We start from the raw sequence: 57,376 nt of genomic DNA on the forward strand, positions 1-57,376 counted from the left end.
TGGTTTTGATCAATGAATGGGGTGGTCAGGTTTACAGTATCATGATTTTCATCAACTTCGGCTCGCGTTAATACCATAAAGTTAGTTGGTGATCCCTCCACATATAAAGGATCGTCGGGCTGCAACGGAATGAAGACAATGCCGTTCCCTCCTTTTGGTATTAAGTCCAGACCATGGTCAAAAAACTGCCCAAAAAAAGTCATCCAGCCATTAAAAGCGGGGGAGAGGCCAATGTCGGGAGACAGGTTAGGGATAGATAAACTGCCATTTCCCGTAGTCGTCCCGCCACCTGGGGCGTCTTTTAATTCGTTGAATGCTTCGAGTGCCGCCGGGTTAGACGCCGTTTGATCTGAGATTAAATTACTGATAATTCTGGGGTCTGCATCAATAACCGTGCCACCAATTTGCGTGTAGCTGGTCATCGCATCCGCATCCTGCCAGTTCAATGCCGTTAGCCTCGGCATTGTCTGGTCAGCAGAACCATATAATTCCTGACCCGGCAGGAGATTATTCCATGATCCGTCAACAGTGCGGAGTCCGTAGGGTAACAGCGGGCTGGATACTAAATCACGAAGCGCATCGCCATTGACGGTGCCATCCGGGTTAGTCGCTGCTTCAGATATTTTGATCTGCTTGAGAATAAAAGCGAGATCGTGCAGTGTGACAGTAAAGTCATATTGTGAGGCCATAATAATTACCCCTATCTTTGCCTTAAATTAGCTATCACCACTCGGTTCTTCTGTTTGCAACATACACATGAGAATGAGTCGTATTTAATTACTAATTGTTAGTGCATTGCAAAAGTCCATTTATTGAAATACTTAAAATATTAACTACGTAATTAGAGTTATTCTCCTGAAGTTATTGCTTAACGTAATAATCTCCACTTTACTTGTGGATTCAGCGTCAAAGAATGACAGACAGCCTTTTGCCCCATTGAATTTGTAGACATATTCAGGGTGCATAGCGTTAGAAGACGATGGTTTCGTTATGTTTAAACGGGTCGGGGTTTAATCTCACATTACATTTTTGTGATGATCATAACTATGGATTTTCCTGGTGCGACTTCACTCATACTTTTTGATGAGTAAGCGTGAATTTTCATTTCTTTACATTTCAATAGATGTCAATTTATTTTTACGCTGAAAAAACTGCGCCGGCGAGCAGGGTGGTTCTCAGAATATTACCACCTTATTACCACTCACTTATGCGGTACGCCAGAACAGATCATAAATAACCATGTTTATTATTTTTCTTACTAGTGAACATATCAACAACACCTTCTGTAAAAATTCATGCCGCGAACTCGTACCTACCCTGGCCTTTACGTACCGCAACGGTTTCTGTTGGTCACTAACACAATTAATCTGCGACAATCCTGAGTTTTATCTGCTTCCCATTAACTTAAGAAAAATTTTCCTTAAACGCATGTTACTTCCATTAAACCAATAAAAACATATAGTTAAACGCATGCAGAAGCGTTTATTTCTTATTTAAGATCGCTATTTATATCATTTGAGAAAACAAAGGTTTTAATCTCTGAGATTATTCTTAAACTAGTAATCATCGTAGGGTTATTCCTATGGTGCTATAAGACCTTGCTACCATATTGACTCCACCGCAAATAAATAGCGGAGGGAGACTATTGCGTAACATAGTCAGGATGCCTGTGCGTTTTTTATTAAGGATAGACAATATGAAAATCAAGATTCCACATGCCAGCTATATATTTGTTGCTGGTAGTCTGGCGCTGTTATTCGCTCAGATCGCTCATGCCGACTCAGCGAATACCATCACCTTTAAAGGCGAAGTGACCGAGCAAACTTGCGAAGTTACCGTTAACGGCGTAAATGCGCGGCCGGTAGTATTATTACCGTCTGTCGCTAAAAGCGAACTCGCGACTGCAGCCTCCTCAACAGGCCTGACAACATTTACCCTCGGTGTGACCGGTTGCACTATCGATACCGATGCTTTGGATATCAAGACGATATTTATCGCCAATAATATGACCGAACGCGGTAATTTGGCCAACACCGGTACGGCGCAAAACGTCGAGCTGCAGTTGATGACGAACAGCACCGGTACCACGCCTGTTGATCTGCGTAATGCAGCACCGGTTGCTGGCATCACTGTAGCGGCAGGCAGTACTTCCGGAGAACACGATTTCGCTGTGCAGTATTTCAGCCCGAGCGGCGGCGCGACCGCTGGTACGGTTGTCGGTACCGTGCAATACGCCGTTTCCTACCTGTAAGCGAGTTCGGTGTGATGAAAGGATTAGCGATAGTTTTGGCCGGAATGCTGATGTGCGCGAGCACGCAGGCAAGCATTGTCATGACAGGTAGCCGCATTATCTATCCTGCTGATAGCCGGGAAGCCAGCGTTCAATTGACTAACCGCGATGATTTCCCCAGCGTGGTTCAGGTCTGGCTGGATGATGGTAATGCGCAATCTGTACCGCAAACCGCGAACGCTCCTTTTGTCACCACGCCGCCAGTCTTCCGGCTGGCGGCACGAGCGGGGCAAACCGTGCGCTTGCGTTATGTGGGCAAACCGGTTGCGCAGGACAGGGAGTCGCTGTGGTGGTTTAATTTTATTCAGATCCCGCCGACAGACAAAGGCGCACTAGCAGACAATCAACTGTTAGTGCTGGTGCGCAGCCGCGTAAAAGTGCTGCTCAGACCAAAAGGGCTGGTGGGTTCACCGCTGGAGATGGCAAGTACCAGTCAGGTCTGGCTCCAGGAAGGTAAGCTGTTTTTGCGCAATAACAGTGGCTATTACCTCGCGCTTTCCGCGCTTGAGGTCAGCGGTGCAGGTAAAAAGCAGCGTATTCAGGGCGAGACTATCGCGCCGTGGACGACAGTATCATGGCCGACAACGATCTCGCTGCTGGGCAAAGCGCAGATGCGCTGGATTAATGACCAGGGTGCGACCTTAACCGGACGCGTGACGGTAGAGAATCCGGGCAATGTCCATCATTAGTCCGCGCTGGTGGTGGCTACTTCTGTCCGGCGCTGCCCCCGTTTTTGCAAGCGAATACACCTTCGATGAGGCCTTATTGCTCGGCAGTGGCTACGAAAAAGGGTTGGCGCAATTCAACGATCAAGGGAGTGTGGCCGCCGGACGTTACAGTGTCGATATCTGGCTGAACGGGCAGTACGTTGGCCGGGATGATGTACTGTTTCGCCAGAATTCGGATGGGCGCATTGCCCCCTGTCTTCCGAGCAAATTTTGGGATGAGCAGGGCGTTATAGCGACGCAAGGATTATCTGAGGCGTGCATTGAGCCTGCAGTGCGCGTCAGCGGTGGGCAGTGGGATTTCGATCAGGGTGTGCTGCGCCTGAATCTGAGCGTGCCGCAGGCTGCGCTTAAACGAACACCGATGGATTATGTGCCACCTTCACAGTGGCAGAGCGGTGAGAGTGTACTGTTTAGCAACTACAACCTGCACGTTTATCACAACAAAAATAACGGACTGCAAAGTGATTACGGCTGGCTGGGACTTAACAGCGGCTTCAACATTGGCAGCTGGCAGTTTCGCCAGCAGTCCTCCGCTAACTGGCGGCGTGACGACTACCGTGAAACCCAACGCTGGGACGCGCTGCAAACCTGGCTCCAGCATCCGATAGCTAAACTGGAAAGCCTACTGACCGTAGGCGAAAGCTACACGCCGGGCAACCTGCTTGGCAGCATGGCGTTTACGGGTATCAAACTGGAAACCGATCAGCGGATGTGGCCACAGTCACGACGCGGCTATGCGCCCGAAATTCGCGGTACGGCGTCTACGCCCTCGCGCGTGGTGGTCAAACAAAATGGTCGCACACTATACGAAACCAGTGTGCCGCAGGGACCCTTTGTACTTGATGATTTACCGAATACGGCCTGGGATGGGGATTTACAGGTTGAAATAACCGGCGCAGACGGTAAACAAAGTGGCTACACCGTGCCTTATGCCAGCGTACCTTTATCGCTGCGCCCTGGCGTCTGGCGCTACGGTCTGGTTGCGGGAAAAACCCGTGATTACAGCGCAGCCGACAGCCTGTTTACCGATTTCACTCTGGAGCGTGGGGTCACCAATTTGCTGACTGCAAACGGTGCCTTGCGGATCGGTGACGATTATCAGGCGCTGCTGATGGGCGGTGTTCTGGCAACCACGTTCGGCGCTTTTGGCGTAGATCTTACCGGTTCGCGGGCGCGGGTCGCCTCTCAGTCGCTGAGCGGTTGGCGTTTGCAAACTAACTGGAGCAAAACGTTCGGCCCGACGGGAACGCACGTCGCGCTGGCGGGTTATCGCTATTCCACGCAGGGCTACCGTGATTACGGTGATGTGCTGGGCGAGCGAAAGGTAAACGAAGGCGATGCGCAGTGGCGTTCGGACACGCTGCGCCAGAAAAATCAGTTTACCGCTACTGTTAACCAGACGCTGGGCGGCTACGGAAACCTGTGGTTATCAGGCTCGATGATGGATTACTACGGCGGCCGTGGAAACAGCTCTCAGTTACAAGCCGGGTACAACACCACCCTCGGTCGTATGACGCTTGGCGTGTCCTTTAGCCGACAGGACACCTGGTTACGTAGCGGAAACAACGCGCAGGGACAAAAAGAGAATATGGCGACGCTGACGCTCTCGATACCCCTCAGTTTTGGTGAACGTGAGCATACCCTGGCTCTCTCCGTCAGTCAGGCACAGCAGGCCGGACGCAACGCGCAGGTCGCCTTGTCCGGTGCAATTGACAGTAAAGAAACGCTCAATTACGCGCTGTCTGCGGGTTGGCAGCAAGGACAGAGTGACTCCAACAGTGTAAGCGACTGGAGCGGGTCGCTACAAAAAAATACCGCCTTCGGTACGCTAAACGGCAGCGTTTCACAGTCGCAAAACTATCAGCAGTGGTCTGCCGGTGTACGCGGCGCGGTGGTCGTACATCGTCATGGCGTGGTCGCCGGGCCGTGGGTAGGCGACACCTTTGCATTAATAGAAGCGCCGGGCGCAATGGGGGCCCGGGTTGGCGGTGGGCAAGGGGCAACGGTGAACAGTGGCGGTTATGCGCTGGTACCGTCGCTAACGCCTTATCGCTATAACAATGTGACCCTCGATGGAAGCGAAATGAACACGAATGCAGAGCTACAAGAGAACCAGCGTCGGATTGCACCGATGGCGGGCGCCGCAGTAAAACTGCGCTTTGCGACGATTTCTGGCTACCCGCTGCTCATTACTGTGGATAGCGAAGCGGCACTGCCGGTGGGGGCATCCGTGACCGATGAGCGGGGACGTATCGTAGGTATGGTAGCTCAGGGGAATCAGGTTTATGCCCGTGTCGAGGGTGAGCAGGGACAACTGACGTTTGAAGGCAGTGACTGCTCCCTACCATGGACACTTAACGAACAACAGCGCACAGAGCCGCTCATTGCATTAACGGTGGCCTGCGTGGTGAAAGGATGATCATGACGCGATTTCTTCTGCTGCTGGCTCTGCTTTCCTCCGGGGCGCAGGCCGCGTGCGAATACATTATTTATCCGTACAAATCGGGAAGCAGCGGCGCGCAGGGAACGCACCGACTCAGTGCAAGTACGGATGGCATCGCCAATGACTGGCGATCCGGTGGCGGAAATGACGCCTGGAATGGTCTGTTACCGGGCCTGAGTAAATCGGTGGATGTGACCAGCAATAGCAGCTTCCAACCGGCGGGGACAATCCTGACATCCAGCGGTGGTATTCCGTTCACCACCTATGCGCACAAAGGCGGTGGATACGATCCAGAGCAGGTCTTTTTTCGCTGTACGCCGGATACCGTCGGACAGCTTTATGAAGCCTGGTCAACCAATGGAGATGACGCCTACGCGGGTTGGTATGAAGCAACGGATGTGCCGGGGGCGCGTTTAACCGTCATGAAGAATGTGGCGCTGCGTTTGACCCATGACGCGACGGGCAGCGTCTTTACCGACAGTTGGCAACAGCGTCCACTGGAAAATCTGGATCTCGATACCAATGGTAACTTCCTGATTAAGGCCAAAAATTTCTCGACAATAAGTGCGGAGCTTATCAAAACGCTGGATACGCGCTATTACGTCAATCAGGCGCAGTCCGCGACCTATAACAGTTACGTGAATCCTAATGCCTACGTGGTGTTTCGCGGGCCGGGAACCACGTCCTGGGGGATAAAAGTAGGGCAGCCGCATCGGGGTGGAAACTGGGCGGGTTGGGCCAATGACTGGCCATCGGTGATAAGTCTGTACAATAACGGCATTTCTGTTAAACGGGCGGCCATGTGTCAGGTGACGGACTTTACGCCGGTAGTGCATCTGCCTCCGATTTCCGTCGCCCAACTCAGACGTGGGGAATATTCATCTGTGCCATTCCAGATAGGATTCGCCTGCGAATCAACGGTCGTATCTGGTGTGGCGACAGGGAAGAATAATGTGGCGATGGGGCTACTTGCGCCGGAAAGCAGCGTCAATAGCGCCTGGGGTTTTAATTTGATCACCGGTAAAACGGTGACCTGGCTGCTGGATACGCAATATGGTGCTGCCGGACATGCCCGTGGTGTAGGCGTTCAGGTTTACCGGGCAGGTAATCCAGTAAATTTTATGGCGATATCGACTACGGGCAGTGGAACAGAAGGCGGCTGGATGCCGGTTATTAGCAACAATACGCAGCACAATGGCAGCCAGGATGGCGTGAATTACTACAACGAAACCTTCGAAGCCCGTCTTGCGAGCTTTGGGGCAGATACGTTAACGGCGGGGAGTTACCAGTCACATGTCCAAGTTTTACTGCGTATTCAGTAGTATCTGGATGTTAGCGCTCAGCGTACAGGCCGCGGTCAATATCAACACAACCCGCGTAATTTTCAATCACGGTGAAACGCAGCGGTCAGTGATGCTGGTAAACGACGGTGATTATCCGGTAGTCGTGCAAAGCTGGGTTGATGACGGTTCACCTGAGAAGGGACCATCGCAAGCAAGTGCGCCTTTTGTCGTACTGCCGCCAGTGCTAAAAATTCGACCCGGCGAACAGCGAGAACTGCGAATCATGACTACCGGTAAGGGGCTGGACGACGATCGTGAATCGTTATTCTGGCTTAACGTTTATCAAATTCCCCCAGAAATGAAAACCACTCAGGCAGGTGAAAAAGTACGTTTAGCGCTAAGAAATCAGCTAAAAGTCCTATGGAGACCGAAAAACACAGGGGTGTTAACTGAAAAAACCATCAATCTTCTAAGTTTTCGCCATGAAGGCGGGGTAATTTACGCAGTAAATGACAGTTCATGGAACATAACCCTGGCTAATGTGATTTTTGGAGACTATTCCATCACTGGAATAGTGGTTTCACCGCATTCTCGGCGAGTAATTTTTAAGATGACCGCTCCTGAAATGAGGAATAATAAGATAAACTTTACAGTGGTTAACGATGAAGGAAATCGTTGGGGATTTTCAACTGTTGTAAATTAATGCAGGATGAACTCATTTCGGCTAAATTGACAAACACCCACATTCAGGGATCATGATGGCAAAAATATTTTTGCTCAACGGCACTGTTGTATTCTGGCCAGAGCGAAACGTATTGTACGCGAAATCAGATGAGACAAAACGTCAAACGTTAAGTAATCCGGCAACCCGTTGTTTACTATTATTAATTCAGCAACAGGGCCAGGTTATTGAACGCGATTATTTCTTTGAGCATGTCTGGTTTATTAACGGTGCTCAAGTCACCAATAATACCTTCTACCAGAACATTTCATTGCTGCGCCGCGCATTTAAAGAGCTGGGGCTGAATGAAGAGCTGATCGTTACCGTGCCGAAAGTAGGGATCCGTCTTGAACCACAGCTAGAAGTACTGGAGCAGGAGGCAGAAGAGCCTTCTGGCGATCAACCAATAGATTCATCATATTCGTTGGGAAGAGCGTCGCCAAAAGCACCGCGTAATCCTGCATTCTGGTGGGTATTGGCGGGAGTTGTCAGTTGCATTTTAGCCTCAGTCGTGACCTGGCAGACGCAATTTGATGCCAGACTCAGCCATTATGTGCCACTGAGTGTAGGGGAGGGATGTCACTGGTACGCTAATCAGGATGTGCTGAAATTTGATAAGCATCAGCAATTTATACGGACCAGTACGCTGGATTGTCAAAGTTACCCCTGGATTTACCTAACGCTGTATCCGAATTTTCCACGGATTTCTGCATTAACCTGTCGGCAGCAATATAGCCGCTGGCGGGATAATGACTGCGTTACACACTATTATTTCAAGGAGTCCAGAAATGTGGGTGCGTAATTTAAAATGGGGCCTTTGCCTCATCGTTGCGGTGGCGATAACGGTCACGGCTACGTTAATGCTACAGAGCTGGCAGCATTCACATTTCGATTGTTCTGGTGAGTTATTGATGGAGTATCCAGATATTCGTGGCGATATTTCCGTCAGATATGTTTTTAATGGCGCTAGCGGAGTTGCTATTTTACGCGGGCAAATTATCGATAATAACGGCGAGACGCTGGCGGTGAATCAGAATGTCTGGTTTTCCTTCACCCGCAAAGATGATGATTATTTCCTGCTATCAGAAAATGTTGCATCCAGTTCAGGAGGACTGAAGGTTCACCCGTTACTGGCCAGAACGCTGCCAGATTTTTATCTCAAGGCTAAAGAGCCTTTCTATTTCAGCGTAGTACGGCTCAACAACAGTACCCGACAGTTCTATACCAGTCGCTCACCATCAGTGTTTTGCCGCAACTAGCGGCAATGGTAGGGGCATTTTTTTCCCTTAATTCTCTGAATTATCTACCCGTTCACGCAAGCAGCGCGCCAACTGGTCTACCGTTTTCCCATGATCACATGCACGGTCAGCAGACTTTCCACCGGAATTGATTCTGCATTTAGCCCGCATTTCGCAAGGAGCAACGATGCAAACAAAGAACTGGAACCTGGGACTGTCGTTAATGGCAAAACATTTGAAGCGAAGCTGACTGTGTGGACAGTGATCGGTGAGCCAGATGGTCGAGGGGATACAGCAATGGCAGACAGCTTTCCATGTCCATCAGGATCCATTGCCGTTTGCAACCCGAGATAACCAACTGATTTAGTGAATACACAAAATTGACCTCATGATTAGCATGGATATGAAGAGAATGTACTCTGTACCTAACGAAAGAAATGAGAGGGAAGTCAGAAATCACAACCTATTGATTTATCTATGTGCGGATGTGAACAGTGAAGTAAAGGACCTTTGTAATCAATTTAACATAATATACATTATGCGCACTAATGTTGTAGTAGAAAAGTTGTAATGTCCGATAATGGCTAAGTTAAGATGTCCGGCGTGTATAATCAAGTAAGGATTACCATGACGGCTCTCGCAGCGGAGTTTTTCACATTGGATGAAGTTAACCGACTCAAAATCATTCAGGATGTCATCGACCGGCGTCTGACAACACAAATGGCAGCTCAGCGGCTTGGTATCTCCGACCGTCAGTGCCGTCGTCTGCTTGCGCGTTATCGTGAAGATGGTCCGATTGGCATGACCAGCCGCCGTCGTGGTAAATCCAGTAACAACCAGTTGCCTCAGGGACTGGCCGCATACGCGCTGAACATTATTCGCGAACGCTATAACGATTTCGGTCCGACGCTGGCCTGTGAAAAACTGTCTGAGGTGCACGGTGTTCATCTTTCCAAAGAAACCGTCCGTAAGCTGATGACTCAGGCCAGTCTGTGGGTCCCACGTAAGCAACGTGCGCCAAAAATTCAGCAACCTCGTTACCGCCGTGCCTGTGCCGGTGAACTCATACAAATCGACGGCTGCGACCACCACTGGTTTGAAAATCGGGGACCTAAGTGTACGGCACTGGTTTACGTTGATGACGCAACCAGTCGTTTAATGCAGCTTCTTTTCGTGAAATCTGAGTCTACTTTCACCTATTTTGAAGCGACCCGGGGCTATATTGAAAAACATGGCAAACCGCTTGCGCTGTACAGCGACAAAGCCAGCGTATTCAGGATCAACAATAAAAATGCAACCGGCGGCGACGGCGATACCCAGTTTGGCCGTGCGATGCATGAACTGAACATTCAGACCATTTGTGCAGAAACCAGTGCTGCCAAAGGCCGCGTTGAACGGGCGCACCTGACGCTTCAGGACCGACTGGTCAAGGAGCTCAGGCTCCAGGGCATCAGTTCCATGGAAGCTGCGAACGCATTTGCCGAAGAGTTCATGAACGATTACAACCGTCGTTTCGCAAAAGCGCCTCGCCAGGAGTTTGATGTTCATCGGGAACTGGATGTCGATGACGATCTTGATATGGTATTTAACTGGCGTGAAGCTCGTAAAGTGTCGAAATCACTCACAGTGCAATACGACAAAGTCCTTTATCTGATTGAAGACAGCGAATTCAGTCGTCGGGCGATTGGTAAATACATCGATGTCTGGCATTACCCGGATGGACATAAAGAGCTCCGGCTTAATGGCGTATCACTTCCCTACTCCACCTATGACAAGCTTTCTGAAATCGATCAGGGGGCCATTGTGGATAACAAACGTCTGGGGCGGGCCCTGGAAATGGCGCAGCTGGTCCAGGCCGAGCGGGATAATAACCGGTCGCAATCCGTACCATCCGGAGACGGCCCTTCTCGCAGGCGTAAAGCTCCCACGACGAAGAAATCCCAGCGTTCCCTGGATCAGGACGATATGTTCAATGCCCTGGTGAAACTTCAGTCACGCTCTGAAGAGATATTTGGGAAGAAACCGATTTAAAGCCCGGTAATCCATCCGGGCATGCCTGGCTGTCAGATTTTGGCCTGATTGACCCGTGCCGCGAGCTCCTGATGACTCTCTTTCCTTTCGCTGTAGCGGTCGGACAGGTAGGCTGTGTGCCCTTTCAGGAGTAACGTCATTTTGAACAACTCTTCGGTAACGTCGACAATCCTGTCATACCAGGGTGAGGGTTTCATGCGCCCTTCATCATCAAATTCCTGCCATGCCTTTGGCACTGACGACTGATTGGGGATGGTGAACATCCGCATCCAGCGGCCAAGTATCCGCATCTGATTGACCGTGTTAAACGACTGTGAACCACCACAAACCTGCATGACGGCCAGCGTTTTACCCTGGGAAGGACGAACAGCACCTTCACTCAGGGGTATCCAGTCAATCTGGGCCTTCATCACCGAGCTCATGGCGCCATGTCTTTCCGGAGAACTCCAGACCATTCCGTCACACCACCTGACCAGCTCGCGGAGTTCAAGCACTTTGGGGTGACTTTCGGGCGCATCATCGGGTAACGGCAGACCGGATGGGTTAAATATTTTCACCTCAGCCCCCATCTTTGCCAGCAACCGCCCGGCCTCTTCCGCTGCAAAACGACTGTAGGACCGCTCTCGTACTGAACCGTACAGGATGAGAATTCGCGGCATGGTTTCGTTGTTGCCCGTAAGTTTGCTGGCAAGCGCATCATCAAAATAAGCCGGTTCGATTGCTGGTAAGTCGGTCATAAAAAATCTCCATTTCATAAGCTATGCTTTAAAAGTTATCACATATGAAATACCATATGTATTGTTATTTTTTTACGAGGTTAAGCATGCTACAGCCTGTTCAGCTTTTTAAACTGCTCGCCGACGAGACCCGTTCAACTATCGTGATGCTTCTCAGGGAGTCCGGTGAAATGTGCGTCTGTGACATCTGTGCGGCAACCGCAGAGTCTCAGCCAAAAATTTCTCGCCATATGGCCCTTTTACGTGAAGCCGAGCTGGTCATCGACCGTCGCGAAGGAAAATGGGTGCATTACCGACTGTCGCCACACATGCCAGCATGGGCTGCGGGTATTATTGATACAGCCTGGAACTGTGAACGAGAAAACATACGCAACAAGCTCAGTAGCGTGGCATCTGTCTCCTGCTGATGGCGATATATATATCCGAATAAACAAATGTGAATGGAGTTTCTGATGTTACTGGCTGGTGCTATCTTTTTATTCACGCTCGTCCTGGTTATCTGGCAACCCAGAGGGCTGGGGATTGGCTGGAGTGCCTCACTGGGCGCAATTCTGGCATTGCTGACTGGCGTCGTTCATCTGGGGGATATTCCGGTGGTCTGGCAGATAGTGTGGAATGCGACCGCCACCTTTATCGCCGTGATCATCATCAGTCTTCTGCTCGACGAATCCGGCTTCTTTGAATGGGCCGCGCTGCACGTTGCCCGTTGGGGGAATGGCCGGGGGCGGCTGCTCTTCACCTGGATCGTCCTGCTTGGTGCGATGGTTGCGGCACTGTTTGCCAACGACGGTGCGGCACTGATCCTGACACCTATCGTTATCGCGATGCTGCTGGCGCTGGGATTCAGCCGGGGGGCAACCTTAGCGTTTATCATGGCCGCAGGGTTTATCGCTGACACGGCAAGCCTGCCACTGATTGTCTCAAACCTGGTGAATATCGTCTCGGCGGATTTCTTTAAGCTTGGTTTCTCAGAATATGCCGCCGTGATGGTCCCGGTTAACCTGGCCGCGATTGCGGCTACGCTGGTGATGCTGCATCTGTTTTTCCGTAAGGACATTCCCGCCGTTTACGACGTTTCTCTGTTGAAAGAACCGAAAGACGCTATACGTGATGTGAATACCTTTAAAACCGGCTGGCTGGTTCTGGTGTTGCTTCTGGTGGGATTCTTCGGACTGGAGCCGCTGGGCGTACCGGTCAGTTTGGTCGCAGCCGCTGGTGCATTGCTTCTGTTTGCTGTTGCGAAAAAAGGGCATGCCATTAACACCGGTAAGGTGCTGCGTGGTGCGCCCTGGCAAATCGTTATCTTCTCGCTGGGGATGTACCTGGTGGTCTACGGCTTACGAAATGCCGGTCTGACCCACTATCTCTCTTCCTTGCTGAATCAGCTGGCAGAGCAGGGATTGTGGGCGGCAACGCTGGGTACGGGCTTCCTGACGGCCTTCCTGTCATCAGTGATGAACAATATGCCGACCGTGCTGGTCGGGGCGCTGTCGATTGATGGCAGCACTGCGACCGGTGTTATCAAAGAAGCGATGATTTACGCCAACGTCATCGGCAGCGACCTGGGGCCAAAAATTACCCCTATCGGCAGTCTGGCAACGTTACTGTGGCTGCACGTTCTGTCGCAGAAAAATATCAAAATTACCTGGGGATATTACTTCCGGGTGGGCATTGTCATGACAATCCCCGTGCTGTTTGTCACGCTTGCAGCACTGGCGCTTCGTCTGTCTTTCACTTTGTAATGAGATACTGATATGAGCAACATTACCATTTATCACAACCCGGCCTGCGGCACGTCACGCAATACCCTTGAAATGATCCGCAACAGCGGTACAGAGCCGACCGTTATTCATTATCTTGAAACCCCACCATCACGAGCTGAGCTGGTAAAACTCATTGCGGATATGGGGATCACGGTACGAGCGCTGCTGCGTAAGAATGTCGAACCTTTTGAAGCGTTAGGGCTGGCGGAAGACCGCTTTACTGACGAGCAGTTAATCGATTTTATGTTGCAGCACCCTGTTCTGATCAATCGCCCTATCGTGGTAACGCCGCTGGGTACCCGGCTATGCCGCCCTTCTGAAGTCGTGCTGGATATTCTTCCCGATGCGCAGAAAAGCGCGTTCACGAAAGAGGACGGTGAGAAGGTAGTTGATGAAAAAGGTAACCGGCTGAACTAAACGTGTTCTTGTGACGAAGGGCGAGAGAACTCGCCCTTTTTTATTTAAGATAATCAGTGCTAACGGAGGATAAGAAGCGGTTGTTGCGTCTTTTGCAGCATTTCGGAGGTATGACTACCGATAAAGAACTGCCGCAACCTGGAATGACCGTAGGCCCCCATCACTATCAGATCGACAGCATTTTCCTCGGCGTAACGAATAAGCGCGTCCCCGACTGATTGCCCGGTAAGATGTGTTGTGCTGTTTTCTATATCCGCGTCACGTAAAATTTGCTGTGCGGTCAGCAGCTCTTCCTTCTTACCGTTTACCATGACAAGGTGGCACTCCAGCCCCCTGAGTAAGGGACTCATCGTCAGACGTTCCAGGTTACTCCTGCTTTCTTCACTGCCATCATAAGCCAGCATGACTCTGGAAGGCACTGAGTAGTTCTCCGGAACAACCAGTAGGGGTTTCTTTTGCAGACGAATAACGCTTTCCAGATGAGAGCCTACCGGATGCTGGCTACCCCGACGCCCCAGCACCATGAGACGAAGGTCGCTCAGCTCTGCCAGAACTTCATCCGGTGTACCGTGTTTTTGCATCAAAAGCACATCCGGGCTTCCCTGTTTTTGAAGCAGTTCAGCACAACTTTCCAGTATTGCTTTCCCCTGGGCCATCAGCAGGCGATTACGTTGCCCTTCAATTTCTACCAGCTCATCGGTCAGCAATTGCTGACTGTCTATGCCGAGAGTGCCGGTCAGGTCTGACACTACCGGGGTGCTGTCTTTTTCGATAACGTGCAACAGTGCTAGCTGTGATTGCAAAGTGCGGGCTGCCCACGCCGCATATTCACACACTGACCGCGTTGAAAGTGAACCGTCCACACAGGCTGTAACAGTATTATTCATAGTTTTCCCTCCAGTCTGTTAATGACCGCCCATCAGTTTTTCGACTTCTTCAGGTTTATCGTGAACACCAAACCGGTCAACGATGGTGCGGGTGGCTTCATTCATCCCACGTATTTCAACCCCGGCGCCCTCTCTGCGGAACTTAATGACCACCTTATCCAGGGCGCTGACGGACGTGATGTCCCAGAAATGGGCATGTGAAACGTCTATCACCACATTCTCAATCGCTTCACGGAAATCAAAGTGGCTCGTAAAGCGGTCTGCTGATGCAAAGAATACCTGGCCGGTGACGGTATACGTCCGGCTCGTCCCCTCCAGAACTGAGGTTACACGCATGAACCGGGATACTTTAGTGGCAAAATTGAGCGAAGCAATCAGTACACCGGTCAGCACACCGAAGGCCAGATTATGTGTTGCCACCACAACCGCGACGGTGGCAAGCATGACCACGCTGGTTGAAAGGGGGTGTGTCCGCAGGTTGGCAATGGAGCGCCAGGAGAATGTCCCGATGGAAACCATAATCATCACCGCGACCAGCGCTGCCATCGGAATTTGGGAGACCCAGTTGCGCAGGAACACAATCAGGCAAAGCAGCACCACGCCCGCCGTGAGGGTTGAAAGTCGTCCGCGTCCACCGGATTTTACGTTGATAACAGATTGCCCAATCATCGCGCAGCCTGCCATTCCTCCGATAAAGGATGTGCAGATGTTCGCGATGCCCTGAGCTTTGCACTCCCTGTTTTTGTCGCTTGGCGTGTCGGTCATGTCATCCACGATAGTGGCGGTCATCATCGACTCAAGCAGGCCAACCACCGCAAGCCCCGCAGAATATGGCAGGATGATGAGCAGCGTCTGAAGATTTAAAGGCACGTCCGGGAGCAGGAAGACCGGCAGACTGTCGGGAAGTTTCCCCATATCCCCGACGGTTCGCACATCCAGATGCAGCCACATGGCAATCCCAGTCAGCACCACGATGCACACAAGCGGTGAAGGAATGGTTTTGTTGATATAAGGGAAGAGATAGATGATCCCCAGCCCTGCCGCAGTCATGGCATAAACATGCCATGTCACATTGGTCAGCTCAGGCAACTGGGCCATAAAAATCAGTATTGCCAGTGCATTAACAAACCCCGTGACCACTGAGCGTGAAACAAAACGCATCAGCCCGCCAAGCTTCAGATATCCGGCTATCAGCTGGAATACCCCGGTCAGTATGGAGGCAGCCAGTAAATACTGTAAGCCATGATCTTTCACCAGCGTCACCATCAGGAGAGCCATTGCACCGGTGGAGGACGAAATCATCGCCGGACGTCCGCCAAAGAAGGCCATAACGAGAGGAATACAGAACGCCGAGTAGAGGCCCACCTGGGGATCAACACCGGCGATAATGGAAAAGGCGATCGCTTCTGGAATGAGTGCGAGCGCGACAACAATACCGGCCAGAACGTCACCACGGACGTTACCCAGCCAGTCCTTACGCGTCGAGGACAGCAACATAGTAATTTCTCAGTTTTTAGATACAGTCAGCCCTGGAGGGCTACATTTTTACGTACGGTAAAGCACATCCGCAGACGGGATGTTATTGAGTGCGTGCTGAGGCTTGCTCAGTACGACAGAGGAAGGAAAAACTCAGGGTGGCGTAATACGCATAGCGGTTGTCAGATTCTCCATAGCGGATGTGTATATATTGTCGGCTCTGTTGTCAGGAAGAACTTACAGAACACGTCGCGTTTGAACATGAAACACTTCAAAGCAGCCCAATACTACAAATAAAGCGAATACGGGGTCAACCCAACAAGGTACTCAAACGAAGAGGTTAAGATGCGATTTTTATCCAGGAATTCAATATTATCAAAGGACATTTGAACTTTGCCCCACCCCGGACATCTCTACTTAGCTTTGACAAATGTGAGATTAGGAAAAATGAGACATCTTATGGTTATCCTTGTTCTGGTCACCAATGGTCTCTGAAAGCGTTTTCTCTGGCGACGATTCCCGTACACGATTCATCTTGCCATCAAATGTACTCAATTCTTTTCTTGATGGCTCCCCAGGTTTCTCTTCACGATGGCTGAATTCGATACAAAACGTGCCGGGAAAGCCGATGGTTTGTTGGCAGCGCAGGATGTGGAAACTCTTCCACCTTTTGCATACCGAGCCGCTGCATTAGACGCTCAGACGGCGTGTTTAATACTGATGTAAACGATACGACTTCCTTTAACGCCAGCACCGCAAAAGCATATTCCAGACAGGCTTCAGCAGCCTCCAGTGCTAACCCTTGATGCCAGTACGACTTTGCGAGACGCCAGCCAATTTCAGTACAGGGTGAAAATGGAAATTTATCAGGCTGCGGGTGCAAACCGACGCAACCGACAAACTCATGCGTTTCTTTCGACTCTACGGCCCAAAATCCCCAGCCGCGTTGTTCAATCCCTTCCCTGAATCTCTCTGCCAGGTTGTCGCTCTCCGACCTGGAAAGCGGAGCCGGAAAAAAGCACATCACATCTGGGTCCGCATTCAGATCGGCAAATGGCGCCCTATCTTTCACATCCCACTGCCTTAAAATGAGCCTTGATGTTTCAAGCATATTTTCATTCCTTATCATCATGTTATGGCTAACAGCATGCACTATGTTTGCACTCCCCATGCAAATATCTCAGGAATAAACAAAATCAGCCCATAATGTCGTAATCTTAACGTGAAGACTCAATGCGATCCCATCTTTTACTGGAGACACTTACATGGCCGACTGGAATCCCGCACTTTATCTGCAATTTGGCAGCGAACGCTCAAGGCCCGCAGTAGAATTATTGGGTAGAGTGGCATTGGAAAATGTCCGTTCAGTCGCCGATCTGGGTTGCGGTCCGGGAAACAGCACGGCATTGCTACATCAACGCTGGCCTACGGCCAAAATCACTGGCGTGGACTCATCACCCAACATGCTCAACGAAGCGCGTGTAGCATTGCCAGACTGCCATTTTGTTGAAGCAGATATCAGCACATTCCAGATGGAGCAACCTCTGGATCTGCTTTATGCGAATGCTTCATTGCAGTGGGTACCAGACCACTATGAATTGTTCCCGCATCTTGTCTCACTGTTAAACCGTAACGGCGTGCTTGCGGTGCAAATGCCGGATAACTGGCTGGAGCCGACACATGTTTTGATGCGTGAAGTCGCCTATGAACAGGGTTATCCCGATCGTGGCCGCGCGTCACTTCCCGGTGTGCATGCCTATTATGACATTTTGACTGAAGCTGGCTGTGACGTTGATATCTGGCGCACGACCTATTATCACATTATGGATTCGCATCAATCGATCATCGACTGGGTCAGTGCGACGGGCTTACGTCCCTGGTTGCAGGATCTGAGTGAAAGTGAACAGCGTAAGTATCTGGCTCGCTACCATGAACTTCTGCAGGAGCAATATCCACTTCAGGAAAACGGTAAAATCCTGCTGGCGTTCCCACGCTTGTTTATTGTTGCCAGACGTGATTATTAAGCGCATTTAATTTAACATCTATGCGCGCCCTCGCCTTTTTTTGATGAGAATCTAGTGGTAAAACGGGCCATCTGCTAGTGTCTGAAAACGTTTCATTGACGAGAGTAGTCATGTCCCAAATCTATTCTGGCGGTTGCTTGTGTGGTTCAATTCGTTTTACCGCGACGAATCCCAACAATTCACATACCTGTTCCTGTGATATTTGCCGCAAGCACACCGGCGCACCCACCGTGGTATGGATTGAGTTTAATGCCGAGAACGTGGCCTGGACTGGCACGTCGGGTCAGCCTGCAACCTGGCGCTCCTCAGAAACCTCCAGCAGAGCCTTTTGCCCGCAGTGCGGAAGTTCTGTGGGCGCCATCGATGACGCCCCTGTCATTGCACTTTTAGTCGGGGGATTTGACAATCCGGATGATGAAAACCTGGCACCAGAATTTCACTCTTTTACAGATATGAAACCGACATGGTGGAACAAAGCACATCCCGAAGACTAACACTTTTATGTCAGTTGATAATGCTTATCGGGCATGTGTTTGGCGGGAACACCCGTTTCATCATTCATTTGCAGTAAATCAATTTCGATCGCATTACAAATCGCATCCAGCGGTAAGTCGTTATTTTCTGTGCCGAACGGATCTTCAAGCTCTTCTGCCAACGTGTCGAGAGAAATAAACGTATATGAAATCAGCACTGAGATAAACGGTGTCATATAGTGCAGATCTACCACCAGGGCGAATGGCAGCATAATGCAAAACAGATAGACCGTGCGATGCAGTATCAACGTGTAGGCAAATGGCACCGGCGTATTGGCGATGCGCTCGCAGCCCGCCAGAACCGCAGACATATCATTTAACCTGTTGTTTAAACTATGAAATAATATATCAGATAGCTGACCATTACGCCTGCGCACAGCTAACCATTCGCCCATCAGCAGCAAGATACGGTTGGCCGGTGATTGGCTCGCAAAGACGATTTGCAGGTCTGACGCGCTGAGATACTTCGCCAACGGTTCGGCCTGCGGATGACGACGCAAGGTCATACGTAAACAATGAGCAAAGGCAATTTGCAGGCGTACGAACTGCCCCAGTTCGCCATCGTCCGGCAACGTGGTTTTGACCTCTCGCAGTAGCGAACGGGAGGCAATCATCAATTGTCCCCACAGGTGTCGAGCCTCAACGTAGCGCGAATAACAGGCGTTGTTGCGAAAGCCTAAAAAGATAGCAATCGCGACGCCCAGAATGCTGAATGGTGCCAGGGTAAATTTAATACCCAGCATCGTATACCATGGCAGCATAATAATGACGGCGATGGAAAGCAGGAAATTCAGCAGCAGGCGTGAAAAAATCTTGGATAGAACTGAACCATGCCAGACGAATATCAGACGCAGCCAGTGTTGTTGAGGTCGAACGATCATGGTTATCTTCGAAAAATGTGAAAGCCGCGCCATTAAACGTGATCGCGATCAATGTTGCAAGCACCTCACGGCACTAAATCCCCTTTTGTTTCTGCCTGAAAAAAAGAGGCTCTGTTGTGACAGGTTGACTCCTTAGAATAAAAAATAATGTATGTTGTAACTAATTTGATGATGTAAGAAACCCGGCCTGAACCGGGTTTGGGTATTAACACAGCGGCTTAACGGCTTCGCGCATGCCTTTAGTCAGAATCATGTCCAGATCGGCAGAAACCTGTTCTACCAACCCAGAAACCTGGGTTAGGTCCTGCTCCCAATGCTCTTTCACCGCCAGTACCGAACGCACCAACGCCTCGGTGCTTATCTGGCGATCGCGGTGCTGGCTCCACAATTGCTGGAAGCGCTCAATCCAGTGAGCATCATCCTGAACCGGGTAAGACTCACCGTTACGCTCGCCGCGGTAGAAAGCAATCAGCGCCGCCAGCGCAAATGTCAGACGCGCTGGTAATTGACCGCTGGCCTGCTGGCCCGCCAGTAATTGCGGCAAAATGCGCGTGCGGAATTTGGTCATTCCATTCAGCGCAATCGACAACAGCTGATGCTTGATGTACGGGTTACAGAATCGACCGGTCACCGCGCTGGCAAAAGACGCCAGCTCATCGCGCGGTAAATCCAGCACCGGAATGATCTCTTCATAAATGGCTTTTTCAACAAAGGCACAAATCTCTGCATCATTCATCGCCTCACCCACCGTATCCAGCCCTGCCTGCCAGGCAACCGGCACCAGCGCGGTGTGTGCGCCGTTGAGGATGGCAACTTTACGCTCTTTGTACGGTTTAATGTCATCAACAATCAGCACGTTGAGCGGATATTTATCCAAACGCAGCTCTGTCGCTAATGACTTCGGCCCCTGAATCACAAACAGGTAGAAGTGCTCCGCGGTATCGAGGAAGGCATCGTGATAACCCAGTTCAGCTTCAATCGTGGCCACTTCGTCTCGTGGGTAACCAGTCACGATACGGTCCACCAGCGTGGAGCAAAATGCGTTCGCCTTATCCAGCCATTGTACAAACGCATCCGGCAGCGCCCACTCCTGCGCGTAGCGCAGAACCAGTTCACGCAGCGCATCGCCGTTGTAATCAATCAGTTCGCAAGGAATGATTATCCAGCCTTTATCCAGGGCACCGTCAAAATGACTGTAACGCTCAAACAACAGGCGGGTCAGCTTAGCCGGATAGCTCACCGCGGGCGCATCGTCGAACTTGTCACCCGCGTGATAGCTAATTCCTGCTTCCGTCGTATTGGAGAAAACAAAACGCATATCAGGGTTGTGTGCCAGCTTCAGGAACGCATCGTATTCGCTATAGACGCTGATTTCACGGTTAACCGAGCGAATTAAACGCGCATCGCTAACGGCCTCGCCCTTTTCATTCAAACCGCGAATGATGGTGGTGTAGAGACCATCCTGCGTGCTCAGAGATGGCGGAAATGTACTTTCGATAGGACGAACAATGACCACGCCAGAATTCAAGTCGGTATGTTCATTTAGCAGATCAACTTGCCAGTCAACAAAGGCGCGCAGGAAATTTCCTTCACCAAACTGAATAATACGTTCAGGATAGTGAGCACCGGGGAAATCGCGACGATTTAGTGTTTGCACAATGGGTTCCCTTTTTGATTAGTCATACAACCTGATTGAATTGGTCCGATAGGTTAGCAAACTTTAATACCTTGAAACCCTGTTTTGATCAATCCCTGGTAACAAATTACAGCGATTTGTAGAAAAGTGTGGTGCCCGTCAGCGTTCCGTCCGGCATCAGAGCATAGTCGGGGATCACGCCTGCCTTTTGCCATCCGCAATTGTGGTAGAACAACTCCGCTCCGCTACCGGTGGCCGTATCAAGTACCAGCAGAGTTTTACGCTGCTCACGCGCAAACGTTTCCAGCGCGTCCATCAATTCCCTTGCGATTCCCGAGCGTCGCACAGACGGATGCACCAGTAATTTAGCAACGTCAGCACGATGCGGCTGGTTTTCAGGTTGATCGACAATAAGCTGAACGGTTCCCACAATCGTACCCTGCGCATTCTCAGCTGCCAGCACGATCTTTTCGCCACGGGCAGCGCTTTGCACAACGCCCATCCAGAACGGCAGCGACTTATCACGAGTGAAGGGATGAATAAAACTCACGGATGCGCCGTCATTCACGCACTGTTCAAGCACGTCGCAAAGTTCGTCGATTCTTGACAGAATCTGTTCCGCACTCAGCACTACGCAGGGTTTACCGGTCGCCATGTTTTTCTCCTTAGATTGACCCCTTGATAGTGCGTTTACCCTTCGCACAACACAAGGCGTCTTATCATAGGATTATGTTATCTATGGCTGGTTCATCTGGATCACTAACCAGTGATAAATTACCGTGACAACGTAACGTTGCTGTTCTTCGCTTAGCGGTTGCCCCTGGGGAATATCATGCCATTTTGCCAGACAGCCTCGACAGCAGGTCGCCGTGGCGTGCTGGGCGATAAATACCGGATGGCCGCGCATCGGCGTCTGCTTACCATCATGGGCCGGAAACGCCGGGGCCAGACGTTTCGCAATAAAATCCGCGGCATGTTGTTCAATAACCGGCGCGCCTTTATCCATGCAATACTGTCTTTCTTTGTCACCAAGGCGAAACCGCGAACGAAAGGTCGATTTAGCCAGTCGGGAAAAAAGAGGATCGAGCGAGTTCATTAGTAGACCGAGCGCCCCAGTTGTTGGGTTAACTGTTCCAGCACCGCAATTCCCGCCAGTGAATTCCCTGCCGGATCCAGTTCTGGGCTCCAGACCGCAATCGCCATCTCATGCGGCACGATCGCCACAATACCGCCACCGACCCCAGATTTCGCTGGTAACCCTACTCGCCACGCAAATTCACCGGCATTCTGATACATACCGCTGGTCGCCATTAGCGCATTAATTTGCCGGGCTTGCATAGGTGTGACCACCGGCTCATTAAGATGAAAGGCATGCCCCTGATTCGCCAGAAAGACAAAGGTACGCGCCAGTTCCACACAGCTCATCTTCAGCGCACAGTAGTGAAAATAGTTTTGCAAAACGGTAGCAACATCATGTTGAAAATTGCCAAAGGATTTCATCAGCCAGGCAATGGCCGCATTACGTGCCGAATGTTCAAACTCAGAGCGGGCAACCGTTGCGTCATAAGCGATATCCGCAACGCCGCTTAGCGTTCGTACAACTTCAAGCATGCGTTGACGTGGCGCACTCAGACGCCCCTGCAGCATATCGCAAACCACCAGCGCGCCAGCATTAATAAACGGGTTGCGCGGTATTCCCTGCTCCATTTCCAGCTGCACCAGAGAGTTAAACGGATGTCCTGAAGGATCTTTGCCCACACGCTGCCAAATCTCATCTTCCTGATAATGACGCATCGCCACCACCAGACTGAGCACTTTCGAGATCGACTGAATAGAGAAACGCTCTTGCGCATCGCCCGCCTGATAGTGCTGACCATCAACAGTGCAAATGGCAATGCCCAGTTTGGAACCGTCAACGGAGGCTAATGCGGGAATATAGTCAGCGACTTTCCCCTGACCAATCAGCGGGCGAACCTGCTGCACGATGGTTTCTAAGATTAAATTGTCCATGGCCCTGGCCACAACATGCTCCTTGCTCGCAGGTCTGAAAGGCCTGCGAGTATAACAGAGCTGAATACCCGGCGTCAGACCGAAGGATGGAATCTGACACTCGAGGTATGAACCAGGTCGGCATCCCCTGTGGGGACGCCCTGAAGATTAAATACGATTTTTCCAGACGGTCTGTACATTACAAAACTCATGCAGGCCAAAGTGTGAAAGCTCACGACCGAAGCCGCTTTTCTTCACCCCACCAAAGGCGACGCGAGCATCGCTGGCACTGTAACCATTAATAAACACCCCGCCACATTCCAGGCGCGCGGCCATATTCTGCGCCAGCGCCTCGTCGGCGGTGAAAATCGTTGCCGACAAACCAAACTCGCTATCATTCGCCAGCGCCAACGCATGCTCTGCGTTCTTCGCGACGGTAATTGCCGCAACCGGACCGAACAACTCCTCACGGAAAGCGGTCATCTCAGGGGTCACATCGCCGAGAACCGTTACCGCATAGTAGTTACCCTTTCCGGCAATTTTTTCGCCACCGAGTAACAACTTAGCCCCTTGCGCTAACGAGGCCTCAACCTGCTGATGCAGTTCATCACGCAGATCAAAACGCGCCATCGGGCCCAGATCGTTTTCTTCGTTCATCGGATCGCCCATTTTGAGCTCACTGGTGGCATTCACAAAACGCTGAGTAAATTCTTCCGCGATCCCTTCTTCGACAATAAAGCGTTTCGCTGCCGCGCAAACCTGCCCGGTGTTTTGATAACGCCCAGCGACTGCCGCCTTCACCGCCAGATCGAGATCGGCATCATTAAGCACAATAAACGGATCGGAACCGCCCAGTTCAAGCACGCATTTTTTCAGCGCCGCGCCTGCCTGTGCGCCAATCGCCGCACCAGCACGTACGCTCCCCGTGACCGTTACCGCCGCGATACGCGGGTCATTGATCATCTGGCTGACGCCCGCGTTATCGGCATTCACCCAACCGTAAACACCTGCGGCAACGCCCGCATCAGCAAAAACCTGCGCGATAATCGCAGCACACCCGGTTACGTTAGGTGCATGTTTTAACAGGTAACCATTTCCGGCCAGCAGAATCGGAATGGCGCCGCGCAGTACCTGCCACAGCGGGAAGTTCCACGGCATGATCGCCAGAATAGTGCCTACAGGACGATACTCAATCACCGCATTCTCCACCAGCGTGGGTTCCGGATTAAGCATCGCAGGTCCATGTTCAGCATACCAGTCACACAATGCGGCTGACTTGGTCACTTCAGCACGCGCCTGCTTGATGGGTTTACCCATTTCACGCGAGATACACTGCGCCATCTCTTCCGCACGATTACGCAGAGCTTGCCCGATATGGTGCAGCATTTGCGCACGGTGCGCCACGGTGGTGTGTTTCCATTGGTTAAATCCACTTGCCGCAAGATCAAGCGCATGGTCAATCTCATCCACGCTGGCCCACGGTATCGCCGTTATCATTTCGCCGTTAGCAGGATTGACGGAAATCGCATGTGTTGCTGATGTGATGGTCATAGCTGTCTCTCTTTTTGCAGGATATGGTGACATCATGAGCGTATTTACTCTTCCTGAAAAATGAATAATATTAACCGCACCATTCACGAATAGAGAAAAATGATGGATCTGACGCAACTGGAAATGTTTAATGCGGTGGCGGAAACCGGCAGCATTACCCAGGCTGCCGCGAAGGTGCATCGCGTGCCGTCCAATCTCACCACGCGTATTCGCCAGCTTGAAGCCGATCTCGGTGTCGACCTGTTTATTCGTGAAAACCAGCGTCTGCGGCTTTCGCCGTCCGGGCACAACTTTCTGCGCTATAGCCAGCGGATCCTCGCCCTGGTGGAGGAAGCGCGAATGGTCGTCGCTGGCGATGAGCCGCAAGGGCTGTTCTCTCTTGGTTCGCTGGAAAGCACCGCTGCCGTGCGCATTCCTGCAACCCTGGCCGAATATAATCAACGTTATCCAAAAATCCAGTTTGCGCTGGCAACAGGTCCTTCAGGCACTATGCTTGACGGCGTGCTGGAGGGGACGCTGAACGCCGCCTTTGTCGATGGTCCGATCACCCATCCGGGACTGGAAGGTATGTCGGTCTACCGTGAGGAGATGATGATTGTCACCCCTCACGGGCACGTGCCGATTCAGCGGGCCAGCGACGTCAATGGCTGCAATATTTATGCTTTTCGCGCCAACTGTTCCTATCGCCGTCATTTTGAAAGCTGGTTTCACGCCGATCGCGCAATGCCTGGCACTATCCACGAGATGGAGTCCTATCACGGGATGCTCGCCTGCGTGATTGCCGGGGCGGGAATAGCATTGATTCCACGGTCGATGCTGGAAAGCATGCCGGGGCATCATCAGGTTAATGCCTGGCCGCTGAGCGAAAACTGGCGCTGGCTAAATACGTGGCTGGTCTGGCGTCGGGGGGCGATGACGCGACAGCTGGAAGCGTTTATTGAGGTACTGAAGCCCCAGCTGTCGCAGAATGCAGATTAGCTATATCCGGGTGATTAAAACTCACCCGCCCCCCCCTTCTCGTTAGCAGACAGAAAAACGTGACTTGAATCACGAAATGATTGTATTTTCACCAGTAAACGTTTTAAGATCGTGACCTCACCTTTTCGCAGCTAACCCGATTTATTTGATATGACAACAAACACTGTTTCCCGCAAGGTCGCGTGGCTACGGGTCGTTACGCTTGCTATCGCCGCATTTATTTTCAATACCACGGAATTTGTCCCCGTCGGTTTACTCTCCGACATCGCGCAAAGTTTTAATATGCAGACGGCGCAGGTCGGGATCATGCTGACAATCTATGCCTGGGTTGTCGCCCTGATGTCACTGCCCTTTATGCTGCTGACCAGTCAGGTAGAACGACGTAAGCTCCTGATTTGCCTTTTCACGTTGTTTATCGCCAGTCATGTGCTCTCTTTCCTGGCATGGAATTTTACCGTGCTGGTTATTAGCCGTATTGGGATTGCCTTCGCACACGCGATTTTCTGGTCGATTACCGCATCGTTAGCCATTCGACTGGCGCCTGCAGGTAAACGCGCGCAGGCATTGAGTCTGATTGCCACCGGAACCGCGTTAGCGATGGTGTTGGGTCTGCCCATTGGGCGTATTGTCGGTCAGTATTTTGGCTGGCGCACAACCTTCTTTGCTATCGGCGTTGCCGCGTTAGCCACCCTGCTCTGCCTGATTAAACTGCTGCCAAAACTGCCGAGTGAGCATTCAGGTTCATTACAAAGCCTGCCGCTGCTGTTTCGCCGCCCGGCACTGACCAGTATTTATTTGCTGACAGTGATTGTGGTGACCGCGCACTACACGGCTTACAGCTATATCGAACCTTTTGTTCAGACCGTCGCCGGACTGAGCGCCAGCTTTGCTACCGTACTGTTACTGGTTCTGGGCGCGGCGGGCATTATCGGCAGCATCATCTTTGGCAAGCTGGGTAATCAGCATGCTTCCGGGCTGATAAGCGCAGCTATTGCGTTGCTGACGGTATGCCTGGTGCTACTTTTACCGGCCGCTGACAGCGAAATTCACCTTGCCATACTGAGTATTTTCTGGGGTATTGCCATCATGGTGATAGGTCTGGGGATGCAGGTGAAAGTCCTGGCACTGGCTCCGGATGCCACCGACGTCGCCATGGCGCTGTTCTCTGGTATCTTCAATATTGGTATCGGCGCGGGTGCACTGGTGGGAAATCAGGTGAGTTTACACTGGTCGATGTCCACGATCGGTTACATCGGCGCGATACCGGCGCTGGCAGCGCTGATATGGTCAGTAATTATCTTTCGTAAATGGCCGGTCGCACTGGAAGAACAGCCTCAGTAATAAGAATGGCCCGGCATCACATACCGGGCCAATTGCTTACACGTAGGTTTTAATAATTTCCAGCACGCCGTTAATAATAAACTGCACGCCCATACACACCAGCAAAAAGCCCATCAGACGGGAAATGGCTTCGATGCCCCCTTTGCCGACCAGACGCATTATCCCGCCAGAGCTGCGCAGGCAACCCCACAGAATAATCCCAACCACCGCAAAAATAATCGGCGGCGCGACCATGATCACCCAGTCAGGAAACTCAGAACCGTGACGCACGGCCGAGGCCGAACTGATGATCATTGCAATGGTTCCCGGACCGGCAGTGCTCGGCATTGCCAGCGGGACAAAGGCGATATTAGCCGTGGGTTCGTCTTCCAGCTCTTCGGTCTTGCTTCTCGCTTCCGGAGAGTCATGCGCTTTCTGCTGCGGGAATAGCATCCGAAAACCGATAAACGCAACGATTAACCCGCCCGCAATACGTAATCCGGGAATCGAAATCCCGAAGGTATTCATGACCAACTGTCCGGCATAGTACGCCACCATCATGATGACAAACACGTAGACAGACGCCATTAATGACTGACGGTTACGCTCTGCGCTATTCATATTGCCGGCAAGGCCGAGGAACAACGCCACGGTAGTTAACGGGTTCGCCAACGGTAACAGGACTACCAGTCCCAGACCTATGGCCTTAAACAAATCCATCATAATGTCATCTTTCCTGTGCGTTAATCGTCAGCGGCAAGTATACGGTGAAACCACCGTGTTAAGCCATTTTAGCGATGTAAGGATTCGTTTTGTGCCTTTACGCATAAGTCAGTGTTATCAGAATCTTGAAAAGAAACGGCAGTGAATGAGCTCCTGAGGTTTTAGCAAAACGTGGCATTCGCCGACTCATTCATTTGACTTATATTTGCCTGAGCAATAATATCAGCCGTGACTAACTACTTGCCAGGGCAACCATTGTGAAAAGCACCAGTGATCTGTTCAACGAAATCATCCCACTGGGCCGCTTGATCTATATGGTTAATCAGAAAAAAGATCGTTTGCTAAACGACTACCTGTCACCGCTGGATATCACTGCATCGCAATTTAAGGTGCTCTGCTCCATCCGTTGCGCGGTGTGTATCACCCCTGTCGAATTGAAAAAAGTGCTGTCTGTCGATCTTGGCGCGCTGACGCGAATGCTCGACAGACTGGCCTGTAAAGGCTGGGTTGAAAGACTTCCTAATCCACATGACAAACGCGGCGTGCTGGTGAAACTCACCGAGCATGGCGCGACAATTTGCGAGCAGTGTCATCAATTAGTCGGGCAAGACCTGCACCAGGAACTAACAAAAAACTTAACGGCGGACGAAGTGGCAACGCTTGAGCATTTGCTTAAGAAAATCCTGCCGTAAACAGAAAGAGGTATGACGATGTCCAGACGCAATACTGACACAATCACTATTCATAGCATTTTGGACTGGATCGAAAATAACCTTGAATCCCCACTGTCACTGGAAAAAGTGTCGGAGCGTTCAGGTTACTCCAAATGGCACCTGCAACGGATGTTTAAAAAAGAAACCGGCCATTCATTAGGCCAATACATCCGCAGTCGTAAAATGACTGAAATAGCGCAGAAATTAAAAGAAAGTAACGAGCCGATCCTGTATCTGGCGGAGCGTTACGGCTTTGAGTCTCAGCAAACGCTGACCCGGACCTTCAAAAACTATTTTGATGTGCCGCCACATAAGTACCGTATGACAAATATGCACGGCGAATCGCGGTATTTGCATCCGCTTAACCAATGTAACTGCTAATCGCCTGTAAAAGACGTAACCGAGGAAATCATGAAAATTCTGTCATCTGCAATGCTGGCCCTGCTGCTTGTTGTTTCGGGTCAGAGCATGGCGGAACAAACCGCGCAACCTATAACGGCCAACAATCGCGATGCGATGATTATGCCGCCTGCGCAGGAGCAGTCCCCGTTTGATTTTAATCATATGGGTGCGGGCAGCGATAAGTCCGACGAGCTGGGTGTGCCGTATTACAACATGCGCAGTTTGTAACTCATTTTGCCCCGCCGCTGCGGGGCTTTTTTATCCCCTCATCTGCACAACCTTGCGCAAACGAAAGCCGAACACGTTGATGTACAACCCCGCCATAATCAGCAACGCGCCGATAAGCTGTAATCCGCTTAGCGTTTCATCCAGCAACACTGCCGCACTCGCCAGCCCAACGACCGGCACTAATAACGACAGCGGAGCCACACGCCAGGTCTCATAGCGTCCCAGTAGCGTTCCCCATATGCCGTAACCCACAATCGTCGCCACAAACGCCAGATACACCAGCGAGAGGATAGTCGTCATATCAATGTGAACAAGGCTGTCCACGATTTGATCTGAGCCATCAAGGATTAGCGATGCCAGAAAGAACGGCGCTATCGGGATTAATGCACTCCACACCACCAGCGACATCACTGCCGGGCGGGATTCATGCTGCATAATTTTCTTGTTAAAGATATTGCCGCAGGCCCAGCTCAGCGCCGCCGCCAACGTTAGCATAAAGCCGAGCATCGCCACATGCTGCCCATTCAGACTGGCTTCGATCAGCACCAGCACGCCAAACACTGCCAGCGCAATACCCACCAGTTGCTTACCCTGTAAACGTTCACCAAAAGCGAATGCGCCCAGCACGATGGTGAAAAATGCCTGCGCCTGTAATACCAGTGATGCCAGTCCGGCAGGCATGCCAAATTTAATGGCGCTAAACAAAAACGCGAACTGGCCAAAGCTGATGGTCAGGCCATAGCCGAGCAAAAGCGAGAGAGGGATTTTCGGTCGGGCAACAAAGAAGATAGCCGGAAATGCCACCAGCAAAAAACGCAACCCCGCCAGCATCAGCGGCGGCATATTGTGCAGGCCCACTTTGATGACGACAAAATTCAGTCCCCACACCACCACGACCAGTAATGCTAACAGTCCGTCTTTACGCGACATTCCCCGCCCCTGTAAATATTAAATTTTTGTAAACAAGCTAAAGTAACGGAAATCGTTGCCCGGCAACAGATCATTAATTCAGGTAGGGTTAACCAGGCATTTTCGGACAACTTATTGAGTATACATCACACATTTGCCATGCTATTTCTGTTTGAAATTTAATAAAAACATAACAACATGCATTGTCGGGCAGGAAAATGAATACCACTCTGAGAAGGTCCACCTTCGCGTTACTCGCCTCATCACTGTTATTAACAATTGGACGTGGCGCCACGCTCCCGTTCATGACCATCTATCTCAACCGTCAGTACGGGCTGAGCGTCGATCTGATTGGTTACGCCATGACGGTCGCCCTGACCATTGGCGTCATCTTTAGTCTTGGCTTCGGTATCCTGGCTGATAAGTTCGATAAGAAGCGCTATATGCTGCTGGCGATTACCGGCTTTGCATCCGGCTTTATCGCGATTCCGCTGGTGCATAACGTGGTCGTGGTGGTGCTGCTTTTTGCCCTGATCAACTGCGCCTACTCCGTCTTCGCCACGGTGCTGAAGGCCTGGTTTGCCGATAATCTCTCCGCCACCAACAAAACCAAAATTTTCTCGCTTAACTACACGGTACTGAATATTGGCTGGACCGTGGGTCCGCCGCTCGGCACGCTACTGGTGATGCAAAGCATCAACCTGCCGTTCTGGCTGGCTGCGTTTTGTTCGGCCTTCCCGCTGGTGTTTATCCAGACCTGGGTAAAACGTTCACAAACGCCATCCGAAGGGCTGAACGCGTCGGTATGGTCGCCTTCGGTACTGCTGCGTGATAAAGCCTTATGCTGGTTTACCCTGTCCGCATTTTTGGCTTCGTTTGTTGGCGGCGCGTTTGCGTCGTGCATTTCTCAGTACGTCATGGTCGTCGCTGACGGTGATTTCGCGGAAAAAGTGGTGGCGGTCGTCCTGCCCGTTAACGCGGCGATGGTGGTTACGCTGCAATATGCCATCGGACGTCGCTTGTCCACCACCAACATCCGCCCGCTGATGGCTGGCGGAACGTTGTTCTTTGTGCTGGGTTTGGTGGGGTTTATCTTTTCCGGCAACAGCCTGCTGATGTGGGGCATTTCTGCGGCGTTTTTCACTATCGGCGAGATAGTATACGCGCCGGGCGAATATATGCTTATCGACAACATCGCCCCGGCGGGGATGAAAGCGAGCTATTTCTCTGCCCAGTCGCTGGGCTGGCTTGGCGCAGCGTTTAACCCGTTAGTCAGCGGCGTTATTCTGACGACCCTGCCTTCCTGGTCGCTGTTTGTGGTGCTGATGATCGCCATCATCCTGGCCTGGATACTGATGCTAAAAGGCATGCGAGCCAAAGCGTGGAACCAGCCCGCCGTCGGTTCAACCTTTGTTTAAGGTTAAATTGCTACTATAGTCATTAACGGGGTGACATTAAGGTAAGAGAGGAAACTCACAAATACAGGAGTATTGACTATGCTGGGTAATATGAATATTTTCATGGCCGTTCTGGGAATTATTTTATTTTCTGGTTTTCTGGCCGCTTATTTTAGCCACAGATGGGATGATTGATGAACGACGACAGTCCTGAACCGAACCGGCCCCTTGTTGCATCACTGCTCAAGGGGCCATTTTTTTGCATGTTCCCGTCCCCTGAACACTTATTACCTGAACGACAGGTAAAAAAAACCGCCGGATAAACCAGCGGTAAATGCTTGCATGGATAGATTTGTGTTTTGCTTTATACGTTATCAGGCAATTCCCTGCACAGATAACGAATAGTTAGCAAACTCTATCATCGACTACCCCAATGAAAGTTAAACGAAACGAAATCATCTCAACAAATCTCACGTTCAGACACGCGTCGTTATCCGATCGTTGGTGCTTACCAGCGTGACTTGTTCGTGTTCATCCATAAACATACAGCGATTCCTGCCAGTCTGTTTCCCTTCATACATGGCTCTGTCAGCACGCCCGAGCGCCGTATCCAGCGTTTCTCCCTGATGAACTCTGGTAATGCCTGCCGTTACCGTGATGCTGATCTCCCCCTCCGGGTACGGAATTTTTTTTTGCCCAATGAGATGACACAGACGCAAGCCCGCCTGGCAGGCCTGCTCATCTGTCTTTGTTTTAATCAGAATAATAAACTCTTCACCACCGTAACGATACGCAACCTCATCATATCGCGTCCACGACAATAAATTCGATGCCAAAGTACGTAGCACGACGTCACCCACCAGATGACCGTAGTTATCGTTGACATATTTAAAACGGTCAATATCCAATATTAATAAATACATATTAAGAGATTTGGTATCGAGTAATTGCTGGTCAAAAGACTCATCAAGCATTCTTCTACCGGGTAACCCAGTTAACACATCAATATTACTGCGAATATTAAGTAAATAAATTTTATAGTCCATTACAGCAGACGTAAAAGCCAGTAGCGCATCCTGGAATCTGTCGAAATGCCATGACTGGCTACGTTCTTCCACTATTGCCAATAGCAACTCTTTACCTAATAAATGCATTTGTTCATGTGCTGCATTTATCTTACTCACATAACTATCATCTTCGTCATCCTGTGCCAGACGCGAGTTAAGCCACTGTCCGAATTGACAGGCATGGTGCGAATTTTGGCCCGAAATATCCACCTGAGTGACATCAGATGACACCATGCAGCGAAACATTTTTACTAACCATTTATAGTGAGCATCAATTGAGTGATTCAGATCAAGCAAGATTGAATCTATTTCTGCCGTTTTCCTCATCATCACGGCTTCCTTCCCTGTGTGAGTATTGTTGATATACAATAGTTTAACGGCAATAAAGAAAAGTTATGTAAATTTATTAATAGTAATTAATATGCGGATTCTGGATTAGGGTGAGTACGGTCAGAGAACCACCTGACCGTACTCTCTCGATTACTGTTCTAATCCCCGGTTGCGCAGCATCGCATTAATTCCGGGCTCTCGCCCCCGCCATGCCGGATATAATCCGTGCAAATCAGAGCTATTACCACGAGAAAGAATTGCCTCACGGAAATATTGGCCATTTTCTCGTGTTAAACCGCCGTTTTCGACAAACCACTGGTAGCCGTCGTCGGCCAGCATTTGCGTCCACAAATAAGCGTAATAACCTGCCGCGTAGCCGCCACCGAAAATATGAGCAAAATAACTGCTGCGATAGCGTGGCGGTACAGCCCGAATATTAAGGCCTTCCGCTGTCAGCGCCTGCAGTTCAAATTCCTCTACTGACAGAGCAGAATCAGTGTTTTGCAGACTGTGCCAGTGCATATCCAGTAATGCGGCGCTGAGCAACTCGGTCATATCGTAGCCTTTGTTAAACAAGCTGGCCCGCTGCATTTTATCCTGCAACTCCTGAGGCATTTTTTCACCAGTTTCTACATGGCGCGCATAGCGGGCAAAGACCTGCGGATGGCTCGCCCAGTGTTCATTAATTTGTGAGGGGAATTCGACGAAATCTCGCGGGGTATTGGTTCCTGAGAGCGTCGCATAGCGTTGGCTGGCAAACAGGCCGTGTAAGGTGTGTCCAAACTCGTGAAACAGCGTGATAACATCATCCCACAGCAGCAAGGCTGGCTTGCCCTCGGCGGGTTTCTGATAGTTACAGACGTTGTAAATGACCGGTCTGGTTTCGTTAAGCACCGATTGCTCAACAAAATTCCCCATCCATGCGCCGCCGCTCTTTGATTCCCTGGCGAAGAAATCGCCGTAGAACAGCGCCAGTCCCGTGCCATCGTGATCAAAAATTTCCCATACCCGCACATCCGGGTGATAAACAGGGATGTCGAAACGTTCGATAAACTTAATGCCATAGAGCTGATTTGCCGTCCAGAATACACCTTCATTCAGCACCGTATCTAAAGCAAAGTAGGGTTTAAGCTGCGCCTCATCGAGGGCATATTTCTCACGGCGAACCTGTTCGGCATAGTAGGCCCAGTCCCAGGCCTGCGCATTAAAATCCCCCTGTTCTGTGTCTATGGCTTTCTGGATTTCAGCCAGCTCATCGCAGGCTCTCTGACGCGCAGCCGGAGCAATAGCCCGCATAAAATCGAGCGCCGCCTCGGACGTTTTTGCCATTTGATCGGCAATTTTCCATGCCGCATAGTGCGCAAAACCGAGTAACTTCGCCTGCTGCGTTCGGATTTCCACCAGCCGCTGGACGATGGCGCGAGTATCGTTGGCATCGTTATGCTCAGCCCGCGCCCATGCACGGGTAAACAAATTCTCTCGGGTCTGCCTGTCGTGTAACATGGCGAGCGCAGGCTGTTGCGTGGTATTCAACAGCGGGATAACCCAATGGCCCTCAAGTCCTTTTTCTCTCGCGGCGGCCGCCGCCATGGCGATCGCTTCCGGGCCTAATCCGTCCAGCTGGCGGACATCATCAACCACCAGGGCACCTGATTTATTCGCCGCCAACAAACGCTGATTGAACTGGCTTGTCAGGGTGGCCGATTCGGTGTTCAGCGCTTTGAGGCGCGCTTTATCTGTTTCACGTAGTCGGGCACCGGCCAGGACAAAACGCTGATGAACAACCTCCAGCAGACGTAATGACTCTGCGTCCAGCCCTAACGAGGCACGCTGTTGCCAGACGGACTCAACGCGCGCGAAAAGCGCAGCGTTGAGATAAATATCATCCGCCAGCGCCGCCAGCTCAGCAGAGAATTCTTCATCAAGACGCTGTAACTCATCATTGGTATGCGCCGCCGCCATGGCAAAGAAAACGCTGGTCACGCGCGTCAACAACGCGCCGCTCTGCTCAAGCGCCAGCAGCGTATTGGGAAAATCCGAAGCCTGTGGGTTTTGCACAATGGCATCAATTTCCGCGCGCTTTTGCTTTACGCCCTCATCAAAAGCAGGACGATAATGATGCACTTCTATGCGATCAAATTGCGGGGCCTGATAAGGCAAAGTGCTTTGACGTAAAAAAGGATTCGTTAACAACATCTTTCACTCCTGAAAACGATTTGTTTACTAGATTAGGCTTCCGGGGAATCGACCGCAATCACGTTACGCAGCATTAGCTCTGAACAGAATTGACGTGGTATGGTAATAGCACATAAAAAGCGTTGAGGAACAGTGAGATGATCGTTTTAGTAACCGGAGCAACAGCAGGTTTTGGTGAGTGCATTACGCGTCGTTTTATTGAGAATGGGCATAAGGTAATTGCCACCGGACGCCGTCAGGAGCGCCTGCAGGAACTGAAAGATGAGCTGGGCGATAACCTGTATACCGCACAACTTGACGTACGTAATCGCGCCGCTATTGAAGAAATGCTGGCCGCCTTACCTGCTCAATGGCGCAACATTGATGTTCTGGTCAACAACGCCGGTCTGGCGCTGGGTCTTGAACCAGCCCATAAGGCTAACGTTGACGACTGGGAAACCATGATCGACACCAACAACAAAGGATTGATTTATATGACCCGCGCCGTCCTGCCGGGCATGGTCGAGCGCAATCGTGGCCATATTATCAATATCGGTTCAACCGCGGGTAGCTGGCCCTATGCCGGGGGTAACGTGTACGGCGCAACGAAAGCATTTGTTCGCCAGTTTAGCCTGAACTTACGTACGGACCTGCACGGCACCGCAGTGCGCGTGACCGATATTGAACCGGGTCTGGTTGGCGGCACGGAGTTCTCTAACGTGCGTTTCAAAGGCGACGATGAGAAAGCCGTCAAAGCCTACGAAAACACCACCGCGCTGACACCGGAAGATGTCACTGAAGCCGTGTGGTGGGTGGCTTCGCTGCCTGCGCACGTCAACATTAACACCCTCGAAATGATGCCTGTTGCACAGTCCTTTGCAGGTTTGAGCGTTCACCGGGGTTAATTTTTGTACCCGGCCTCGGGCCGGGTACAGATACCACCGAATAAGTGATAAAGTATTCAGGTTAACTCTCTAAAAAGTAAGAATGAATGACCGTAGAAACGCAGCTCAACCCTACACAGCCGGTTAATCAGCAGATTTACCGCATTCTTCGTCGCGACATCGTGCAGTGCCTGATTGCGCCCGGCACGCCGCTTTCGGAGAAAGAGGTTTCCGTCCGCTTTAATGTGTCACGCCAGCCGGTACGCGAAGCATTCATCAAACTGGCGGAAAACGGCCTGATTCAGATCCGCCCGCAGCGTGGCAGCTATGTGAACAAGATTTCGTTGTCGCAGGTGCAAAATGGTTGTTTTGTTCGCCAGGCCATTGAATGCGCCGTCGCCCGTCGCGCCGCGTCGATGATCACTGACAACCAGTGTTACCAGCTCGAACAGAATTTGCATCAGCAGCGCATTGCCATTGAGCGTAAACAGATTAACGATTTTTTCCAGCTGGACGATGAGTTTCACCAGAAACTGGCGTTAATTGCCGATTGCCAGCTCGCATGGGACACCGTTGAGAATATTAAGGCAACCATCGACCGCGTTCGCTATATGAGTCTCGACCACATCTCCCCACCGGAAATGCTCCTTCGTCAGCATCACGACATTTTTTCCGCGCTGGAGAAACATGACAGCGATGCCGTAGAGCGCGCGATGATGCTGCACCTGCAGGAAATCGGTGAGTCCGTTCAGTTGATTCGCCAGGAAAATAGCGACTGGTTTAGCGAAGATTAATCCCTCCCCCTCACCTCGTTTTGGGGTGAGTTTATGCGTCCTTTTATCCCCCCTTCAGATCCGTCCAAAAAAAGCTGTGATTTTGATCTAAAACAAAAAAATTCTTTAGCGAGAAGCGTATTTATATTGCGCCCGTTACGTGGGACTCAAAAGCCCACGGGCTTTGACGGTAAGTTGGAGAGGAGAAACCACCATGAAAACATACGATCGTAACCGTAACGCAATCACCACCGGCAGCCGTGTCATGATCAGCGACACTGGCATCACAGGCCGCATCAAGGCTATTGATTCCGATGGCCTGACCGCAGAGCAAATTCGCCGCGGGAAAACAGTGGAAATCGAGGGTTGTGAAGGCAAGTATGCCCCTCTCGAATTGATTCGTCTGGGTATGAACTGATTGGTGTGAGTGTCAGCAAATAACGCGCCATCTGGCTGTAGTCTTAGCCGGATGGCGACATAATCGTTTTACTCCGTTACTTCAATTTCGCAGCATACTTCGCCACCGTCGCCTTCGCCCCTTCCGCCAGCAACGCAAGATATGCTTCGGTGACGTTGGTTCTGAACAACTCAACCAGCGGCAGTTCGCGACCAAAAATAGCATCGATTTCCAGCAGAGCCTGAACGCGCTCTTCACCTTCTTTACTGCTCTGCACCGCGTTCTGGATAACCGGCAACAGCGGATCGCTAATCTCAATCGCCTCGCCCTGTTCATCCACACCACCAACGTAACGCATCCAGCCTGCCACGCCCAGCGCGAGCAGATCGAAACGGCTGCCGTGCGCAATGTGCCAGCGCACCGAATCGAGCATACGCTGCGGGAGTTTTTGGCTGCCGTCCATCGCAATCTGCCAGGTACGGTGACGCAGCGCCGGGTTACTGTAACGCTCAATTAACCGAGCGGCATACTGCTGTAAATCAACGCCTTTTACTTTCAGCGTTGGGGCCTGCTCCTGCAACATTAGCGCGCGGGCTGCACAACGGTAATTGTCGTCGACCATACAATCATTAATGTGCTGATATCCTGCCAGATAGCCAAGATACGCGAGGAAAGAGTGACTGCCGTTAAGCATACGCAGTTTCATTTCCTCGAACGGAATCACATCGGCCACCAGCTCAGCCCCTGCCTTTTCCCATTGCGGGCGACCGGCAACAAAGTTGTCTTCGATAACCCATTGACGGAACGGTTCACATGCCACGCCCGCCGGATCGCGTACGCCGGTGAGCTGTTCAATTTTATCCAACGTATCTGGCGTTACCGCAGGGACAATACGATCGACCATGGTCGACGGGAATGTCACATGACGTTCGATCCACTCTGCCAGCTCAGCGTCCACTGCGCGCGCGTAAGCAGTAACCACGTTACGCATGACATGACCGTTTTCAGGCATGTTGTCGCAGGACATCACGGTAAATGCGGCCAGGCCGGCTGCTTTGCGGCGTGAAAGCGCTTCAACGATGACGCCCGGCGCAGATTTCGGCTGATGTGGATTTTGCAGGTCGGCAGCGATCATCGGACTTTCCAGCATCAGTTGCCCGGTCGCCGGAGAGTGGCAATACCCTTTCTCGGTAATGGTGAGGGAAACGATAGCCACCTGCGGTTCACACAGAGCCGCAAAAATGGTCTCAAGACCATCAACCTCTGCATGCAGCGCGTTTTTAACTACACCAACCACTCTCGCCGTCCAGGCATCTGCCGACATTTCTGCGACGGTATACAGATTATCCTGTTGTTTCAGATCGGCAATTTGCTGCTCGCCGCCAATCAGGTTAACTTCACAGTAACCCCAGTCACTGTTGTGTTCAGCGGCCAGGATATCAGCGTAAACACCCTGATGCGCGCGGTGAAACGCACCAAATCCCAGATGAACAATGCGCGTGACCAGTTTGGTACGATCGTAGCCAGGAAGTGCAGCCCTGGCAGCTAAGAGCTTGTTTTGCATGGTATGACCTACTTATCAATGAAATCAGGACCGTCTCAGAGTAACGCCTGTATGGTTGTATGTTTTGATATACATTAAGCTTTTTAGTATTGGTATGACATCATTTGAAGTTATGTGACAGCATGATCGAGACATTGCCGTTTCATCTCGACCATACCGCTTAACCCATTAACTTGCCTGAGTGACCCCGGCACGCACCTTCTTGGTTTGACTCACTTCTGCTGCATCTTCCAGAACGCTCAAATCGCGATCTTTTACTTCAGGCATCAGGAGAGCTGAAACTAATCCGATCAGTGAGTAGATGATGACCATCACCAGAATAGGCCACCAGGAATTGGTCATGTTGCAGAAAATACCAGCTAACACAGGACCAAAACCGACGGCGACTAACCCGCCTGCTTCTTTTGAAATCGCCATACGCGTAAATCGATTACGTGCGCCGAACATTTCGGCCATGGTGATGTTTTCAAGGGCAAACAATCCCAGCACCGCAAAGTTATGGATCACAATCAGCGCGGTCATGATAACGCCCGGACTATACGAATTATCAACCACAATAGACAGCATTGGGTATGCCAGAATTATTGCTGATATATTCAGGATAATATACGGCAAGCGGCGACCATATTTATCTGATAACCACCCCAGAAGCGGTATTGTAATAAATCCAATGACAGAACTTATCATCAACGCATCGGTAGGTATCGATTTATTAAATAACAACGTCTGGACCAGATAGCCGGCAAGGAATGTCTGAATTAAACCTGAATTACCCGCCTGACCAAAGCGTAATCCGGTTGCCAGCCAGAAAGATTTACTGGTAAACATCGCCCCCAGCGTATTCTCTGATGGGTCATTTAATGCAGGTGCATTTTCCCCGTTATTTACTTTCTCAAATACCGGGCTTTCTTTGAGGTTCATTCGCAACCAGATGGCAAAAATCATCACCACCACGCTTGCCAGGAATGGAATACGCCAACCCCAGGCTAACAACTCCTCACGATCAAGCGCAAAGAACATCACCGCCCAGATAGCCGTTGCGCTGAGCGTACCGCAGTTTGTTCCCATCGCCACCAGGGAGGAAATAATGCCACGCTTTCCTTTTGGTGCGTACTCTGCAAGCATGGTTCCCGCGCCAGAAATTTCAGCACCGGCCCCCAAGCCCTGCACGATACGCAGCGTCACCAGCAACACTGGCGCAAAGATACCAATTTGTGCATAGGTCGGCAGTACGCCAATTAGCGTTGTGCAGATCCCCATCATGGTGATGGTAATAAACAGCACCTTTTTACGTCCGATGCTGTCACCCATTTTACCGAATATAAATGCCCCAACAATACGAGCAATATAACCGGCACCGTATGTACCCATCGCTAAAATGAGCGCCATCGCGGCCGATTGTTCCGGAAAAAATATCTCATGAAATACCAGCGCGGCCCCCAGAGAATATAACTGGAAGTCCATAAATTCGAGAGCTGTACCTAACCATCCTGAAATGGCGGCTCTCATCAGATCTTTCGTTGACCTTTCGTGTTTTTCTTGATTCATATTGGCTATCTCTAAGAGGTAAGATGCGTACCACTTACTCGCAGTAATTAATATTATTCAGCGAATGTAAGTAAAACTTTGCAACAGTGCTGCTGATCTTTCTCAAACAATTCGATTGCGTCTGTAACGTGGTGATAGTCAAAAGTGTGTGTAATAAGTTTATTCGGATCGATAAGTCCTTTAACCAGCCAATCAATGACTACCGGGAATTTATTCGCATTTAACCGCGACGAATAAATTGAAAGCTCTTTCCCTGTAATGCCCTGCTGCACAATCTGGCAAGGATCGCTGGAGAATCCCATCAAAACAATCCGCGCGGCCGGTGATGCCAGCGTAATAGCCTCCTGTAATATGGATGGATGACAAGCGGCATCCACGATAATTGTGGGTTTTAACCCTTTCTCAGTCAGAAAATCCTGGAGTGATTGCTGGCCATTATTAATGGTCCAGTCGGCGCCACACTGTTTGGCCATGGCCAGACGTTCTTCGATCCTGTCGGCAATAACCACCGTTTTCACGTTATAGACACGTTTAAGCGCCTGAACGGTCGTCAGTCCCATCGGTCCTGCACCGTAAATCAGCGCGATGTCGTTTTCTGTTGGTTTGACTTGCCCGGTCACGTTCGCCGCAATAGTGAAAGGCTCAACCATAACGGCATGCTCATCTTTCACTGAATCCGGGATCAGCCAGGCATTTTTTGCCGGTACAACGGCAAACTCGCTAAAACCGCCATCACGATGAACCCCAAGTACCACCAACGATGTGCATACGTTAGGTTTGCCTATTGAACAGGGATAGCAGTGTCCGCAGCTGATCACCGGATCAACAGACACTCTCTCACCCAAACGTGCGCTATCGACACCCTCACCTACCGCATCAATAACGCCGAAAAACTCGTGGCCGATTACCCGTGGATATTTTGCGAACGGATTATGCCCACGATAAATATGGCTATCAGAGCCACAAATTCCCGCCAGCTTTACCTTTACCCTAACTTCACCAGCAGCTGGTGTCGGAATTGCTCGCTCTTCAATAACCAGCGTATTCGCTTTTTCAATCACAATACTTTTCATAGCAAACCACTCCTTACCAGTTCCACAAGGTGCCATCTTCCAGGCGTGCGACGGGCAGATAAGCCGGATCGTACGGATATTTCGCCGCAAGTTTTTCGTCGAACTCGATGCCCAGACCCGGTTTGTCGCCAGGGTGCATATAGCCGTTATCGAACGTCCAGTTATGCGGGAATACTTCCAGCATCTGCTCGGAGTAGCCCATATATTCCTGTACGCCAAAATTCGGTACCCACAGGTCAAAATGGAGCGCGGCAGCCATGCAGACCGGTGAAAGATCGGAAGGTCCGTGAGAGCCGGTACGCACCTGGTACAGCGACGCAAAATCAGCAATGCGGCGCATGCCGGTGATACCGCCCGCATGGGTAATGGTGGTGCGGATATAGTCGATCAGCTGTTCTTCGATCAGCTGTTTGCAATCCCAGATACTGTTAAAGACTTCCCCTACCGCAATCGGTGTTACCGTGTGCTGGCGAATCAGTCGGAAGCACTCCTGGTTTTCAGCTGGGGTCGGATCTTCCATCCAGAACAGACGATACTCTTCAATGCTTTTGCCAAAACGCGCCGCTTCAATTGGCGTCAGGCGATGGTGCATGTCATGGAGCAGGTGTTCGTTGAAGCCGAATTTGTTACGGACAGCGTCAAACAACTGCGGGGTGAAATCGAGGTATTTTTCCGTCGACCACAGCTGCTCTTCCGGCCACTGTCCTTTGGTCGCAGGCTCATAGGCCAGGCCTTTGCCTTTCGACATCCCGTAAGTCGTTTTCATACCCGGTACGCCGCACTGGACGCGAATCGCTTTAAAACCCATCTCCTGATGACGCGCATAGTCTTCCAGCACATCATCAATGGTGCGACCGGTGGTGTGACAGTAAACCATCACTCCTTCGCGGGATGCGCCGCCCAGCAGCTGATACAGCGGCATATTTGCGGCTTTCGCTTTGATATCCCACAGCGCCATATCGACGGCGGAAATCGCCGACATAGTGACGGGGCCACGACGCCAGTACGCGCCTTTGTAGAAGAACTGCCAGATATCCTCGATGCGGTGTGCGTCGCGACCAATAAGCTGAGGACACACATGATCTTTCAGATAGGACGCAACGGATAACTCACGTCCGTTTAGCGTGGCGTCCCCTAAGCCCGTGATCCCGTCCTCGGTGGTAATTTTCAGCGTAACGAAATTACGCCCCGGACAGGTGACAAAAACTTCAGCCCCTACAATCTTCATGCTTTATTCCTTACATCTCTTTGTCTGATGCAGGAAATTTACCCAACTGAGCTACTACCATACAAGTATAATGATCGTAAAAACGCTAGCCGATCACAAAAAAGGCGCTATGCGCGCCCCCATCCAGCCACGATAATTAGCATCCCGCACAGCGCGACCAACGCCCCAGACCAGTCGTACAGGCTTAGTTTTACGCCATCAACAATGCGCAGCCACATCAGGGCCGTCACCACATATACACCGCCATACGCCGCGTACACGCGACCGCTCGCGGCAGGATGCAGCGTCAGCAGCCAGACAAATAAGGCCAGTGACACTCCAGCTGGGAGAATCAACCAGGCCGTTGCGCCTCGCTTTAACCAGAGCCAGGGCAAAAAGCAGCCGATGATTTCGCACAGCGCCGTAACGAAAAAAAGCAAGGTAGTTTTAAGCATGGATAATATTCAGTGATGTTCGGTTTAAGCATGATACGACAGAATGCGGTCAGTTTATCCATATCCGCCGGGCGGGTATGACCCGGAGCAGGAATGGTGTAGAATTTAACCCTGTTTTATCGTTTTTTGCCTTTCTCATAAAAGGAATTCGCCATGAACAACACACTGAGCAAACGCCTGTGCCTGACGGCCATGCTTACGCTGGCGGCGGTGGTATACACCTCTTCCGCATTTGCTGAAACCAGCAAGCTGGTCATTGAGTCCGGAGACAGCGCCCAAAGTCGTCAACAGGCTGCAATGGAAAAGGAACAGTGGAACGATACGCGTAATTTGCGCCATAAAGTTAATACGCGCACAGAGAAAGAGTGGGACAAAGCCGACGCGGCTTTTGACAGCCGTGATAAGTGCGAGCAGAGCGCCAACATTAATGCCTACTGGGAACCAAACACCCTGCGCTGCCTTGACCGCCGCACCGGACGTACCGTCGCGCCATAATTTTTGTGCTCAATAAAGGAACTTGAAAGGATACGATATGACAAGCGCCCTCAGTGTTAAGCTACGCCCGCTGGAGCGTGAAGATTTACGGTTTGTTCATCAGCTTGATAACAACGCCAGCGTGATGCGTTACTGGTTCGAAGAACCGTACGAAGCGTTCGTTGAACTGTCAGATCTGTATGACAAGCATATTCATGACCAAAGCGAACGCCGCTTTGTGGTGGAATGCAACGGTGAAAAAGCCGGTCTGGTGGAACTGGTAGAGATCAACCATGTGCACCGCCGGGCTGAATTTCAGATCATAATTTCGCCGGATTTCCAGGGTAAAGGCCTTGCCACGCGAGCGGCAAAGCTGGCAATGGATTACGGCTTCACCGTACTCAACTTATATAAGCTGTATCTGATCGTCGATAAAGAAAACGAAAAGGCCATTCACATCTACCGCAAACTCGGTTTTATGGTAGAAGGCGAACTGATTCATGAGTTCTTTATTAACGGACAGTACCGCAACACCATCCGCATGTGTATCTTCCAGCATCAGTATCTGGCGGAACATAAAGTCCCGGGAACTAACCTGCTACAGCCTACGGCGCAGTAAGGCTGTTAATAGTAATCAATGGTGTTTTTAATCGTGTAATGGTGTTCAACTGCCGGCTTCACGCTTTCATCAACAATGACAAGCTGGCAGTTGAGCGGGTTCGCATGGTTATCGTATTCACACGTTTGCGTAACGTTCCCCAACGAACGATCGTTCAACAGGCTCTCTGCCGTATAATCCAGTTTTTTCAGCGGATCGGTAGAAGGTTTCGCTTTAACTCGTAACGTATTGTCTTTACTGACGGTGGTTTTCCCCAACGGGTAACCCTCTGCGTCGTACCGGTACTGCACCTTCATTTCTTTACCCGTTGCCGAAACAACGAAGCCATTATCGTCGGTGTCCCACACTACCCCGGCAGCAGGTAATTCCGCCAGCTGGCATTTCCCCTGTAAACGGATCTTTTTTTCCAGCGTCCCGGCATCCAGGTAATAGTTGGCATCCAGCACTAATGCCATTCCGCTATTGTTCTCAACATCGTGCAGTTCCAGGGTATCAAAACAGCCTTCCTGCGAGAGAGTGCCGTTCACGCGCTTGGTCACTTCACCTTTATCATTCAGCAACGTCTGGCTGAAATCCTTCACCGGTCCACGCAGGGGATCAAAATCGAATTCATTGGAGAAACTGGCCATTTCCGGCGTAAAGGAAGCCAGTTCTTTGCCGTTATCACACCCGACTAACACAACGCACAGGAAACCTAACAGGGTCTGTTTCTTCACATTTTTCACCGGCATAAGGAGATAATTCTCAATCATATTAGCAAATACAGTTATTTACACCAGAAATGCTAATCTTAGATTATGTCTGTCATGAAAGGAGTTGATGATGAAATACATAACAGGAATTGCCGCGAGTTTATTGATAGCTGCCTCTCCACAGGTTCTGGCCGCGCCAGAATCATGCGAGCGCGTTAAGAGCGATATTGAACAACGCATTATTAATAATGGGGTTGCGGAATCCAGCTTCACGTTAAGTATCGTGCCTAACGACCAGGCCGATCAGCCAGATTCTCTGGTTGTGGGACATTGTGCCAACGACACGCATAAGATCCTTTACGCTCGTACCAGCAGCGGTAACGCCCCCGCCAATAGCACACCTTCTCAAGACGGCCACCCCGCCGAACCGCAATAAATCTCGCCCTCCGTTCGCGGAGGGTCACTCCTGTTTGATATGCATTAATATGACGTACTCATAACGAGGTAAACTCACTTCATCATTAGCATGCTATTAATTTCGATATAGAAATTAATATATAGCGATAACTATAATGGAGTGAGTTATGTCTGAAGTGGAGCAATATGGAGGTATTAGCCGCAGGACGTTAGTTAAATCCTCGGCAATCGGTACGCTGGCGCTGGCCGCAGGCGGTTTTTCATTGCCTTTTGGCGTGCGTAGCGCTGCTGCTGCGGTACAGGAATCAATACAATCCGCTGAAGAAAAGGCCGTCTGGAGTTCCTGTACTGTGAACTGTGGAAGCCGTTGCCTTTTACGTCTGCACGTAAAAGATGATGCCGTTTACTGGGTTGAGTCCGACACGACGGGAGAGGATATCTACGGTAACCATCAGGTTCGCGCCTGCCTGCGAGGGCGATCTATTCGTCGACGCATGAATCATCCGGATCGCCTTAAATATCCAATGAAACGCGTAGGCAAACGTGGAGAAGGCAAGTTCGAGCGTATCACCTGGGATGAAGCGCTGGACACCATTGGTGGGAATTTGAAGCGTATTTTGCATGACTACGGTAATGAAGCTGTGCACGTACTGTATGGTACCGGCGTGGATGGTGGGAATATTCTCCAACGTCCCCTACCGTCTTATGAACGCCTGCGGCGGTTACCTGAGCCGTTATGGCAGTTACAGTACCGCGCAAATTAGCGCCGCCATGGGCTATATGTTTGGTGCTAACGACGGAAACAGCCCTGACGACATCGCCAATACAAAACTGGTCGTAATGTTCGGTAATAACCCTGCCGAAACGCGTATGAGCGGCGGCGGTGTGACGTATTATGTCGAACAAGCGCGCGAACGTTCTAACGCCCGGATGATTGTTATTGATCCTCGTTATAATGATACCGCCGCCGGTCGTGAAGATGAATGGCTTCCTATTCGCCCCGGAACCGACGCTGCGCTGGCCGCCGCAATTGCCTGGGTGCTAATCACAGAAGATCTGATTGATAAACCTTTCCTTGATAAATATTGCGTCGGCTACGACGAAACCACGCTACCCACCAGCGCACCGCGTAATGCGCACTACAAAGCCTATATTTTAGGCGAAGGTCCAGACGGCATTGCAAAAACACCGGAATGGGCATCGCGCATCACCAGTATCCCGGCACAGAAAATCATCCAGTTGGCACGTGAAATTGGACAGGCTAAACCGGCTTATATCTGCCAGGGCTGGGGGCCACAGCGCCACTCCAACGGCGAGCAGACCGCACGCGCGATTGCTATGCTCTCAGTATTGACGGGGAACGTCGGTGTCAACGGCGGTAACTCAGGCATGCGTGAAGGAACCTGGGATCTCGGCGTGGAGTGGTTCTCGATGCTTGAGAATCCAGTTAAAACGCAGATCTCAGTCTTTACCTGGACCGATGCCATTGATCACGGAGCAGACATGACCGCCACCCGTGACGGGGTTCGCGGTAAAGATAAACTGGACGTTCCTATCAAGTTTATCTGGTGCTACGCCAGTAACACTCTCGTTAATCAGCATGGCAATATCGCTCATACTCATGAAGTCTTACAGGACGACAGCAAGTGTGAAATGATCGTCGGCATTGAGCACTTTATGACGGCCTCAGCGAAATATTGCGACATCCTGCTGCCGGATCTGATGCCAACCGAACAGGAAGATCTGATCTCGCATGAGTCCGCCGGGAACATGGGCTACGTCATTCTCGGTCAACCTGCCACTTCGCCTAAATTTGAACGCAAGCCTATCTACTGGACGCTTAGCGAAGTCGCTAAACGTCTTGGCCCGGATGTATATCAAAAATTCACCGAAGGCCGCACCCAGCATGAATGGGTCAAATATCTGCATACAAAAACCAAAGAACGTAACCCGGAAATGCCCGATTACGACGAGATGAAAACTACCGGTATTTTCAAGAAAAAATGCCCGGAAGAACATTATGTCGCCTTCCGTTCATTCCGCGAAAATCCTGCGTCAAATCCGTTGAAAACGCCTTCAGGAAAAATTGAGATCTACTCCGAGCGATTAGCAACCATTGCCGACACGTGGGACCTGAAGGATGATGAAATCGTTCATCCACTGCCTGCTTATGCGCCTGGCTTCGACGGCTGGGACGATCCCAAACGCAAAACATACCCGCTACAGCTTACCGGCTTCCACTATAAAGCGAGAACCCACTCAAGCTACGGCAACATTGATGTTTTAAAACAGGCATGCCCGCAGGAAATCTGGATCAACCCCATCGATGCCACTACGCGTGGGATCCATCACGGCGATACGGTTCGGGTATTTAACGATAATGGTCAGATGCTGATCGCAGCGAAGGTTACACCGCGCATTTTGCCTGGCGTAACGGCCATCGGACAAGGCGCGTGGCTCAACGCCGATATGTTTGGCGACAAGATTGACCACGGTGGTTCCATCAACATTCTGACATCTCACCGTCCTTCTCCGTTAGCGAAGGGGAACCCATCCCACAGTAATCTCGTTCAGGTTGAAAAGGCGTAAGGTGTAACTCATGACCACTCAATACGGATTTTTTATCGATTCCGCCCGTTGTACCGGTTGCAAAACCTGCGAACTGGCCTGTAAAGACTATAAAGATTTAACCCCGGACGTAAGCTTTCGTCGCATTTATGAATACGCTGGTGGCGACTGGCAGGAAGAGAACGGCGTCTGGCAGCAAAATGTCTTCGCTTATTATCTCTCTATCTCTTGCAACCACTGCGAAGATCCGGCGTGCACCAAGGTGTGCCCAAGCGGTGCCATGCATAAACGTGAAGATGGTTTTGTCGTCGTTGATGAAGATGTGTGCATCGGCTGTCGCTATTGCCATATGGCCTGCCCGTACGGTGCCCCTCAGTACAATGCCGCTAAAGGACATATGACCAAATGCGATGGCTGCCACGACCGCGTCGCCGACGGTAAAAAGCCCATCTGCGTTGAGTCCTGCCCGTTACGCGCACTGGATTTTGGCCCGATTGATGAGCTGCGCAAAAAACACGGTACGTTGGCGGCGGTGGCCCCACTACCGGGCGCGCACTTCACCAAACCGAATATTGTGATTAAACCTAACGCCAATAGCCGTCCAACCGGAGATACCACCGGTTATCTGGCAAACCCAAGGGAGGTGTAAAATGGGCAATGGATGGCATGAATGGCCGCTGGTGCTGTTTACGGTACTGGGGCAATGCGTCGTCGGCGCGCTGATCGTAAGTGGTTATTGCTGGCTGACCGCTAAAGACGGTGTGGCAAAACAACGTATCGTGCGCAGCATGTTTTTTCTGTGGCTGGTGATGGGTATCGCCTTTCTCGCCTCGGTAATGCATTTGGGTTCGCCGCTGCGCGCCTTTAACTCGCTGAACAGAGTCGGCGCATCGGCACTGAGTAATGAAATTGCCAGTGGGTCGCTGTTTTTCGCCGTCGGTGGCATCTGGTGGCTGGTCGCTTTTCTCGGTAAAATGCCCGCAGCCCTGGGTAAAATCTGGCTGCTGGTGAGCATGATCCTCGGGGTCGTATTTATCTGGGCAATGACCCAGGTTTACCAGATAGATACCGTACCAACCTGGTACAATGGTTACACCACCGTGGCCTTTTTCATGACGGTGTTGCTGAGTGGCCCACTGTTCGCCGCCCTGCTGCTGCGTGCTGCGGGTGTTTCCTGTAGCACCGCCAGATTCGCCTACGTAAGCGTTCTGGCCCTGTTGGTTTGCGTTGGGGTTATCACCCTGCAGGGGATATCGCTCGGTGAAATCCACAGCTCAGTACAACAGGCGACGACGCTGGTGCCCGATTATGGCGGTCTGCAGGTCTGGCGCATCATCCTACTGGCTGCCGGTCTGGGTTGCTGGATTTGTCCACTGATCCGACGCAAAGAACCGCATGCTACAGGCCTGGCGCTTGGTTTAATTTTCGTGCTTGCTGGTGAAATCATCGGCCGCGGAGTGTTTTACGGTCTGCATATGACAGTCGGTATGGCTGTTGCAGGTTAACTCACGAGTGCGGGGAAACCCGCACTTTTCAGGATTGTTTGCATGACCTCTTTTTCTCAACGTGACAACTTTTCCACCGCAGCGCGCGTGCTGGGCGCGCTGTTTTACTATGCACCAGACAGCGCTGAAGCGGCCCCGCTTGTCGGTGCACTAACGGCCGATGGCTGGCAGGCGCAGTGGCCATTGCCTGAAGATGCCCTGTCCGGACTGGTCAGCCAGTTTCAGGCGCAAGCCGACGAATCGCTCTCAGAGGCATGGCAGCGTTTATTTATCGGCCCTTACGCACTGCCGTCTCCGCCATGGGGTTCGGTGTGGCTGGATCGTGAAAACGTCTTGTTTGGTGAGTCAACGCTGGCATTGCGTCAGTGGATGCGCGACAACGGTATCCAGTTCGACGTGCAGCAAAACGAACCCGAAGATCACTTTGGCTCTCTGTTGTTGTTAGCCGCCTGGCTTGCCGAAAACGGGCGTCACAACGTGTGCGAGCAGCTATTGGCCTGGCATCTGTTACCCTGGTCAGGCCGTTTCCTCGAGGTATTTATCGAGAAAGCCGATCATCCGTTTTACCAGGCCCTAGGCGAGCTGGCCCGCATGACGCTGGCGCACTGGCAGTCGCAGCTACTGATCCCTGTCGCCGTTAAGCCATTATTTCGTTAATGCATCATTTGCACGCGTATCCCGACCTGCGCGCTATGCTTCGCCGCCTGCTATTCGCCGCGTTAATCGGCATCCTGGCGGCGCTGGCGGTGGCTGGATTTCGCCACGCCATGTTGATCCTGGAATGGTTTTTCCTGAGCAACGACACCGGCAGTCTGGTCAATGCGGCTTCCAGCCTGTCTCCGCTACGACGCATGCTAACCCCTGCTCTCGGCGGGCTTGCGGCAGGATTACTACTGTGGGGCTGGCAGAAGTTTAACCGGCAACGTCCGCAGGCACCCACGGATTATATGGAAGCGCTGCAAACTGACGGGCAGTTTGATGTTAGCGCCAGTCTGGTAAAGTCGCTGGCGTCATTGCTGGTGGTCGCCAGCGGGAGCGCTATCGGACGTGAAGGCGCCATGATCTTACTGGCGGCGCTGGCTGCTTCCTGTTTTGCACAGCGCTTTACCCCACGCACGGAATGGAAGTTATGGATTGCCTGCGGTGCCGCCGCAGGCATGGCCGGCGCGTACCATGCGCCACTGGCGGGCAGCCTGTTTATTGCCGAAGTGCTGTTTGGCACGTTAATTCTGGCTTCGCTGGGACCAGTTGTCGTGTCCGCTGTTGTCGCCTTGCTCACTACCCATTTACTCAGTGACAGCAACGCGCTGCTCTATACCGTGCATCTGTCGCGAGACCTGCACGCGCTGGAATATTTAATGATCATCAGTACGGGCGTGGCGGCTGGCGTCTGTGGCCCCCTCTTTATGTGGTTGATGACCACCAGCCACAACGGTTTTTTACGTCTGAAACTCTCGCCCCCCTGGCAACTGGCGCTGGGAGGACTGATCGTCGGCACGCTGTCATTACTCACGCCAACCGTCTGGGGAAATGGTTACAGCGTGGTGCAGTCGTTTTTACTCTCTCCGCCGCTGCTGACGGTTATTAGTGGGATTTTTATCTGCAAATTACTGGCGGTTCTTGCCAGCAGCGGCTCCGGCGCGCCGGGCGGCGTATTCACGCCGACCCTGTTTGTCGGCCTGTCGATAGGTATGCTGTTTGGTCGCGTATGGGGGTTATGGCTTCCCGGTACGGATGAGATTGCGATTCTGCTGGGATTAACCGGGATGGCGACGCTGCTGGCGGCGACAACGCATGCGCCAATTATGTCGACGCTGATGGTTTGTGAAATGACCGGGGAGTATCGCCTGCTCCCCGGGCTGCTGATCGCCTGCGTAGTGGCTTCCGTACTGTCGCGGACGTTACGCCGTGACTCTATCTACCGACAGCACGCTGCCGAGCATTGACAGGCGAATATACTGAGACAACTCACGCTGCTCTGCGCGCGGCAGATAAGGTAGTTCACCGATCAGCGGTGCCGGTAATTTTTTGCCGAGCACATCGATGATTTCAGCATAATGCGCCAGACCTGGGTTAATGCGGTTAGCCACCCAACCAATCAGCGGCAGTCCGTCGCTGGCAATCGCCTGCGCAGTGAGGATTGCATGATTAATACAACCTTCCTGAATACCCACCACCATCAGCACGGGTAGCTGTTCCTGAACCACCCACTCCGACAACGGACGCAGATCGTTCATCAGGCTGCGCCAGCCGCCAGTACCTTCTACCACCACGTGATCGACTTTTTCGCTCAGGCTGGCGAGTCCGTTGGACAACAGGGTGTAGTTGATCGGGCCACTGTGCGCAACGCTGCTTTCGTCTTCGCTCAGTGCGATAGGATTGACTGCCTCATAAGGCAGTTCCAGGGAAGAAACGCTTTGCAGCACCAACGCATCTTTGTTACGCAAGCCTTCCGGCGTCTCTTTGCTGCCTTTGGCCACGGGTTTGTAACCCGCAACGCGTTTACCCCCTGACGCTAACGCTTGTAGTAATGCGCGGGAAACCACTGTCTTCCCAACAGAAGTGTCTGTACCTGTAATAAAGAAACGCTTCAGCATCACTAACTCCACCGTTATGCTTTGAAAATATAAGTCAGGAAAATAATACAGTGGAGAAAGTCTAAGGTAAGAGAACCTGAATCAGCTTGAGATAGCGCAATTTTTTGTACAACAGTTAAAAAATGTTAACCCTGTAATAGACGAATCAACAAAGAACCGTTATACATCGCGTCCTTCACGAGTGCGGCCCCCGCCATCGTTCCCTGGTTGGTAAACTGCGTGCTCTCAACAACAATGTGTCGACTGTAGGCAGGTAGCGCTTGTTGACGAATGCTGTCAGCAATGGTTGGAAACAGAATATCTGCGGCCTTGCTGAGTGGAGAGCCTATCAAAATCTTTTGCGGGTTGAACAAATTCACCATGATGGCCAGGATGCGCCCCACATGCATGCCAACGCCGTTGATGATATCTTTCGCCAGTAAGTCACCCTGCATGGCGGCCAGACATATCGAGTCCACCGTCAACGGTTGCCCATGCAACGAGGAGCTCATCGACTGCTTCAGGCGCACCTGCGCGAGTTCGAGAACGCTGTCCACGCTGGCGATCGTTTCCAGACATCCATGATTACCGCAGTAGCAACGCTTACCATATGGGTCTACCTGCGTATGGCCAATCTCGACCAGACTGCTGCTACCCGCATGCAGCAAATGGCCGTCGGTGATCACGCCTGCGCCCACGTTGTGGTCAATCACCACCTGAATCACATCGCGAGCACCGCGCGAAGCACCAAAAAGCGCCTCAGCCATGGTCCAGGCGCTAATATCATGCTGAATGTACACCGGCACACCGGTATGTTTCTCCAGCGCGTCACCCAGCGGCATCTCCTTCACGTCATCGTAAAATGGCATGCGATGGACAATACCATTCTCGGTATCGATAATTCCGGGTAAGGTGATGGCGATGGAGGTTAAGCGCTCAAGCTTTTGCTGATGACGGATGAAAAACTGATCGACCAGCGCGATAACGCGATCGAGCAGCGGAATCTCGGAGACCAGCGGCATTTCGAGGCAATCTTCAACCACCAGTTTACTGCTGAGATCGCGTAGCGCGAGAAATATCTCACCGCGGCTGATACGAATAGATAAATAGTGCCAGGCTTCCGTTTCGACAACCAGGCCAACGGCCGGACGACCACGGCTCCCGGCTTCTTTTATTTCCAGCTCTTGCACCAGATGCGCTTCGAGCATTTCGCGCACAATTTTGGTAATACTGGCAGGCGCCAGTTGCGCCAGGCGAGAGAGATCAATACGCGATACCGGTCCGAGCTGATCAATCAGGCGATAAACTGCGCCCGCGTTGGTCTGCTTAATTTGATCGATATGCCCAGGCTGACTATCAGCAACCACCACTTACTCCCTTTATTTTCGCGCTCCGAAATAATCTGTAGGTTATGGTGAAGCACTTCAATGGTTTCCGTCAACTTTTTACTTAGCCGTGTGATTTACTGCACATTTTCGCCCGTTTTTAAACTAATTTAAGCACGCTGTACCACCGCTAACAGCTGCTGGCGAAAGCGTTGCGCAGCATGGCTTTGCTCGCGATGTTTAGGCCAAACCAGCCACATTTCAGAAACGGCATCTTCTTCTGCTATAGGTACCCAGCACATTTCATACAACTGCACCCGTTTAAAGGAGGCGGGCAGAATTGACACCCCCAGCCCCGCCGCCACCAGGCCAATAATGGTCATCGCCTCCCCGACCTCCTGCGTGATAGTCGGCTTCAGGTCGTAGCGACGCATCAAACCGAGAATATCGTCATACAATCCGGTCCCCACGTGTGGGTCAAAAAAAACAAACGGCTCGCGGGCAAGTTCCGCCAGCGTAACAACCGGCTTTTGCGCCAACGGATGTACACGTGGGATCATCGCCATCAGCGGTTCGTGCAGGATGACCTCCCGGTGTAGCGTATCCGGAAGTTGCGTATTGCGCATCAGCCCCAGATCCAGCGTCCCTTCGCTCAGCGGAGCAATTTGCTCACGGGTATTCATTTCACGGGTTTGCATATGTACGGCGGGGTAACACTGGCGGAAAAAGGACAACGTATCTGAAACCGCCTTGATAAACGGTGCAGAGGAGGTAAAGCCAATACGCAGCTCCCCCGCTTCCCCCAAATGCAGACGTTCGGCCCTTGCGGCGGCTTCATTCACCAGTCCGAGGATCTGCCGACTGTCGGCCAGAAACTGCCGGCCTGCAGCGGTCAGCGCCACGCTGCGATTGGTGCGCGCCAGCAGTCGGGCACCTACCTGCTGCTCAAGAATTTGGATCTGTTGGCTCAGCGGAGGTTGGGAAATATTCAGCCGGGCTGCCGCGCGGCCAAAATGCAGTTCTTCCGCAACCGCCACAAAGTAGCGCAGGTGACGCAGTTCAATATTCATATTTTTAAAATATTATTTGAGATTATTAATATATTAGACAGAATATTGTGATTTTCATACTCTTAAGGCTGGTTGTTTATAACAGATGGATTTCAAGTGAGCCGTACAACTACTGTCGATACTGCACCGACAAGCGATGTTGATGAACAGAGTATCTCCCCGCCGGATGCGTTTATAAAACGCGGCACCTCCTCTTTTATGCGCGTCACGCTGGCGCTGTTTTCCGCCGGGTTAGCGACATTTGCCCTGCTGTATTGCGTGCAGCCAATCCTGCCGGTACTGTCACATGAGTTTGGCGTATCCCCTGCCAACAGCAGTATTTCACTGTCCATCTCCACTGCGATGCTGGCGATAGGTCTACTGTTTACCGGGCCGCTTTCCGACGCCATTGGCCGCAAGCCGGTGATGGTCACCGCACTGCTGCTGGCCTCCTGCTGCACCCTGCTTTCGACAATGATGACCAGCTGGCACGGTATTCTCATCATGCGCGCGTTGATTGGCCTGTCATTAAGCGGGGTGGCCGCGGTGGGCATGACCTATCTCAGCGAGGAGATCCACCCCAGCTTTGTTGCCTTTTCGATGGGCCTGTATATCAGCGGTAACTCGATTGGCGGCATGAGTGGTCGTTTAATCAGCGGCGTATTTACCGACTTTTTTAACTGGCGTATTGCGCTGGCGGCGATCGGCTGTTTTGCCCTGGCCTCCGCGCTGATGTTCTGGAAAATCTTACCGGAATCTCGCCACTTCAGGCCGACGTCATTGCGGCCTAAATCGTTATTTATCAACTTCCGTTTACACTGGCGTGACCCGGGATTGCCGCTGCTGTTCGTGGTCGGTTTCTTATTGATGGGCTCGTTTGTGACGCTGTTTAACTACATCGGCTACCGCCTGATGCTGTCGCCCTGGGAGCTTAGTCAGGCAGTGGTCGGTCTGCTGTCCGTGGCCTACCTCACCGGCACCTGGAGTTCGCCAAAAGCAGGAACGATGACCACCCGCTATGGTCGGGGCCCGGTAATGTTGTTCTCGACTGGCGTGATGTTGGCAGGCTTATTGATGACGCTGTTCACCTCGCTGTGGCTCATTTTTGCCGGGATGCTGCTCTTTTCTGCCGGTTTCTTCGCCGCGCATTCGGTAGCCAGCAGCTGGATTGGTCCACGCGCTAAACGCGCCAAAGGCCAGGCGTCATCTTTGTATCTGTTCTGTTATTACCTGGGGTCAAGCATTGCGGGTACGCTGGGCGGGGTATTCTGGCATAGCTACGGCTGGAACGGCGTCGGCGGGTTTATTGCGTTGATGTTGATCCTCGCGCTGCTGGTGGGGTCACGTTTACACCACCGTTTGCATGCCTAATCACCGATCTCCGATGATGAATGGGTAAATGCGTTAAATCACGTTAGACTCTCAAGTCTGGTCCAACAGAACGAGAATGAAAATAATGAGTAACCGTACTAATTACCAACAGCTCACCCGCACCTTCCAGCGGCTCTCTCGCTTCTCCCATCTCTCGGCTATCGCCAGTTGGGACATGTTTACCATGATGCCTCCTGGCGGCAGCCAGGCCCGTGGCGAAGCGCTGGCGGAACTGAACGTCCTGGAGCATCAGCTGTTAACCGATCCTAAGGTCGCCACATGGATTGCCGGTGCGAAACAGGAACAGTTGAATGATGTTGAGCAAGCTAATCTGCGAGAAATGTCGCGCCTGCATCATCAGGCATCATTGTTGCCGGAATCCCTGGTCGAAGCCAAATCCCTGGCAGGCAGCCGCTGCGAACACGCCTGGCGCAGCCAGCGCCCGGCCAATGACTGGGAAGGTTTTGCTGAAAACCTGAAAGACGTGGTGAAGTACAGCCGTGAAGAGGCCAGACTGCGTGCCGAGGCCAAAGGGTGTTCACCGTACGATGCGCTGCTGGATGTATTTGAACCGGACATGACCAGCGCTCGCCTGGACGTGCTATTCGCCGATCTCAAAAGCTGGCTCCCGGATCTGTTAAACAAGGCCGTCGCCAGGCAATCCCAACAGTCGCTTATCGCGCCGGTCGGTCCCTTCCCGCTCCAGGTGCAGCGCGAATTAGGTCTCGAAACCATGGCGCAACTGGGATTCGATTTTGCTGGCGGACGGCTGGACATTAGCGCCCACCCGTTCTGCGGCGGCGTACCGGAAGATGTCCGCATCACCACGCGGTATGATGAAAACGAACTGCTCAGCGCACTGTTTGGTGTGATCCATGAGACCGGCCATGCGCGCTATGAGCAAAATCTGCCGCGCAACTGGTCAGGACAACCTATAGCACTGGCGCGTTCGACCGCTATCCATGAATCCCAAAGCCTGTTTTTTGAAATGCAGCTGGGTCGCAGTGCCGCCTTCCTGACGCGGTTAATTCCGGCAGTGAAGCGGCATTTTGGCGATCAGCCTGCTTTTGAAGAACGCAACTTTATCGCGTGGAACCAGCAGGTGAAGCCGGGCTTTATCCGCGTTGACGCCGATGAGGTAAGCTACCCCGCCCACGTGATCCTGCGCTACGAAATTGAGCGTGCGCTGATTAACGGCGACATTGAAGTCGATGATATTCCGGCGTTGTGGAATGAAAAAATGCAGGCGTGGCTGGGGCTGTCCACCATCGGCAATTATCGCAACGGTTGTATGCAGGATATCCACTGGACCGACGGCGGCTTTGGCTACTTCCCTTCTTATACCCTGGGTGCCATGTATGCAGCACAGTTGTTTAGTGCGGCGAATCGTGCGTTGCCGGAGTTAGAATCGGCTATCGCGCAGGGTGACTTCAGCCCACTGTTTGACTGGTTACGCCAGAATATCTGGCAGCACGGTAGCCGTTTCACCACCGAACAACTGATTACTCAGGCCACCGGTGAACCGCTCAGCAGCCGCTATTTCCGCGCACATCTCGAAGCCCGCTATCTGTAATCTCTCACCGTGAGTCATTGTACAAACGGTTACACGCCGAAACCAATGACTCACGGAAGCCCTGATATTACAGCGATATAGTTATTTCAACGGCCCCGCAATGGGGTTGAATGAAAAACCAAATCGAGGGTATGACAATGAAAAAAGTATTAGCTCTGGTTGTTGCCGCTGCTATGGGTCTGTCTTCTGCTGCTTTTGCTGCTGAAACAACGGCTACCACTACTCCGGCCGCTGCTGCCACCACCAAAGCCGCCCCGGCAAAAACCACGCATCATAAAAAACAGCACAAAGCAGCACCGCAGAAAGCGCAATCTGCCAAAAAACACACCAAGAAAACCACCGCTAAACCTGCAGCAGAACAAAAAGCACCAGAGCAAAAAGCGCAGGCAGCTAAAAAGAGCAGCAAAAAACCTGTAAAACACGAAGCGGCCAAACC

The 57,376-nt window shown here is 51.5% G+C and carries 58 protein-coding genes and 1 pseudogene (2 of these 59 only partly in view); 35 read left to right on the plus strand and 24 right to left on the minus strand.

The genetic code is table 11. The annotated features are described in order from the left end of the window. Positions 1–689: the beginning of a peroxidase family protein gene (locus JQ822_RS06920; protein WP_213132829.1), read on the minus strand. 4,636 nt of this gene lie to the left of the window's left edge; 689 of the gene's 5,325 nt are visible here — the first part of the coding sequence; its start codon is at positions 687–689; its stop codon lies off the left edge, out of view. A 1,007-nt stretch (positions 690–1,696) separates the two neighbouring features. Between JQ822_RS06920 and JQ822_RS06925 the strand changes: the two genes are divergently transcribed. The 8 genes from JQ822_RS06925 to JQ822_RS06960 all read left to right on the plus strand — a co-directional run bounded on the left by JQ822_RS06925 (position 1,697) and on the right by JQ822_RS06960 (position 10,734). Beyond that, positions 1,697–2,251, plus strand: coding sequence for a fimbrial protein (locus JQ822_RS06925; protein WP_213132830.1), 555 nt, complete (start codon positions 1,697–1,699; stop codon positions 2,249–2,251). A gap of 14 nt (positions 2,252–2,265) precedes the next feature. Beyond that, a complete protein-coding gene (locus JQ822_RS06930; RefSeq protein ID WP_244848802.1) occupies positions 2,266–2,979 on the plus strand; it encodes a fimbrial biogenesis chaperone in 714 nt (237 codons plus the stop codon). Next, positions 2,966–5,437 carry a fimbria/pilus outer membrane usher protein gene (locus JQ822_RS06935; protein ID WP_213132831.1) on the plus strand — a complete coding sequence of 824 codons (2,472 nt, stop codon included), beginning with the start codon at positions 2,966–2,968 and terminating at the stop codon, positions 5,435–5,437. Before JQ822_RS06930 ends, JQ822_RS06935 begins: the two co-directional genes overlap by 14 nt. A gap of 2 nt (positions 5,438–5,439) precedes the next feature. After that, positions 5,440–6,783, plus strand: coding sequence for a fimbrial protein (locus JQ822_RS06940; RefSeq protein WP_213132832.1), 1,344 nt, complete (start codon positions 5,440–5,442; stop codon positions 6,781–6,783). 7 nt (positions 6,784–6,790) lie between these two features. Beyond that, complete coding sequence (locus JQ822_RS06945) at positions 6,791–7,447, plus strand: fimbrial biogenesis chaperone (protein WP_213132833.1); 657 nt, start codon at positions 6,791–6,793, stop codon at positions 7,445–7,447. A gap of 55 nt (positions 7,448–7,502) precedes the next feature. After that, complete coding sequence (locus JQ822_RS06950; protein WP_213132834.1) at positions 7,503–8,267, plus strand: winged helix-turn-helix domain-containing protein; 765 nt, start codon at positions 7,503–7,505, stop codon at positions 8,265–8,267. After that, positions 8,254–8,724, plus strand: coding sequence for a hypothetical protein (locus JQ822_RS06955; RefSeq protein WP_244848804.1), 471 nt, complete (start codon positions 8,254–8,256; stop codon positions 8,722–8,724). The genes JQ822_RS06950 and JQ822_RS06955 overlap by 14 nt, the downstream gene beginning before the upstream one ends. Positions 8,725–9,330: 606 nt before the next feature. Continuing rightward, positions 9,331–10,734 carry an ISNCY family transposase gene (locus tag JQ822_RS06960; RefSeq protein ID WP_011152984.1) on the plus strand — a complete coding sequence of 468 codons (1,404 nt, stop codon included), beginning with the start codon at positions 9,331–9,333 and terminating at the stop codon, positions 10,732–10,734. Between the two features lie 32 nt (positions 10,735–10,766). On the opposite strand, the gene arsH is transcribed toward JQ822_RS06960, so the two are convergent. Continuing rightward, positions 10,767–11,471, minus strand: coding sequence for an arsenical resistance protein ArsH (arsH, locus tag JQ822_RS06965; RefSeq protein WP_000130816.1), 705 nt, complete (start codon positions 11,469–11,471; stop codon positions 10,767–10,769). A gap of 86 nt (positions 11,472–11,557) precedes the next feature. Between arsH and JQ822_RS06970 the strand changes: the two genes are divergently transcribed. From JQ822_RS06970 to arsC, 3 genes are read left to right on the plus strand one after another with little or no spacing between them, the layout of a single operon-like run. Then, complete coding sequence (locus JQ822_RS06970) at positions 11,558–11,878, plus strand: transcriptional regulator (RefSeq protein ID WP_000941305.1); 321 nt, start codon at positions 11,558–11,560, stop codon at positions 11,876–11,878. Between the two features lie 45 nt (positions 11,879–11,923). Beyond that, entirely contained in the window at positions 11,924–13,213 is a 1,290-nt protein-coding gene (locus JQ822_RS06975) for an arsenic transporter (RefSeq protein WP_000922628.1), read from the plus strand. A gap of 12 nt (positions 13,214–13,225) precedes the next feature. Further along, the gene (arsC, locus tag JQ822_RS06980; RefSeq protein WP_000065802.1) at positions 13,226–13,651 is read left to right on the plus strand and encodes a glutaredoxin-dependent arsenate reductase; all 426 of its coding nucleotides are present in this window, start codon (positions 13,226–13,228) and stop codon (positions 13,649–13,651) included. Positions 13,652–13,710: 59 nt separating this feature from the next. On the opposite strand, the gene JQ822_RS06985 is transcribed toward arsC, so the two are convergent. The 3 genes from JQ822_RS06985 to JQ822_RS06995 form a co-directional block, all read right to left on the minus strand. Beyond that, positions 13,711–14,538, minus strand: coding sequence for a universal stress protein (locus tag JQ822_RS06985; protein ID WP_001066652.1), 828 nt, complete (start codon positions 14,536–14,538; stop codon positions 13,711–13,713). An 18-nt stretch (positions 14,539–14,556) separates the two neighbouring features. Next, positions 14,557–16,035 carry a SulP family inorganic anion transporter gene (locus JQ822_RS06990; protein ID WP_000927306.1) on the minus strand — a complete coding sequence of 493 codons (1,479 nt, stop codon included), beginning with the start codon at positions 16,033–16,035 and terminating at the stop codon, positions 14,557–14,559. Positions 16,036–16,600: 565 nt separating this feature from the next. Beyond that, the gene (locus JQ822_RS06995; protein WP_213132835.1) at positions 16,601–17,125 is read right to left on the minus strand and encodes a GNAT family N-acetyltransferase; all 525 of its coding nucleotides are present in this window, start codon (positions 17,123–17,125) and stop codon (positions 16,601–16,603) included. A 154-nt stretch (positions 17,126–17,279) separates the two neighbouring features. Here JQ822_RS06995 and tam point away from each other — a divergent pair, with 154 nt between their 5' ends. Together tam and JQ822_RS07005 are read left to right on the plus strand one after the other, a co-directional pair. Further along, a complete protein-coding gene (gene tam, locus JQ822_RS07000) occupies positions 17,280–18,038 on the plus strand; it encodes a trans-aconitate 2-methyltransferase (RefSeq protein WP_213132836.1) in 759 nt (252 codons plus the stop codon). A gap of 110 nt (positions 18,039–18,148) precedes the next feature. Further along, entirely contained in the window at positions 18,149–18,532 is a 384-nt protein-coding gene (locus JQ822_RS07005) for a GFA family protein (protein WP_213132837.1), read from the plus strand. A 5-nt stretch (positions 18,533–18,537) separates the two neighbouring features. Here JQ822_RS07005 and JQ822_RS07010 read toward each other — a convergent pair whose 3' ends face one another. From JQ822_RS07010 to sad, 6 genes are all read right to left on the minus strand, one after another. Continuing rightward, entirely contained in the window at positions 18,538–19,452 is a 915-nt protein-coding gene (locus JQ822_RS07010) for a bestrophin family protein (protein WP_274608435.1), read from the minus strand. A 205-nt stretch (positions 19,453–19,657) separates the two neighbouring features. Beyond that, positions 19,658–21,109, minus strand: coding sequence for a tagaturonate reductase (locus JQ822_RS07015; protein ID WP_213132839.1), 1,452 nt, complete (start codon positions 21,107–21,109; stop codon positions 19,658–19,660). A gap of 106 nt (positions 21,110–21,215) precedes the next feature. After that, entirely contained in the window at positions 21,216–21,743 is a 528-nt protein-coding gene (locus JQ822_RS07020; RefSeq protein ID WP_213132840.1) for a GNAT family N-acetyltransferase, read from the minus strand. An 81-nt stretch (positions 21,744–21,824) separates the two neighbouring features. Then, positions 21,825–22,184 carry a DUF4186 domain-containing protein gene (locus tag JQ822_RS07025; protein WP_213132841.1) on the minus strand — a complete coding sequence of 120 codons (360 nt, stop codon included), beginning with the start codon at positions 22,182–22,184 and terminating at the stop codon, positions 21,825–21,827. Next, entirely contained in the window at positions 22,184–23,110 is a 927-nt protein-coding gene (gene glsB, locus JQ822_RS07030) for a glutaminase B (protein WP_213132842.1), read from the minus strand. Before glsB ends, JQ822_RS07025 begins: the two co-directional genes overlap by 1 nt. A 135-nt stretch (positions 23,111–23,245) precedes the next feature. Next, positions 23,246–24,628, minus strand: a complete 1,383-nt coding sequence (sad, locus tag JQ822_RS07035) for a succinate-semialdehyde dehydrogenase (RefSeq protein ID WP_213132843.1) — start codon at positions 24,626–24,628, stop codon at positions 23,246–23,248. A gap of 102 nt (positions 24,629–24,730) precedes the next feature. On the opposite strand from sad, the gene ptrR reads away from it, so the two are divergent. Both ptrR and JQ822_RS07045 read left to right on the plus strand, forming a co-directional pair. Then, positions 24,731–25,606, plus strand: a complete 876-nt coding sequence (gene ptrR, locus JQ822_RS07040; RefSeq protein ID WP_213132987.1) for a putrescine utilization regulator PtrR — start codon at positions 24,731–24,733, stop codon at positions 25,604–25,606. A 150-nt stretch (positions 25,607–25,756) separates the two neighbouring features. Next, positions 25,757–26,947 (plus strand): sugar transporter, encoded by a 1,191-nt coding sequence (locus tag JQ822_RS07045; protein WP_213132844.1) that lies wholly within the window; start codon positions 25,757–25,759, stop codon positions 26,945–26,947. A 36-nt stretch (positions 26,948–26,983) separates the two neighbouring features. On the opposite strand, the gene JQ822_RS07050 is transcribed toward JQ822_RS07045, so the two are convergent. After that, positions 26,984–27,649, minus strand: coding sequence for a MarC family NAAT transporter (locus JQ822_RS07050; protein WP_213132845.1), 666 nt, complete (start codon positions 27,647–27,649; stop codon positions 26,984–26,986). Between the two features lie 257 nt (positions 27,650–27,906). Here JQ822_RS07050 and marR point away from each other — a divergent pair, with 257 nt between their 5' ends. From marR to marB, 3 genes are read left to right on the plus strand one after another with little or no spacing between them, the layout of a single operon-like run. After that, the gene (marR, locus tag JQ822_RS07055; RefSeq protein WP_135321790.1) at positions 27,907–28,341 is read left to right on the plus strand and encodes a multiple antibiotic resistance transcriptional regulator MarR; all 435 of its coding nucleotides are present in this window, start codon (positions 27,907–27,909) and stop codon (positions 28,339–28,341) included. 18 nt (positions 28,342–28,359) lie between these two features. Further along, positions 28,360–28,743: an MDR efflux pump AcrAB transcriptional activator MarA gene (marA, locus tag JQ822_RS07060; protein WP_138140554.1), complete on the plus strand. Its 384-nt coding sequence runs from the start codon at positions 28,360–28,362 to the stop codon at positions 28,741–28,743. A gap of 30 nt (positions 28,744–28,773) precedes the next feature. Continuing rightward, positions 28,774–28,992 carry a multiple antibiotic resistance protein MarB gene (gene marB, locus JQ822_RS07065; RefSeq protein WP_213132846.1) on the plus strand — a complete coding sequence of 73 codons (219 nt, stop codon included), beginning with the start codon at positions 28,774–28,776 and terminating at the stop codon, positions 28,990–28,992. Between the two features lie 30 nt (positions 28,993–29,022). On the opposite strand, the gene eamA is transcribed toward marB, so the two are convergent. Continuing rightward, on the minus strand, positions 29,023–29,922 hold the full coding sequence (gene eamA / locus JQ822_RS07070; protein ID WP_213132847.1) for an O-acetylserine/cysteine exporter: 900 nt from the start codon (positions 29,920–29,922) through the stop codon (positions 29,023–29,025). Positions 29,923–30,119: 197 nt separating this feature from the next. On the opposite strand from eamA, the gene ydeE reads away from it, so the two are divergent. From ydeE to JQ822_RS24615, 3 genes are all read left to right on the plus strand, one after another. Beyond that, positions 30,120–31,319, plus strand: coding sequence for an efflux MFS transporter YdeE (gene ydeE / locus JQ822_RS07075; protein ID WP_213132848.1), 1,200 nt, complete (start codon positions 30,120–30,122; stop codon positions 31,317–31,319). 78 nt (positions 31,320–31,397) lie between these two features. Next, positions 31,398–31,493 (plus strand): protein MgtS, encoded by a 96-nt coding sequence (gene mgtS, locus JQ822_RS07080; protein WP_003032406.1) that lies wholly within the window; start codon positions 31,398–31,400, stop codon positions 31,491–31,493. Next, the gene (locus JQ822_RS24615) at positions 31,493–31,621 is read left to right on the plus strand and encodes a hypothetical protein (RefSeq protein ID WP_446715002.1); all 129 of its coding nucleotides are present in this window, start codon (positions 31,493–31,495) and stop codon (positions 31,619–31,621) included. The genes mgtS and JQ822_RS24615 overlap by 1 nt, the downstream gene beginning before the upstream one ends. Before the next feature lie 153 nt (positions 31,622–31,774). On the opposite strand, the gene JQ822_RS07085 is transcribed toward JQ822_RS24615, so the two are convergent. Further along, complete coding sequence (locus JQ822_RS07085) at positions 31,775–32,695, minus strand: diguanylate cyclase (protein WP_213132849.1); 921 nt, start codon at positions 32,693–32,695, stop codon at positions 31,775–31,777. Between the two features lie 150 nt (positions 32,696–32,845). Further along, entirely contained in the window at positions 32,846–34,891 is a 2,046-nt protein-coding gene (dcp, locus tag JQ822_RS07090; protein ID WP_213132850.1) for a peptidyl-dipeptidase Dcp, read from the minus strand. A 137-nt stretch (positions 34,892–35,028) separates the two neighbouring features. Between dcp and ydfG the strand changes: the two genes are divergently transcribed. The 3 genes from ydfG (at position 35,029) to ydfZ (ending at position 36,945) form a co-directional block, all read left to right on the plus strand. Next, on the plus strand, positions 35,029–35,775 hold the full coding sequence (gene ydfG / locus JQ822_RS07095) for a bifunctional NADP-dependent 3-hydroxy acid dehydrogenase/3-hydroxypropionate dehydrogenase YdfG (RefSeq protein WP_135321784.1): 747 nt from the start codon (positions 35,029–35,031) through the stop codon (positions 35,773–35,775). Positions 35,776–35,861: 86 nt separating this feature from the next. Continuing rightward, on the plus strand, positions 35,862–36,548 hold the full coding sequence (locus JQ822_RS07100) for a GntR family transcriptional regulator (protein ID WP_213132851.1): 687 nt from the start codon (positions 35,862–35,864) through the stop codon (positions 36,546–36,548). A 193-nt stretch (positions 36,549–36,741) separates the two neighbouring features. Continuing rightward, positions 36,742–36,945 (plus strand): putative selenium delivery protein YdfZ, encoded by a 204-nt coding sequence (ydfZ, locus tag JQ822_RS07105; RefSeq protein WP_096757090.1) that lies wholly within the window; start codon positions 36,742–36,744, stop codon positions 36,943–36,945. A 76-nt stretch (positions 36,946–37,021) separates the two neighbouring features. Here the strand turns inward: ydfZ and JQ822_RS07110 are convergent, their stop codons facing one another. The 5 genes from JQ822_RS07110 to JQ822_RS07130 all read right to left on the minus strand — a co-directional run bounded on the left by JQ822_RS07110 (position 37,022) and on the right by JQ822_RS07130 (position 42,771). Continuing rightward, positions 37,022–38,488, minus strand: a complete 1,467-nt coding sequence (locus JQ822_RS07110; RefSeq protein WP_213132852.1) for a mannitol dehydrogenase family protein — start codon at positions 38,486–38,488, stop codon at positions 37,022–37,024. Between the two features lie 168 nt (positions 38,489–38,656). After that, a complete protein-coding gene (locus JQ822_RS07115) occupies positions 38,657–40,036 on the minus strand; it encodes an MFS transporter (protein ID WP_213132853.1) in 1,380 nt (459 codons plus the stop codon). 53 nt (positions 40,037–40,089) lie between these two features. Further along, positions 40,090–41,109, minus strand: a complete 1,020-nt coding sequence (locus JQ822_RS07120) for a Zn-dependent oxidoreductase (protein ID WP_213132854.1) — start codon at positions 41,107–41,109, stop codon at positions 40,090–40,092. Positions 41,110–41,122: 13 nt separating this feature from the next. Beyond that, positions 41,123–42,337: a starvation-sensing protein RspA gene (gene rspA / locus JQ822_RS07125; RefSeq protein ID WP_213132855.1), complete on the minus strand. Its 1,215-nt coding sequence runs from the start codon at positions 42,335–42,337 to the stop codon at positions 41,123–41,125. Between the two features lie 107 nt (positions 42,338–42,444). Then, entirely contained in the window at positions 42,445–42,771 is a 327-nt protein-coding gene (locus tag JQ822_RS07130; RefSeq protein WP_213132856.1) for a YnfA family protein, read from the minus strand. Between the two features lie 153 nt (positions 42,772–42,924). On the opposite strand from JQ822_RS07130, the gene JQ822_RS07135 reads away from it, so the two are divergent. Continuing rightward, on the plus strand, positions 42,925–43,266 hold the full coding sequence (locus tag JQ822_RS07135; RefSeq protein WP_213132857.1) for a DUF1283 family protein: 342 nt from the start codon (positions 42,925–42,927) through the stop codon (positions 43,264–43,266). Between the two features lie 37 nt (positions 43,267–43,303). Beyond that, positions 43,304–43,864 (plus strand): spermidine N1-acetyltransferase, encoded by a 561-nt coding sequence (gene speG / locus JQ822_RS07140; protein ID WP_213132858.1) that lies wholly within the window; start codon positions 43,304–43,306, stop codon positions 43,862–43,864. A gap of 5 nt (positions 43,865–43,869) precedes the next feature. Here speG and JQ822_RS07145 read toward each other — a convergent pair whose 3' ends face one another. Then, complete coding sequence (locus tag JQ822_RS07145) at positions 43,870–44,580, minus strand: YnfC family lipoprotein (protein ID WP_342344230.1); 711 nt, start codon at positions 44,578–44,580, stop codon at positions 43,870–43,872. Positions 44,581–44,683: 103 nt separating this feature from the next. On the opposite strand from JQ822_RS07145, the gene JQ822_RS07150 reads away from it, so the two are divergent. The 6 genes and pseudogenes from JQ822_RS07150 to clcB all read left to right on the plus strand — a co-directional run bounded on the left by JQ822_RS07150 (position 44,684) and on the right by clcB (position 50,992). Beyond that, positions 44,684–44,992: a DUF1161 domain-containing protein gene (locus tag JQ822_RS07150; protein ID WP_213132860.1), complete on the plus strand. Its 309-nt coding sequence runs from the start codon at positions 44,684–44,686 to the stop codon at positions 44,990–44,992. Positions 44,993–45,323: 331 nt separating this feature from the next. Further along, positions 45,324–47,562: pseudogene (locus JQ822_RS07155) on the plus strand (DMSO/selenate family reductase complex A subunit). A gap of 10 nt (positions 47,563–47,572) precedes the next feature. Then, positions 47,573–48,190 (plus strand): DMSO/selenate family reductase complex B subunit, encoded by a 618-nt coding sequence (locus JQ822_RS07160; protein WP_213132861.1) that lies wholly within the window; start codon positions 47,573–47,575, stop codon positions 48,188–48,190. Between the two features lies 1 nt (position 48,191). After that, the gene (locus tag JQ822_RS07165; protein WP_213132862.1) at positions 48,192–49,046 is read left to right on the plus strand and encodes a dimethyl sulfoxide reductase anchor subunit family protein; all 855 of its coding nucleotides are present in this window, start codon (positions 48,192–48,194) and stop codon (positions 49,044–49,046) included. A 42-nt stretch (positions 49,047–49,088) separates the two neighbouring features. Further along, entirely contained in the window at positions 49,089–49,703 is a 615-nt protein-coding gene (dmsD, locus tag JQ822_RS07170; protein ID WP_213132863.1) for a Tat proofreading chaperone DmsD, read from the plus strand. After that, positions 49,703–50,992 (plus strand): voltage-gated ClC-type chloride channel ClcB, encoded by a 1,290-nt coding sequence (clcB, locus tag JQ822_RS07175; protein ID WP_213132864.1) that lies wholly within the window; start codon positions 49,703–49,705, stop codon positions 50,990–50,992. The genes dmsD and clcB overlap by 1 nt, the downstream gene beginning before the upstream one ends. Here the strand turns inward: clcB and bioD are convergent. The 3 genes from bioD to JQ822_RS07190 all read right to left on the minus strand — a co-directional run bounded on the left by bioD (position 50,948) and on the right by JQ822_RS07190 (position 54,017). Beyond that, positions 50,948–51,643, minus strand: coding sequence for a dethiobiotin synthase (bioD, locus tag JQ822_RS07180; protein ID WP_213132865.1), 696 nt, complete (start codon positions 51,641–51,643; stop codon positions 50,948–50,950). The two genes, clcB and bioD, sit on opposite strands and share 45 nt — an antisense overlap. 125 nt (positions 51,644–51,768) lie before the next feature. Beyond that, positions 51,769–52,989 (minus strand): sugar metabolism global transcriptional regulator Mlc, encoded by a 1,221-nt coding sequence (gene mlc, locus JQ822_RS07185; RefSeq protein WP_213132866.1) that lies wholly within the window; start codon positions 52,987–52,989, stop codon positions 51,769–51,771. Positions 52,990–53,117: 128 nt separating this feature from the next. Continuing rightward, a complete protein-coding gene (locus JQ822_RS07190) occupies positions 53,118–54,017 on the minus strand; it encodes a LysR family transcriptional regulator (protein WP_213132867.1) in 900 nt (299 codons plus the stop codon). A gap of 96 nt (positions 54,018–54,113) precedes the next feature. On the opposite strand from JQ822_RS07190, the gene JQ822_RS07195 reads away from it, so the two are divergent. The 3 genes from JQ822_RS07195 to asr form a co-directional block, all read left to right on the plus strand. Next, entirely contained in the window at positions 54,114–55,367 is a 1,254-nt protein-coding gene (locus JQ822_RS07195) for an MFS transporter (protein WP_213132868.1), read from the plus strand. Between the two features lie 85 nt (positions 55,368–55,452). Continuing rightward, positions 55,453–56,940, plus strand: coding sequence for a carboxypeptidase M32 (locus JQ822_RS07200; RefSeq protein ID WP_213132869.1), 1,488 nt, complete (start codon positions 55,453–55,455; stop codon positions 56,938–56,940). Positions 56,941–57,077: 137 nt separating this feature from the next. Beyond that, on the plus strand, positions 57,078–57,376 hold the 5' portion of the coding sequence (gene asr, locus JQ822_RS07205; protein ID WP_213132988.1) for an acid resistance repetitive basic protein Asr. The gene runs 22 nt beyond the window's last position; 299 of the gene's 321 nt are visible here — the first part of the coding sequence; the start codon lies at positions 57,078–57,080; its stop codon lies off the right edge, out of view.

The organism is Citrobacter sp. FP75 (assembly GCF_018342065.1).
GTDB lineage: Bacteria > Pseudomonadota > Gammaproteobacteria > Enterobacterales > Enterobacteriaceae > Citrobacter.

Coding starts and splice junctions, on each gene's coding strand:
- JQ822_RS06925 (WP_213132830.1), top strand. CDS start 1,697: ATGAAAATCAAGATTCCACATGCCAGCTATATATTTGTTGCTGGTAGT.
- JQ822_RS06930 (WP_244848802.1), top strand. CDS start 2,266: ATGAAAGGATTAGCGATAGTTTTGGCCGGAATGCTGATGTGCGCGAGC.
- JQ822_RS06935 (WP_213132831.1), top strand. CDS start 2,966: ATGTCCATCATTAGTCCGCGCTGGTGGTGGCTACTTCTGTCCGGCGCT.
- JQ822_RS06940 (WP_213132832.1), top strand. CDS start 5,440: ATGACGCGATTTCTTCTGCTGCTGGCTCTGCTTTCCTCCGGGGCGCAG.
- JQ822_RS06945 (WP_213132833.1), top strand. CDS start 6,791: ATGTTAGCGCTCAGCGTACAGGCCGCGGTCAATATCAACACAACCCGC.
- JQ822_RS06950 (WP_213132834.1), top strand. CDS start 7,503: ATGGCAAAAATATTTTTGCTCAACGGCACTGTTGTATTCTGGCCAGAG.
- JQ822_RS06955 (WP_244848804.1), top strand. CDS start 8,254: ATGTGGGTGCGTAATTTAAAATGGGGCCTTTGCCTCATCGTTGCGGTG.
- JQ822_RS06960 (WP_011152984.1), top strand. CDS start 9,331: ATGACGGCTCTCGCAGCGGAGTTTTTCACATTGGATGAAGTTAACCGA.
- arsH (WP_000130816.1), bottom strand. CDS start 11,471: ATGACCGACTTACCAGCAATCGAACCGGCTTATTTTGATGATGCGCTT.
- JQ822_RS06970 (WP_000941305.1), top strand. CDS start 11,558: ATGCTACAGCCTGTTCAGCTTTTTAAACTGCTCGCCGACGAGACCCGT.
- JQ822_RS06975 (WP_000922628.1), top strand. CDS start 11,924: ATGTTACTGGCTGGTGCTATCTTTTTATTCACGCTCGTCCTGGTTATC.
- arsC (WP_000065802.1), top strand. CDS start 13,226: ATGAGCAACATTACCATTTATCACAACCCGGCCTGCGGCACGTCACGC.
- JQ822_RS06985 (WP_001066652.1), bottom strand. CDS start 14,538: ATGAATAATACTGTTACAGCCTGTGTGGACGGTTCACTTTCAACGCGG.
- JQ822_RS06990 (WP_000927306.1), bottom strand. CDS start 16,035: ATGTTGCTGTCCTCGACGCGTAAGGACTGGCTGGGTAACGTCCGTGGT.
- JQ822_RS06995 (WP_213132835.1), bottom strand. CDS start 17,125: ATGCTTGAAACATCAAGGCTCATTTTAAGGCAGTGGGATGTGAAAGAT.
- tam (WP_213132836.1), top strand. CDS start 17,280: ATGGCCGACTGGAATCCCGCACTTTATCTGCAATTTGGCAGCGAACGC.
- JQ822_RS07005 (WP_213132837.1), top strand. CDS start 18,149: ATGTCCCAAATCTATTCTGGCGGTTGCTTGTGTGGTTCAATTCGTTTT.
- JQ822_RS07010 (WP_274608435.1), bottom strand. CDS start 19,452: ATGATCGTTCGACCTCAACAACACTGGCTGCGTCTGATATTCGTCTGG.
- JQ822_RS07020 (WP_213132840.1), bottom strand. CDS start 21,743: ATGGCGACCGGTAAACCCTGCGTAGTGCTGAGTGCGGAACAGATTCTG.
- JQ822_RS07025 (WP_213132841.1), bottom strand. CDS start 22,184: ATGAACTCGCTCGATCCTCTTTTTTCCCGACTGGCTAAATCGACCTTT.
- sad (WP_213132843.1), bottom strand. CDS start 24,628: ATGACCATCACATCAGCAACACATGCGATTTCCGTCAATCCTGCTAAC.
- ptrR (WP_213132987.1), top strand. CDS start 24,731: ATGGATCTGACGCAACTGGAAATGTTTAATGCGGTGGCGGAAACCGGC.
- JQ822_RS07045 (WP_213132844.1), top strand. CDS start 25,757: ATGACAACAAACACTGTTTCCCGCAAGGTCGCGTGGCTACGGGTCGTT.
- JQ822_RS07050 (WP_213132845.1), bottom strand. CDS start 27,649: ATGATGGATTTGTTTAAGGCCATAGGTCTGGGACTGGTAGTCCTGTTA.
- marA (WP_138140554.1), top strand. CDS start 28,360: ATGTCCAGACGCAATACTGACACAATCACTATTCATAGCATTTTGGAC.
- marB (WP_213132846.1), top strand. CDS start 28,774: ATGAAAATTCTGTCATCTGCAATGCTGGCCCTGCTGCTTGTTGTTTCG.
- eamA (WP_213132847.1), bottom strand. CDS start 29,922: ATGTCGCGTAAAGACGGACTGTTAGCATTACTGGTCGTGGTGGTGTGG.
- ydeE (WP_213132848.1), top strand. CDS start 30,120: ATGAATACCACTCTGAGAAGGTCCACCTTCGCGTTACTCGCCTCATCA.
- mgtS (WP_003032406.1), top strand. CDS start 31,398: ATGCTGGGTAATATGAATATTTTCATGGCCGTTCTGGGAATTATTTTA.
- JQ822_RS24615 (WP_446715002.1), top strand. CDS start 31,493: ATGAACGACGACAGTCCTGAACCGAACCGGCCCCTTGTTGCATCACTG.
- JQ822_RS07085 (WP_213132849.1), bottom strand. CDS start 32,695: ATGATGAGGAAAACGGCAGAAATAGATTCAATCTTGCTTGATCTGAAT.
- dcp (WP_213132850.1), bottom strand. CDS start 34,891: ATGTTGTTAACGAATCCTTTTTTACGTCAAAGCACTTTGCCTTATCAG.
- ydfG (WP_135321784.1), top strand. CDS start 35,029: ATGATCGTTTTAGTAACCGGAGCAACAGCAGGTTTTGGTGAGTGCATT.
- JQ822_RS07100 (WP_213132851.1), top strand. CDS start 35,862: ATGACCGTAGAAACGCAGCTCAACCCTACACAGCCGGTTAATCAGCAG.
- ydfZ (WP_096757090.1), top strand. CDS start 36,742: ATGAAAACATACGATCGTAACCGTAACGCAATCACCACCGGCAGCCGT.
- JQ822_RS07110 (WP_213132852.1), bottom strand. CDS start 38,488: ATGCAAAACAAGCTCTTAGCTGCCAGGGCTGCACTTCCTGGCTACGAT.
- JQ822_RS07115 (WP_213132853.1), bottom strand. CDS start 40,036: ATGAATCAAGAAAAACACGAAAGGTCAACGAAAGATCTGATGAGAGCC.
- JQ822_RS07120 (WP_213132854.1), bottom strand. CDS start 41,109: ATGAAAAGTATTGTGATTGAAAAAGCGAATACGCTGGTTATTGAAGAG.
- rspA (WP_213132855.1), bottom strand. CDS start 42,337: ATGAAGATTGTAGGGGCTGAAGTTTTTGTCACCTGTCCGGGGCGTAAT.
- JQ822_RS07130 (WP_213132856.1), bottom strand. CDS start 42,771: ATGCTTAAAACTACCTTGCTTTTTTTCGTTACGGCGCTGTGCGAAATC.
- JQ822_RS07135 (WP_213132857.1), top strand. CDS start 42,925: ATGAACAACACACTGAGCAAACGCCTGTGCCTGACGGCCATGCTTACG.
- speG (WP_213132858.1), top strand. CDS start 43,304: ATGACAAGCGCCCTCAGTGTTAAGCTACGCCCGCTGGAGCGTGAAGAT.
- JQ822_RS07150 (WP_213132860.1), top strand. CDS start 44,684: ATGATGAAATACATAACAGGAATTGCCGCGAGTTTATTGATAGCTGCC.
- JQ822_RS07160 (WP_213132861.1), top strand. CDS start 47,573: ATGACCACTCAATACGGATTTTTTATCGATTCCGCCCGTTGTACCGGT.
- JQ822_RS07165 (WP_213132862.1), top strand. CDS start 48,192: ATGGGCAATGGATGGCATGAATGGCCGCTGGTGCTGTTTACGGTACTG.
- dmsD (WP_213132863.1), top strand. CDS start 49,089: ATGACCTCTTTTTCTCAACGTGACAACTTTTCCACCGCAGCGCGCGTG.
- clcB (WP_213132864.1), top strand. CDS start 49,703: ATGCATCATTTGCACGCGTATCCCGACCTGCGCGCTATGCTTCGCCGC.
- bioD (WP_213132865.1), bottom strand. CDS start 51,643: ATGCTGAAGCGTTTCTTTATTACAGGTACAGACACTTCTGTTGGGAAG.
- JQ822_RS07190 (WP_213132867.1), bottom strand. CDS start 54,017: ATGAATATTGAACTGCGTCACCTGCGCTACTTTGTGGCGGTTGCGGAA.
- JQ822_RS07200 (WP_213132869.1), top strand. CDS start 55,453: ATGAGTAACCGTACTAATTACCAACAGCTCACCCGCACCTTCCAGCGG.